General features: G+C 67.8%; 49 protein-coding genes, 1 pseudogene and 1 riboswitch. Of the genes and pseudogenes, 16 read left to right on the forward strand and 34 right to left on the reverse strand.

All coding sequences use genetic code 11. The features are described 5' to 3' along the window. The 12 genes from VGP60_RS33300 to VGP60_RS33355 form a co-directional block, all read right to left on the reverse strand. Positions 1-281 (reverse strand): sodium:solute symporter family transporter (locus VGP60_RS33300; RefSeq protein WP_414640445.1); only part of this gene is annotated, 281 nt, incomplete at its 3' end. Further along, complete coding sequence (locus VGP60_RS33305; protein WP_414640446.1) at positions 278-628, reverse strand: DUF485 domain-containing protein; 351 nt, start codon at positions 626-628, stop codon at positions 278-280. The genes VGP60_RS33300 and VGP60_RS33305, both read right to left, overlap by 4 nt. A gap of 107 nt (positions 629-735) precedes the next feature. Further along, on the reverse strand, positions 736-2490 hold the full coding sequence (locus VGP60_RS33310) for a cation acetate symporter (protein ID WP_327552143.1): 1755 nt from the start codon (positions 2488-2490) through the stop codon (positions 736-738). Beyond that, on the reverse strand, positions 2490-2840 hold the full coding sequence (locus VGP60_RS33315; RefSeq protein WP_327552144.1) for a hypothetical protein: 351 nt from the start codon (positions 2838-2840) through the stop codon (positions 2490-2492). The genes VGP60_RS33310 and VGP60_RS33315 overlap by 1 nt, the downstream gene beginning before the upstream one ends. Positions 2841-2851: 11 nt before the next feature. Beyond that, the gene (locus VGP60_RS33320) at positions 2852-3631 is read right to left on the reverse strand and encodes a LytTR family DNA-binding domain-containing protein (RefSeq protein WP_327552145.1); all 780 of its coding nucleotides are present in this window, start codon (positions 3629-3631) and stop codon (positions 2852-2854) included. Further along, on the reverse strand, positions 3628-4710 hold the full coding sequence (locus VGP60_RS33325; protein WP_327552146.1) for a sensor histidine kinase: 1083 nt from the start codon (positions 4708-4710) through the stop codon (positions 3628-3630). The genes VGP60_RS33320 and VGP60_RS33325 overlap by 4 nt, the downstream gene beginning before the upstream one ends. 84 nt (positions 4711-4794) lie before the next feature. Next, positions 4795-5799: an ABC transporter substrate-binding protein gene (locus VGP60_RS33330; RefSeq protein ID WP_327552147.1), complete on the reverse strand. Its 1005-nt coding sequence runs from the start codon at positions 5797-5799 to the stop codon at positions 4795-4797. A 25-nt stretch (positions 5800-5824) separates the two neighbouring features. Further along, the gene (locus tag VGP60_RS33335) at positions 5825-6871 is read right to left on the reverse strand and encodes an ABC transporter permease (RefSeq protein ID WP_327552148.1); all 1047 of its coding nucleotides are present in this window, start codon (positions 6869-6871) and stop codon (positions 5825-5827) included. Continuing rightward, complete coding sequence (locus VGP60_RS33340; protein ID WP_327552149.1) at positions 6868-7635, reverse strand: ATP-binding cassette domain-containing protein; 768 nt, start codon at positions 7633-7635, stop codon at positions 6868-6870. Before VGP60_RS33340 ends, VGP60_RS33335 begins: the two co-directional genes overlap by 4 nt. Continuing rightward, positions 7628-8683, reverse strand: coding sequence for a class I mannose-6-phosphate isomerase (locus VGP60_RS33345; protein WP_327552150.1), 1056 nt, complete (start codon positions 8681-8683; stop codon positions 7628-7630). The genes VGP60_RS33340 and VGP60_RS33345 overlap by 8 nt, the downstream gene beginning before the upstream one ends. After that, positions 8680-9663: a LacI family DNA-binding transcriptional regulator gene (locus tag VGP60_RS33350; protein WP_327552151.1), complete on the reverse strand. Its 984-nt coding sequence runs from the start codon at positions 9661-9663 to the stop codon at positions 8680-8682. The genes VGP60_RS33345 and VGP60_RS33350 overlap by 4 nt, the downstream gene beginning before the upstream one ends. A 554-nt stretch (positions 9664-10217) precedes the next feature. Further along, positions 10218-11564, reverse strand: a complete 1347-nt coding sequence (locus VGP60_RS33355) for a purine-cytosine permease family protein (RefSeq protein ID WP_327552152.1) — start codon at positions 11562-11564, stop codon at positions 10218-10220. Then, a riboswitch (TPP riboswitch) is annotated at positions 11555-11667 on the reverse strand. Its footprint overlaps the gene before it by 10 nt. A gap of 45 nt (positions 11668-11712) precedes the next feature. Here VGP60_RS33355 and VGP60_RS33360 point away from each other — a divergent pair. The 3 genes from VGP60_RS33360 (at position 11713) to VGP60_RS33370 (ending at position 14232) form a co-directional block, all read left to right on the forward strand. Further along, the gene (locus VGP60_RS33360; RefSeq protein ID WP_327552153.1) at positions 11713-12615 is read left to right on the forward strand and encodes an ABC transporter ATP-binding protein; all 903 of its coding nucleotides are present in this window, start codon (positions 11713-11715) and stop codon (positions 12613-12615) included. Beyond that, positions 12612-13682: an ABC transporter permease gene (locus VGP60_RS33365; RefSeq protein ID WP_327552154.1), complete on the forward strand. Its 1071-nt coding sequence runs from the start codon at positions 12612-12614 to the stop codon at positions 13680-13682. The genes VGP60_RS33360 and VGP60_RS33365 overlap by 4 nt, the downstream gene beginning before the upstream one ends. 187 nt (positions 13683-13869) lie before the next feature. Further along, positions 13870-14232: a DUF3817 domain-containing protein gene (locus tag VGP60_RS33370; RefSeq protein WP_327552155.1), complete on the forward strand. Its 363-nt coding sequence runs from the start codon at positions 13870-13872 to the stop codon at positions 14230-14232. A 65-nt stretch (positions 14233-14297) separates the two neighbouring features. Here the strand turns inward: VGP60_RS33370 and VGP60_RS33375 are convergent, their stop codons facing one another. Continuing rightward, complete coding sequence (locus VGP60_RS33375) at positions 14298-14798, reverse strand: MarR family transcriptional regulator (RefSeq protein ID WP_327552156.1); 501 nt, start codon at positions 14796-14798, stop codon at positions 14298-14300. 89 nt (positions 14799-14887) lie between these two features. On the opposite strand from VGP60_RS33375, the gene VGP60_RS33380 reads away from it, so the two are divergent. Further along, positions 14888-15190 carry a thiamine-binding protein gene (locus VGP60_RS33380; RefSeq protein WP_327552157.1) on the forward strand — a complete coding sequence of 101 codons (303 nt, stop codon included), beginning with the start codon at positions 14888-14890 and terminating at the stop codon, positions 15188-15190. On the opposite strand, the gene VGP60_RS33385 is transcribed toward VGP60_RS33380, so the two are convergent. Then, positions 15146-15340, reverse strand: coding sequence for a hypothetical protein (locus VGP60_RS33385; protein WP_327552158.1), 195 nt, complete (start codon positions 15338-15340; stop codon positions 15146-15148). The two genes, VGP60_RS33380 and VGP60_RS33385, sit on opposite strands and share 45 nt — an antisense overlap. A gap of 86 nt (positions 15341-15426) precedes the next feature. Between VGP60_RS33385 and VGP60_RS33390 the strand changes: the two genes are divergently transcribed. Next, positions 15427-16419, forward strand: a complete 993-nt coding sequence (locus VGP60_RS33390) for a GlxA family transcriptional regulator (protein ID WP_327552159.1) — start codon at positions 15427-15429, stop codon at positions 16417-16419. Beyond that, entirely contained in the window at positions 16416-17402 is a 987-nt protein-coding gene (locus VGP60_RS33395) for a tetratricopeptide repeat protein (RefSeq protein WP_327552160.1), read from the forward strand. The genes VGP60_RS33390 and VGP60_RS33395 overlap by 4 nt, the downstream gene beginning before the upstream one ends. 67 nt (positions 17403-17469) lie before the next feature. Here VGP60_RS33395 and VGP60_RS33400 read toward each other — a convergent pair whose 3' ends face one another. After that, complete coding sequence (locus VGP60_RS33400; protein ID WP_327552161.1) at positions 17470-18915, reverse strand: neutral zinc metallopeptidase; 1446 nt, start codon at positions 18913-18915, stop codon at positions 17470-17472. A 131-nt stretch (positions 18916-19046) separates the two neighbouring features. Here VGP60_RS33400 and glgP point away from each other — a divergent pair, with 131 nt between their 5' ends. Further along, positions 19047-21602 (forward strand): alpha-glucan family phosphorylase, encoded by a 2556-nt coding sequence (glgP, locus tag VGP60_RS33405; RefSeq protein ID WP_327552162.1) that lies wholly within the window; start codon positions 19047-19049, stop codon positions 21600-21602. A gap of 270 nt (positions 21603-21872) precedes the next feature. Here glgP and VGP60_RS33410 read toward each other — a convergent pair whose 3' ends face one another. Continuing rightward, positions 21873-22268 carry a rhodanese-like domain-containing protein gene (locus VGP60_RS33410; RefSeq protein ID WP_327552163.1) on the reverse strand — a complete coding sequence of 132 codons (396 nt, stop codon included), beginning with the start codon at positions 22266-22268 and terminating at the stop codon, positions 21873-21875. Then, the gene (locus tag VGP60_RS33415; protein WP_327552164.1) at positions 22265-22810 is read right to left on the reverse strand and encodes a cysteine dioxygenase family protein; all 546 of its coding nucleotides are present in this window, start codon (positions 22808-22810) and stop codon (positions 22265-22267) included. The genes VGP60_RS33410 and VGP60_RS33415 overlap by 4 nt, the downstream gene beginning before the upstream one ends. A 353-nt stretch (positions 22811-23163) precedes the next feature. Between VGP60_RS33415 and VGP60_RS33420 the strand changes: the two genes are divergently transcribed. The 5 genes and pseudogenes from VGP60_RS33420 to VGP60_RS33440 all read left to right on the forward strand — a co-directional run. Continuing rightward, complete coding sequence (locus tag VGP60_RS33420) at positions 23164-23976, forward strand: ABC transporter ATP-binding protein (protein ID WP_327552165.1); 813 nt, start codon at positions 23164-23166, stop codon at positions 23974-23976. A gap of 62 nt (positions 23977-24038) precedes the next feature. Further along, positions 24039-24818: an enoyl-CoA hydratase/isomerase family protein gene (locus VGP60_RS33425; RefSeq protein ID WP_327552166.1), complete on the forward strand. Its 780-nt coding sequence runs from the start codon at positions 24039-24041 to the stop codon at positions 24816-24818. A 2-nt stretch (positions 24819-24820) separates the two neighbouring features. Continuing rightward, complete coding sequence (locus VGP60_RS33430; RefSeq protein WP_327552167.1) at positions 24821-25774, forward strand: class I SAM-dependent methyltransferase; 954 nt, start codon at positions 24821-24823, stop codon at positions 25772-25774. Position 25775: 1 nt separating this feature from the next. After that, entirely contained in the window at positions 25776-26948 is a 1173-nt protein-coding gene (locus VGP60_RS33435) for a class I SAM-dependent methyltransferase (RefSeq protein WP_327552168.1), read from the forward strand. A 114-nt stretch (positions 26949-27062) separates the two neighbouring features. Continuing rightward, positions 27063-27708, forward strand: a pseudogene (locus tag VGP60_RS33440) (HAD family acid phosphatase); the annotation flags it as partial. A gap of 8 nt (positions 27709-27716) precedes the next feature. Here VGP60_RS33440 and VGP60_RS33445 read toward each other — a convergent pair. The 3 genes from VGP60_RS33445 to VGP60_RS33455 all read right to left on the reverse strand — a co-directional run bounded on the left by VGP60_RS33445 (position 27717) and on the right by VGP60_RS33455 (position 30216). After that, on the reverse strand, positions 27717-28697 hold the full coding sequence (locus VGP60_RS33445; RefSeq protein ID WP_414640447.1) for a chitinase: 981 nt from the start codon (positions 28695-28697) through the stop codon (positions 27717-27719). Between the two features lie 183 nt (positions 28698-28880). Then, entirely contained in the window at positions 28881-29486 is a 606-nt protein-coding gene (locus tag VGP60_RS33450) for a hypothetical protein (RefSeq protein WP_327552169.1), read from the reverse strand. 49 nt (positions 29487-29535) lie between these two features. Further along, positions 29536-30216 carry a hypothetical protein gene (locus VGP60_RS33455; RefSeq protein ID WP_327552170.1) on the reverse strand — a complete coding sequence of 227 codons (681 nt, stop codon included), beginning with the start codon at positions 30214-30216 and terminating at the stop codon, positions 29536-29538. Between the two features lie 612 nt (positions 30217-30828). On the opposite strand from VGP60_RS33455, the gene VGP60_RS33460 reads away from it, so the two are divergent. Then, complete coding sequence (locus VGP60_RS33460; protein WP_327552171.1) at positions 30829-31566, forward strand: class I SAM-dependent methyltransferase; 738 nt, start codon at positions 30829-30831, stop codon at positions 31564-31566. Here the strand turns inward: VGP60_RS33460 and VGP60_RS33465 are convergent. Continuing rightward, positions 31547-32140, reverse strand: coding sequence for a TetR/AcrR family transcriptional regulator (locus VGP60_RS33465; protein ID WP_327552172.1), 594 nt, complete (start codon positions 32138-32140; stop codon positions 31547-31549). The genes VGP60_RS33460 and VGP60_RS33465 overlap by 20 nt on opposite strands. Positions 32141-32253: 113 nt before the next feature. Here VGP60_RS33465 and VGP60_RS33470 point away from each other — a divergent pair, with 113 nt between their 5' ends. Next, positions 32254-33147, forward strand: coding sequence for an SDR family oxidoreductase (locus tag VGP60_RS33470; RefSeq protein WP_327552173.1), 894 nt, complete (start codon positions 32254-32256; stop codon positions 33145-33147). On the opposite strand, the gene VGP60_RS33475 is transcribed toward VGP60_RS33470, so the two are convergent. The 3 genes from VGP60_RS33475 to VGP60_RS33485 all read right to left on the reverse strand — a co-directional run bounded on the left by VGP60_RS33475 (position 33125) and on the right by VGP60_RS33485 (position 35563). After that, a complete protein-coding gene (locus tag VGP60_RS33475) occupies positions 33125-33367 on the reverse strand; it encodes a hypothetical protein (RefSeq protein WP_327552174.1) in 243 nt (80 codons plus the stop codon). The two genes, VGP60_RS33470 and VGP60_RS33475, sit on opposite strands and share 23 nt — an antisense overlap. An 82-nt stretch (positions 33368-33449) precedes the next feature. Next, the gene (locus tag VGP60_RS33480; RefSeq protein WP_327552175.1) at positions 33450-34598 is read right to left on the reverse strand and encodes a C40 family peptidase; all 1149 of its coding nucleotides are present in this window, start codon (positions 34596-34598) and stop codon (positions 33450-33452) included. Then, positions 34595-35563 carry a nucleoside hydrolase gene (locus tag VGP60_RS33485; RefSeq protein WP_327552176.1) on the reverse strand — a complete coding sequence of 323 codons (969 nt, stop codon included), beginning with the start codon at positions 35561-35563 and terminating at the stop codon, positions 34595-34597. Before VGP60_RS33485 ends, VGP60_RS33480 begins: the two co-directional genes overlap by 4 nt. A gap of 50 nt (positions 35564-35613) precedes the next feature. Here VGP60_RS33485 and VGP60_RS33490 point away from each other — a divergent pair, with 50 nt between their 5' ends. Beyond that, complete coding sequence (locus tag VGP60_RS33490; RefSeq protein ID WP_327552177.1) at positions 35614-36369, forward strand: acyltransferase; 756 nt, start codon at positions 35614-35616, stop codon at positions 36367-36369. A 171-nt stretch (positions 36370-36540) separates the two neighbouring features. Here the strand turns inward: VGP60_RS33490 and VGP60_RS33495 are convergent, their stop codons facing one another. The 10 genes from VGP60_RS33495 to VGP60_RS33540 all read right to left on the reverse strand — a co-directional run bounded on the left by VGP60_RS33495 (position 36541) and on the right by VGP60_RS33540 (position 45224). Further along, on the reverse strand, positions 36541-37113 hold the full coding sequence (locus tag VGP60_RS33495) for an NADAR family protein (RefSeq protein ID WP_327552178.1): 573 nt from the start codon (positions 37111-37113) through the stop codon (positions 36541-36543). Between the two features lie 13 nt (positions 37114-37126). Further along, positions 37127-38383: a threonine ammonia-lyase IlvA gene (ilvA, locus tag VGP60_RS33500; RefSeq protein WP_327552179.1), complete on the reverse strand. Its 1257-nt coding sequence runs from the start codon at positions 38381-38383 to the stop codon at positions 37127-37129. A gap of 44 nt (positions 38384-38427) precedes the next feature. Beyond that, positions 38428-38757, reverse strand: coding sequence for a DUF4333 domain-containing protein (locus VGP60_RS33505; RefSeq protein WP_327552180.1), 330 nt, complete (start codon positions 38755-38757; stop codon positions 38428-38430). A 178-nt stretch (positions 38758-38935) separates the two neighbouring features. Then, complete coding sequence (locus tag VGP60_RS33510) at positions 38936-39670, reverse strand: hypothetical protein (RefSeq protein ID WP_327552181.1); 735 nt, start codon at positions 39668-39670, stop codon at positions 38936-38938. After that, on the reverse strand, positions 39667-40173 hold the full coding sequence (locus VGP60_RS33515) for a YbaB/EbfC family nucleoid-associated protein (RefSeq protein WP_327552182.1): 507 nt from the start codon (positions 40171-40173) through the stop codon (positions 39667-39669). Before VGP60_RS33515 ends, VGP60_RS33510 begins: the two co-directional genes overlap by 4 nt. After that, positions 40170-40670 carry a hypothetical protein gene (locus VGP60_RS33520; protein WP_327552183.1) on the reverse strand — a complete coding sequence of 167 codons (501 nt, stop codon included), beginning with the start codon at positions 40668-40670 and terminating at the stop codon, positions 40170-40172. Before VGP60_RS33520 ends, VGP60_RS33515 begins: the two co-directional genes overlap by 4 nt. 38 nt (positions 40671-40708) lie before the next feature. Then, positions 40709-42163 (reverse strand): putative T7SS-secreted protein, encoded by a 1455-nt coding sequence (locus VGP60_RS33525; RefSeq protein ID WP_327552184.1) that lies wholly within the window; start codon positions 42161-42163, stop codon positions 40709-40711. Then, entirely contained in the window at positions 42111-42740 is a 630-nt protein-coding gene (locus VGP60_RS33530; protein WP_327552185.1) for a hypothetical protein, read from the reverse strand. Before VGP60_RS33530 ends, VGP60_RS33525 begins: the two co-directional genes overlap by 53 nt. Before the next feature lie 203 nt (positions 42741-42943). Then, positions 42944-43765 carry an NAD(P)H-binding protein gene (locus tag VGP60_RS33535; RefSeq protein ID WP_327552186.1) on the reverse strand — a complete coding sequence of 274 codons (822 nt, stop codon included), beginning with the start codon at positions 43763-43765 and terminating at the stop codon, positions 42944-42946. Between the two features lie 31 nt (positions 43766-43796). After that, positions 43797-45224: a short-chain fatty acyl-CoA regulator family protein gene (locus VGP60_RS33540; RefSeq protein WP_327552187.1), complete on the reverse strand. Its 1428-nt coding sequence runs from the start codon at positions 45222-45224 to the stop codon at positions 43797-43799. Positions 45225-45448: 224 nt separating this feature from the next. Between VGP60_RS33540 and aceA the strand changes: the two genes are divergently transcribed. Then, positions 45449-46735, forward strand: a complete 1287-nt coding sequence (aceA, locus tag VGP60_RS33545; protein WP_327552188.1) for an isocitrate lyase — start codon at positions 45449-45451, stop codon at positions 46733-46735. Positions 46736-46865 lie beyond the last annotated feature (130 nt).

Raw genomic sequence — 46865 nt, forward strand, 5'->3', positions numbered from 1 at the left:
GCCACCAGGAAGCCGATCGAATAGAGGAAACCGTCGTACCCGTAGATCGCGATGGCCCCGGCGATCCCCAGGAACGAGGCCGCCGAGAGGTAATCGCCGGAAATCGCGATGCCGTTCTGCGGACCGGTGAAGGCTCGCCCGGCGGCGTAGTAGTCCGACGCGGTCTTGCTGTTGCGGCTGGCCCGGAACACGATCACCAGGGTGATCGCGACGAACACCGCGAAAATGCTGATGTTGAGGGCCGGATTACTGCCTTCGACTCCGGCGGCGATGTTGATCATTTGGCCACTCCCTCGAGATCCTCACGGATCTTCTCCGCGATCGGGTCGAGTTTCCGGTTCGCGTAACGGACGTAGAGCCCGGTGATCACGAAGGTCGAGACGAACTGGAGCAGCCCGAAGATCAGGCCGATGTTGATATTGCCGACCACCTTCGTGGACATGAAGCCGTGCGCGTAGTCCGCCAGCAGCACGTACAGCAGGTACCACAGCAGGAACAGGGCGGTCATGGGGAAGACGAAGCGGCGCAGCCTGGACCGCAGTTGCTGGAATTCGGCGCTGTTGTGCGCCTCTTCCCACACGTCTACCGGCGGGCCGTCGCCGGGAGATTCCTGCTCCGTGAGACTCACGGGGCCTCCTCGTTGAGTGGAACGAATGTGTTCCGCGCCACGTTAGGGAGACCAGGTCGAAGTGGAAACAGTCCAAAGTTCAAACGTCGGCCGCTGCGACGAACGGTTTACGAACGGCGCCCGAACCATGACGAACGGACGGGCGCTGGGCCGATCGGCCCAGCGACGGGCAGGCGCCTCGACTGTCCGAAAAGGTGGTTGCCTTCGTCGAGGTGGAGCCGCAGCATGGCCGCCCGCGACCACGGCGGCGGCCGGCCGCGCAGCGACACCACGATCATGATCGCGAACGCGAGCGGCACTGTCCAGGGCGCGGGCTGCGCGATCAGGATCGACAGCCAGCCGTCGAACCCGGGGTCGAGCAACGCGGTGATGATCGAGCCCGATGACGACAGCAGCCCCGCGAGCACCCCGCTGATCGCCCCGGCGGCCGTCAGCCGCGGCCACCAGATGCCCAGCACCAGCAGCGGGCAGAACGTCGACGCCGCCACGGTGAAGCCCCAGGTCACCAGGATCCCGGCGTCGATGCGGGTCGACGGCAACGCGAGCAGCACCATGACCGCGGCCGCGACGACGACCGTCACGCGCAGGCGGCGCAGGCCGCCGGGCATCAGGTCGTGCGCGATGGCGCCGGACACCACGAGCAGCAGGCCCAGCGACGTCGCCAGGAACGCGGCGAACGCGCCCGCGGTGAGCAACGCGGTGAACGTCGTCCCCGCCGGGCCGGTGTCGACCTGCGCCGGGAGCGCGACGACGACCGTGTCCGTGGCGCCGGAGAGGTAGAGCTCGGGCACCAGAACCCGGCCGAGCACGCCGTAAACGCCTGGGAAGAAATAGAAAACGCTCAGCAGCGCGACAGTGATCGCGGCCGTCTTGCGCGCGGCGCGGCCGTCGGGGCTGGTGTGGAAGCGCATCAGGACATGCGGCAGGCCCATCGTGCCGAGCATGGTCGCGATCAGCACCGCCCACGTCCCGAGCAGCGGATAGCCGCCGTCTTCCAGGTTCAGCAGCGGGCGCTGCCAACCTTGTCCGCCCAGCGGCGCGCCGCCGCGAACCCCGGGCACCGGTGAACCTTCGAGGAAGGTCAGCGTCTGGCCGCCGGACATCGTCAACTCGCCCGGCGGCACGGTGGTCGGGGTGCCGTCAGGGCCGCGGATTCCGGTCGGCTCACGGAGTTCCATCGTCACGTCGACTTCGAAGTCGACCGGGGTTTCGCGCGCGAAATGCGTGAACTCCACCGGATGCACGGCGTCGAACCGCACGGAAGCGTTGACGTGCACCACGAGCCAGATCGCCGGGACGATGAAAAGCAGCAGCTTCAACACGAACTGGAACGCCTGCACGTAGGTCGCCGCGCGCATCCCGCCGAGCGCGAGCGTGACGCTGACGGCCGTCCCGGCGATCACCACACCGACCCAATACGGCGTGTTGCTGACCGCGCTGAGCACCAAACCCGCTGTCCGGAACTGCGGTACGAGATACAGCGTCCCGATGACGAGCACGACCAGCGCGGCGAGTCTTCTCAGCGTGGGCGAGGCCAGCCGGGCTTCGGCGAAGTCGGGCACGGTGAGCGCGCCGGAGCGGCGCATCGGCGCGGCGACGAGCACGAGCATCGCGATGTACCCGGCGGTGAACCCGACCGGATACCACAGCGCGCCCATGCCGTCCTTGACGACAAGTCCCGCCACGCCAAGGAAAGAAGCCGCCGAGAGGTACTCGCCCGACACCGCCGCCGAGTTCAGCAGCGGTGAGATCCGGCGTGAAGCGACGAGGAAGTCCGACGTCGTGCGCATCGCCGCGACCCCGCGCAACCCGATCAGCAGAGTCACCAGCACCACCGGCGCCACCGCCCATACGGCGACCATCAGCGGTCCTCGATACGTTCCGCCCGGCGCAGCTGCCACCACGCGATCGCCACCATCGCCGGATACGGCAGGACGGCCAGCATGAGCCAGGACACCGGAATTCCCAGCAGCCGCAAGCCGTCCAGCGCCGGCCAGACCGAGAACACCAGGGGCAGACCGAGTAAGAGGCCGAACATGAAGACGAGCGCGAGCACACCCTTGCTTCGCTGGGCGCGATACAGGGCCAGCGCGCGCTCGGCGTCGTCAGGATGTAGCTGCGGGACGCGCCAACGCCCACGCGCGCGGCGGCGGGAATGCGCGAGCCGGGTCTGCGGGCTCATCACCGCGACGCGTTTGGGCGTCTTGCTCATCGGGGCACACCCTAGTTCTGCCGGTCCAGCTGCCCGCGCTGGGCGGCGCGCAACAGGTGTTCGCGGAGTTCGCGGGAGTGACGGCGGCTCACCGGGACGTCACCGAGGTCGGTATGCGCCAGCAGCCCGCCCGCCGAGTCGCTGCGCAGCTCGCGGACCGCGCTCAGCGCCACCAGGAAACCGCGGTGCACGCGGACGAATCCCGTGCCCTCCCAATACTCTTCGAGCCGGGAGATCGGCATCCGCACCAGATGCACGCCGGATTCGGTGTGCAGGCGGACGTAGTCGCCGTGGGCTTCGACGAACTGGACGTCACTGCGCCGGACGTACCGCGTCCGCCCGCCCGACTCGACGGGCAGCGCGGACATCGCGTCGGGCAGCGGTTGTTTAGGCAGGCCAACGGCTTTACCGGCGGCGACCATCCGCGTCACCTTGGCCAGCGCGGCCGAAAGACGCTCCGCGCGGACCGGTTTGAGGAGGTAGTCGACCGCGCCGATGCCGTACGCCGCGACGGCGTGACCGTCGTACGCGGTGACGAACACGATCACCGGCGGTTCGCTCAGCTTCGCCAGCAGGGAGGCGAGTTCGAGGCCGTCGAGGCCGGGCATGGAGATGTCGAGGAACACCGCGTCGAACCGCTCGGCCTGGATGATCTTGAGCGCGCTCAGCGGGTCTCCGGCTCCGGCCACTTCGGCGACCTCGGGTGCTTCGCGGAGCAGGCGGCACAGTTCCTCCAGCGCCGGCGGGACGTCGTCGACAGCGAGCACACGAAGGCCCTTGGGTGCGGTCACTGTGGCATCACTCCCGGCTGGAATCGGGGCACCCGGACAACGACCCTGGTGCCGGCGCCGACCTCGGTCTCCACCACGAGACCGAACCATGGCCCGTACACACTACGCAGCCGACGGTCCACATTGGCCAGACCCACACTGCCCGCGTCACCGCGTCCGGCGAGAATGGCCTTGGCCTTCTCCGGTTCCATGCCGACGCCGTCGTCCTCCACGCTGATGACGCACTCGTTGCCCTCGGCTTCGCCGCGGACCTGCACAAGCCCCGCGCCCGACCGTGGCTCGATCCCGTGGCGGATGGCGTTCTCGACCAGCGGCTCGAGCACGAGGTAGGGCACGGCGACAGCGAGCACCTCGGGAGCGACGCGGACCTGCACCTGAAGCCGTTCGCCGAGTACGGCCCGCTGCAGCGCGAGGTAGGTCTCGATGGCGTGGAACTCGTCGGAAAGCATCGTGTACTCGCCGTGGCGGGCGAGGCTGTAGCGGGTGTAGTCGGCGAAGTCGAGCATCAGGTCACGGGCGCGGTCGGGGTCGGACTTGACCTGCGAGGCGATGACGGTGAGCGCGTTGTAGACGAAATGCGGGGAGATCTCGGCTCGGAGTGCCCTGAGCTCAGCCTGCGCGGCTTGGTCGGCCGACGCTTCGAGACGCCCACGTTCGAGCGCGTGGACGACGAGCGCGGTGGCTTCCTTGGCGGCGGCCATCTTGGCGTCGCCGGAGATGACGAGCACGCCTGCCAGCTCGTCGTTGACGTGCAAGGGGAGTGCGACGAGTGGTGGCCTGCCGCTGGGTGCTTCGGTGTGGAGGACCTCCTCGAGCAGCGCCGCCGTCGCCGCGTCTGCCGACGGCTGGCCGGACCACATCGTGGCCCCGGACAGATCCGCCATCCCCAGCCCCTGCACCCCGAGCAGGTGCCTCAACGCCTTGACCGCCCTGCGGGCCCTAGGCCCCGCCAACCCGTCATTCAAGTCCTCGGAAATGTTCCTCGCGGCACTCAGCGTCTCCGTCGGATCCACGCGCGCCGAACCCCGCCACGGCTTGAACCGGCCAGGGCGCACCCGATCCTCGTCGACGGGAACCATGCGCCGATCCTATGGGGTCGTGAGTGCGTAACAGTGTTAGAACACTGTTACGCACTCACGAGGGGTGCTGGGTCGGGAGGTGCCTCAGCAGCTTTGCTTGTAGAAGTACTGGGCGTTGGCGTCGAGGTTGTCCTTGGTGATGGAGTGCAGGCCCGCGAGGATGTTGCGGGTCACGGGCTTGCCTTCCAGCGCGGCCACCGCCTGCTGGACGCCCTGCTGGCCGATGGCGGTCGGGTCCTGGGCGATCAGGGCCTGGTACTCGCCCTTGCGCAGGCCATCCACTTCGGACGGGCTGGCGTCGAAGCCGACGAGGTTGACCTGCCCGACCTTGCCGCTGTTCCGCAGCCCGGTCGCCGCGCCTTCACCGGTGTTCAGGTTGGTCGCGAAGATGCCGACGAGGTCCGGCGTGGACGCGATCGCGGCGGTCACCTTCGACGCGGCCTGGTCGGGCTCGTTCTGGGTGAACTGGATCCCGGCCGACTTCAGGTTCGGGTACGCCGCCAGCGCTTCTTCGAAGCCCTTCGCACGGGCGTTGGTCGTCGACGTCCCGGCGATGGTGTCCAGCACGAGCACCGAGCCCGGCTTGCTGCCGACCAGTTTCGCCAGCGTCTCGGCCGCCAGCTTGCCGCCGGCCGCGTTGTCCGAGGAGATCGACGACGCCGCGACGCTGGTGTCCGTCAGCGCGGTGTCGACCTCGATGATCTTCGCGCCGCGGTTCTTGACCTGCTGGATCGGCGTGAGCATGGCGTCGGCGTCGGTCGGCGCGATGAGCAGCGCGGCCGGCGGGTTCGAGCCCAGCGCGTTGACGATCGAGGTCTGCATGGCCGCGTCGAACTTCTGTGGTGCCTGGGTGTTGATCTCGTAGCCGGACTTCTTCGCCTCGGCTTCGGCACCGCACTGCATCGAGATGTAGAACGGCTCGGCCTGGACACCGGGAACCAGCGTCAGCTTCTTGGTGTTCTGCGCGGGCTGGCCGGAGTCGCTTTGCCCGACCGTGCCGGACCCGCAGGCGGTCAACAGAGCCGCCGCACCGAACACAGTGACATTCCTTAAAAGCGAAAGATTAAGAGCTTTATTGATCAACTTCATGAGCACTCCTTTGTGCTGAGAGGAATTACCTCGAATTGCGCTGACGGCGGCGCCGCTGGTCGAACCACACCGCGGCGATCAGCACCGCGCCGACCGCGATCATCTGCCAGAAGTCCTGCACATGCGTGATGTTGAAGCCCTTCTTCAACACCGCCGGGATGAACACGCCGATCACCGTGCCGAGGATCGAGCCGACCCCGCCGAACAGGCTGGTCCCGCCCATCACCGTCGCCGCGATCGCGTTGAGGTTGTCCGTGGTGTGCGCCGAAATCGTCGTCGACGCGTAGTACGCCAGCGACATGAACCCCGCGACCCCGGCCAGGAAACCGGTGAGCACGTAGATCTTCAGCAGATGCGCGGTCACCCGGATCCCCGAGCGCCGCGCGGCCTCGGCGTTGGAGCCGACGGCGAAGGTGTAGCGCCCGAACTTGGTGGTGTGCAACAGCCACGCGCAGACCAGCGTGATCACCACGGCCACCAGGACCAGGTTGGGAATGCCGCCGAACGACGTGCCGTAGCCGAGTGTCGTGTTGAGTTCACGCGGCACGCTGCGGACGTCGGAACCGTTGTTGAGCAGGTACGCCGCCCCGAGCGCGGCACCCATCGTGCCGAGCGTGACGATCAGCGGCGGGATCTTGGCGACGGCGATCAGGAACCCGTTGAGCAGGCCCCAAGCCGTCCCGGCCACGACAGCGGCGACGAGACCGGCGAAGATCACGCCCCAGCCCGCTGTGCTCGCGTTTCCGTTGGGACTCAAGCCTTCCATCGTCTTCCCGGCGACCATGCCGGCGAAGATGAGGACCGAGCCCACCGACAGGTCGATGCCGGAGGTGATGATCACGAAGGTCATCCCGACCGAGAGCACCAGCAGTACCGAGGTCTCGATCAGCAGTGTCTGGAAGGTGAACACGGTCGCGAACTCGTTCGGCGCCATCGCGGTGAACACCACGATCAACGCCAGCAGTACCAGTGCGATCCAGAAGGTGTTCGCGCCGACGAGCCGCTTTCCCAGCGGCCGCTTGCCGAACCCTTCCGCGGGAGTGGACTGGACTTCGGGAGACGCTGTGCTCATGCCGCCTCCTCCTGGACGAGCGCGCCGGTCATCGCGGCGACGAGGTCTTCGAGCTTGGTGTCCTCGGTCTTGAAGCGGGCGACCCGTTTGCCGAGCCGCAGCACCTCGATACGGTCCGCGACGGACAGGACCTCGGGCATGTTGTGGCTGATCAGCACCACCGCGATCCCCCGGTCCCGCACCTTCTTGATGACGTCCAGCACGCGCTCGCGCTGTACGACACCGAGCGCGGCCGTCGGCTCGTCCATGAACACGACCTTGCTGGCCCACACCACGGACCTGGCCACCGCGACACTCTGCCGCTGCCCGCCGGACAGCGAACCGATCGGCACGTCCGTGCTCTGCAACGTGACGCCGAGCCGCTGGAACTCCTCCACCGCGCGGCGGCGCATCTCGGCCTTGTCCAGCATGCCGAGCTTGCCGAGGATCCCCTTGCGGTGCAGTTCCCGGCCGAGGAACAGGTTCGCCGCCGGGTCGAGTTCCGGTGCGACGGCGAGATCCTGGTACACCGTTTCGATGCCGAGACGACGTGCCGTGGTCGGCGAGTCCAAATTGGCCGGTTCGCCGTCGAGCAGGATCGTGCCCGAACTGGGCTGCTCCGCGCCGGACAGGCATTTGACCAAGGTGGACTTGCCGGCGCCGTTGTCACCGATCAGCGCGGTCACCTCGCCGGCGCGTGCCTGGAAGGACGCGCCACGCAAGGCTTCCACGGATCCGTAGTACTTGGTGAGGTTCTGCGCGTCGAGCAGAATGGCTTCACTCATGCGTACCCCTTTTTTCCGGTGCTGGTGGGCGGCAGCGGATGACCGTGAGGTCACCCTCCACAGTGGATTCGCCGGTGTCGAAGGGGACGACGAAGGTGTCGCCCTTGGTGAGCGCGTACTCGCCGCCGTGCTCCGTGCGCAGCGTTCCCGTGCCGTCCATGACCACGAGAACGGCGAATGACGGGTCGAGTGACAACGTTGTCCCCGTACCCAGAGGCTTGAGCTGATCCGCGCGGAAGAAGCCGTCGGACCCGTCGGCCAGCAGGTCGACGCTGGGGCTGTCGAGGCCGGCGGTGTGCTTGATGATCGTCTTGAGCCGGTCTTCGTCCCAGCCGGAGGTGTCGAGTGTTTCGATCGCCTTCTCGAAACCGAGCCCGAGATGACCCTTTTCGGGGCCGCTCAAGAAATCGCGCCATTCAAGCGTCAGTGAGAAGTCCGTCGGCTGCTGCAGTTCGACGACGAACACGCCCTCGCCGATCGCGTGCGGCAGCCCGGCCGGGATGTAGACCGTGTCGCCCGCCGCAACCGGAACGCTGTTGAGCGCACCCAGCATCGTGGGTGCGTCCTGGTCACGCGCCCACTCGTTCACGGTCTGCTTGCTCAGCGTCTCGCGGAAACCGGGGTACACGCGCGGGTCGTCGCCGTAGGTGCCGACCACGATCCACGCCTCGGTCTTGCCGAAATGCGAGTCGAAGTGCTGCTGTGCGAAGGCGTCCGTCGGGTGGAAGTGCACGGGAAGCCGCTGACCGGCGTCGAGCAGCTTGACCAGCAGGCCGGTCGAGTCACCGAGTGCGGCGACATGCTTCTCGCCGAGCCAGGCGCGCGGGTCGGCGCGGACGGCGTCGCGCAGCCACTCGCCGCCGGGCAGTTTGGTCAGCCCGTTGGTGTCCTGGCCGAACATCGTGGTGGCCGAGCCGACCCAGTCCTCCGGGCCGAACTTGCTTTCGGACTGCGACGCGCCGCGCAGGGCCGCGATGGCGTCGCCGCCGCGGTAGAACTGCGGAGGCTGGTTCGCCGGGAGCCGGATCGGTTCCAAGTGGTGGGTCACGGCGCGACCTCGCCGGAACCGCGCGCTACGAGATGCACTGGCAGAACTACCTTTCTGGGGGTGGATTGGTCTCCCTGGACACGGGCGAACAGCAGCTCCGCCGCCGCGTGCCCGAGTGCGCTGACGTCATGAGCCATGACGGTCACCGGCGGGTCCAGCAGATCGGCGAGTTCGAAGTCGTCGAAGCTGATCATCGCGGGTCGCTTGTCCGCGTGGGCCAGCGCGCGCAGCAGGTGCACGGCGACCCGGTTGTTTCCGGCGAGCACCGCTGTCGCGGGCTCGAGGCCGGAGAGCAGGGCGCTGACCGCGTCGCCGACGCTCGACGGGGTCGGCGTGCGCATGATGACCAGGCGCTCGTCGTAGAAGATCCCCGCCCGCGCGCAGCCCTCGCGGAAACCGCGCAGGCGCTCGCTGGCGGTGAAGATGTCCGCGCTGTCGGCGAGGAACGCGATCCGCCGGTGGCCGTGCTTCACCAGGTGCGTGACGGCTTCGACGGTCCCGCCGATGTTGTCGACGAGCACGGTGTCGGCCACGATGTCGCCGGCCGGGCGGTCGATGAAGACCACCGGCGTCCCCGCGCGCATCTCCGGCACGAGGTAGCCGTGCTGCATTCCGGCGGGCACGACGAGGATCCCGTCGACGCGCCGCGCGCAGAACTCCAGCGCTAGCTCGCGTTCGCGGTCCGAGTTCTCTTCCGATGACCCGGTCAGCACCTGGCGGCCGAACGAGGTCGCGATCCGTTCGACGGCCCGGTTGAGCTCCGAGTAGAACGGGTTGCCGACGTCCTCGACGATCAGGCCGATGGTCCCGGTGGTCGAGCCGCGGCGGAGGTTGCGCGCGCCGAGGTTCCGCCGGAAGCCGAGCTGCTCGATGGCCGCCATCACCCGCTCGGCGGTGTCGGGATGCACCGCGGGCTCGTCGTTGACGACCCGCGATACCGTTTTGATGCTCACGCCCGCCAGCCGGGCCACGTCACTCATCGTGGCCCGTCGGCTCGGAGCCTTGGGTGTCCCGTTCTGCCCGCCGTGTGGGCTATTGGGCGACAACGTTGTCATAGTGGCGCAGATTGCACACCAAACGGTCATGTCCTGTCAATGCCTTGGTGCGAAGAAGGCGGTTTTTCCCAGTTTTCGGAGTAATCGGACACGAGTAATCGTTTCCCGTCGGCGAACAGCGGTACGGCCGGTGGTGGCTGGCCTCTGGCTGGTACGGCTCAAAGCTGGTGGTTGCGGTCAGAGGCACGGCTAGAAGCCTGTGTTTATTGGCAGGCGCGCCATCAGGTTTGCGTGACCAGGGCGTGGCATGGGCAGGTCGCTTGCGATCGTGCCGGGGGCGCCCTGCTCCCGCAAACCTGGCCTTCGGCAAGCGCGCGCAATGAAGACTCCCGCCCGTTGGGCGGACGTGAGTCGCTGTGTCTGGGCTTAAAGCGGCGTGTGACCACCGTGGCCGTGCCTCCCGACCCAGCACCCCTCGTGAGTGGTTACGAGTGTTAGAACACTCGTTGCCACTCACGAGCCACGCTGGGTCGGAACGTTCAGCGGCGGCGGGGGAGGCGGCCGAGCAGCCAGGCCAGGACGGCGGCCGCGACGAACGAGAACAGCGACGCGCTCATCCACCCGGCCGGGGTGAAGTGCAGTGCCGAAGCCAGATCCACCCATGCCCGCGACCACCAACCGGCGTCGCCCGGGTGGATCAGCTGATACACCGCCAGGCCCAGCACCCAGGCCAGCAGCATCCGCCAGCGCGAGGGGGCCGTCTCCGACAGGTCCCAGGCCGCCGACGGGTCGCGGTGGCGGTTGCGGCCGAAGTAGTCCGCCGCGAGGACGCCGAACAGCGGCACGAACACCGAGCCGATCAGCACCAGGAAACCGGCGTACTGGCTGATGTCCATGGTCAGCGCGAGCACGGTCGTCACGATGCCGACCCCGACGGTCAGCACGCGGCGATCGGTGCGGGGCAACAGGTTCTGCAGCGAGACGCCGGTCGAGTAGGTGTCCGCGAAGGACTGGTCGGCTTCCCGCAGCACGATGACGCCGAGGAAGATCGCGCCGAGCGGGATGGCGAGGAACGGCTTGTACGGCTCGTCGAGTGTGCCCGCTTGGAGCAGCACCAGCAGACCCAGGGCGTAGCAGAGGATCTGCGCGAGGGAGTAGCCGAAGAACGCCGTCGAGAACGCCGCTTTGGTCGACTTCGCGTGCCGTGAGTAGTCCGACGCCAGCGGGATGAACGAGACGGCGACGGCGAGCGCGGCGTCGGTGCCGAGCCAGAAACCCTGCCAGGAACCGGCGTTGAGGTCGGGCACCGGCTGCCGCAGGATCTGCACGAACAGGTACACCAGCGAGATCGCGACCGCGATGGTCACGTACCGGCGCAGCAGGCGCACCGAGCCGAGCGGCCAGATCGTCATCGCGGTGGTGAGCGCGCCGGTGATCAGCACGTACAGCCACGCCGGGCCGCCGCCGAAGATCGCTTGCGCCCCTTGGGTTATCGCCAGCAGCTCGAAGGTGCCCCAGCCGATCAGCTGCAACACGTTGAGCACGGTCGGCACCGAGGAGAGCCGGGCACCGAACAGCCCGCGCAGCAGCACCATCGACGGCGCCTGCGTCTGCGCACCGGGAACGGCGGACAGCCCGAGCATCACGCTGCCGATGACCGTTCCGACCACAGTGGCCGCCAGCGCGGCCAGAAAGGACAGTGCCGGGGCACCGGCGGGCATCATGACGGTGGCGGCGCCGGTGAAGCCGAGCAGGCTCACCCCGAGATTGACCCAGAACGCGCCCTGGTCCAGGGTTCCGAGGCTCCGCGGGACCGGCCCGTCGAGCGTCTTGGAAACCTCGGTCTTGGAAACCTCGGCCACGCGTGCGGGCAAGTCAGTACTCACTTGAAGCTCCCTACGCCGGCATTACCCGGTCAGGTTCAAGCGGTCGACGGCGGAATATAGCCGTCCTCTCAGCCCGTTCACCCGAGCTCCCGCGATGGATTCCAGAAGTAGCATACGGGCGGTGTCCAGTGGCGATAGCGTTCCCGCCATGGGAACAGCGCTCGCCGTGGACGACATCCACATGACCTATGGCGAATTGCGCGCGGTCAACGGTGTTTCGTTCACCGTGTCCGAGGGGGAGTTCTTCGGCATCCTCGGACCGAATGGCGCGGGCAAGACGACCACTTTGGAGATAGCGGAAGGGCTCCGGGAGCCGGTTTCCGGGTCCGTCCTGCTGCTGGGGGAATCACCATGGCCGCGGAACATGCGGCTGCTGCCCAAAATCGGGGTGCAGCTGCAGGCGTCGGCCTTCTTCGAAAAACTGACAGCGCGTGAGCAGTTGCAGACGTTCGGTGCGCTTTACGGGGTGAAATCCCAGCGGGTGAACGAAATGCTCGAGCTGGTCGGCCTGACCGACAAGGCGAGCACGCCCGAAGCGAAGCTCTCCGGCGGACAGCGTCAGCGGCTTTCGATCGCCTGCGCGCTGGTCCACGACCCGGACATCGTCTTCCTCGACGAGCCCACCGCGGCACTCGACCCGCAGGCCCGGCGCAACCTCTGGGACGTGCTGCGCGAGATCCAGGCCCGCGGCAAGACCATCGTCTACACCACGCACTACCTCGACGAGGCCGAAATCCTGTGCGACCGCGTCGCGATCATGGACAACGGCAAGATCCTCGCGATGGACACCCCGGCGCGCCTGGTGCGTGACCTCGACGCCGCCACCCGCGTGATCCTCGAGCGCGGCTCGCTGGCCGCCGCCGACGCCAAGGCGCTGCCCGGTGCCGAGGAGGTCACCGAGGACGAGGTGTCGCTCACCATCTCCACCCACACCCCCGCGCCGCTGCTCTCCGCCCTCGCCGAGCGGGGCACGCTCGACGGGCTGCAGGTGCGCACGGCCACCCTCGAAGACGTCTTCCTCAATCTCACGGGCCGGGAGTACCGCGCATGAGTGCCTTGAAAGAGCGGACGCTCACGCCGTTCCAAAGCTTGGCGACAGCCGCCTACAAGGGCTTCATCCGCGACAAGGCGACGCTGTTCTTCACCTTCCTGTTCCCGCTGATGTTCCTGGTGATCTTCGGGCTCATCTTCGGCAACCAGGGCGCGTCGAAAACGGTCATCGGCGTGGTCGGCGACGGGCCGATCGCGCAGACGCTGGCGAAGCTGGACGCCGTCGAACTCAAGCACATCGACTCCGCCGAAGACGCGGCCGCGCAGGTCAAAGCGGGGGACATTCCGGCCTTCTTCGCCGAAAACGGCACGGCCGTCACCGTCCGGTTCGCCGCGAGCGACCAGGTCAAGGCCGGGACCGTGCTCGGGCTGCTCAACGGCGTGGTCAGCCAGGCCAACGTCGAGGCGACCGGCCAGCCGCCGCGGTTCTCGCTCGAAGCGGCACAGGTCGAGGACGTCTCGCTCAAGCCGATCCAGTACCTGACGCCGGGCCTGCTGTCCTGGGCCGCGTCGATCGCCGCCGTCTTCGGTGCGGCGCTGACCTTCGTCAGCTGGCGCAAGAAACAGGTCCTTCGACGGCTGCAGCTCGCGCCGGTGAAGCCGGTCACCGTGCTCGGTTCCCGCATCGTGGTCACCCTCGGGGTGGCGGTGGTGCAGGCGGCGGTGTTCATCGGCATCGCCCTGCTGCCGGTGTTCGGGCTCAAGCTCTCCGGGCAGTGGTGGCTGGCGATCCCGCTGCTGCTGATCGGCGCGCTCGCGTTCTTCTCCATCGGGATGCTCGTCGGCGCCTTCTGCAAGACCGAAGAAGCGGCCAGCGGTGCGGCGAACATCATCATCCTGCCGATGGCTTTCCTCTCCGGGAGTTTCTTCCCCGTCGACGGTTTGCCGGGCTGGCTGAAGGTCGTCTCCAACGTCTTCCCGATGAAGCACCTCAACACCGGGATGACCGACGTCATGGTGCGGGGTAAGGGAATCGAGGCGCTTTACCTCCCCGTCGGCGTGTTGCTCGGGTTCACCGTCGTGGTCGGTTTCATCGCCGCGCGGGTGTTCAAATGGGAGGACGATTAGCCGGGTCCGCCGGGGGCAGTGAGCATGATCACGACCCCCGGTGTTCCCGTGAGGGCCATCACGCATCACACTGGTAGCACAACGTCCGACAGCGCAGTTGAACGTCCACGGGAGTCCCTCGTGGACAGTGCTGATCGGGCGTTTTTCTGTGTCCAAGGCGCAGTTTGCCAAATTGTAGGAGGAAGTCGTGTCCAGCAAGGCCGCAGTTCTGTTCCGCGTGGCCGCAGTAGCCGAAGCCTTTTCCTGGGCCGGCTTGCTGATCGGGATGTTCTTCAAGTACGCCGTCGGAGCCGGCGAGGGTGGTGTGCCGGTGCTCGGCATGGTCCACGGCGTCGTGTTCGTCGCGTATGTGCTCGTGTCGCTCGCGGTCGCCAAGCCGCTCGCCTGGCGCCCGAAGACCCTCGTGCTGGCGCTGCTCTCCAGTCTGCCGCCGCTGTTCACCTGGGCCTTCGAGAAGTGGGCCCTGCGCTCCGGCAAGCTGGACGGCCCCTCTCGGCTGATCCACGGTGGTACCGGCCTCTTCGAGGCGAAGGTTCCCGTCACCGCTTGATTTCCTGAGCACGATGAGAAAGGCCCGCCACGGTTTCCCGTGGCGGGCCTTTTTTCGTCCTTGTCTCACTCCGTGAAATCGCCGGTTGCCTTGCGCACCTTGGTCAGCAGGTCGGTGAGCTGTTCGGTCTGCCTGTCCGTCAGCCCGGTGAGCCCGAAATCGATGGCGGTGACCGCTTCCGTGGCTTCTTCGCGGCGGCTGCGGCCCGCGTCGGTGATTTCGACGAGCGTGGTCCGGCGGTCGGTCGGATGCGGCACGCGCTTGACCAAACCGTCCTTCTCGAGTCTGTCGACGATGTTGGTCACACTGGTCGGGTGCAGCTGGAGGCGTTCACCCATCACGCGCATGGGGAGCGAGGCGCGCCGCGCGAACGTCAGCAGCACCAGTGCTTCGTAGCGGGCGAAGGTGAGGCCGTGGGGTTTCAGCGCATTGTCCACAGCGGACTGGATGATCTGCTGGACGCGCATGACGCCGGTGACGGCGGCCATGGTTCCGGAGGGGCCTATGCGGTCCTCCCACAGCTGCGCCGCGCGGGCGATGGGGTCGAACGGCAGCGGACGGCTCATGTCCGGAAAGTTACCAGCGGGTACCCGGTAAGTGCGGCAGGGTAGGCCCATATTTCCGCTAAATCCCCGCCGATTCGAGGAGTTGGAAGATGATCGTCGCCTTCAGCGTGAGTCCCTCAGGTGCCGCCGAGGACGGTGGAGTCAGTGAAGCCGTGTCCCGCGCTGTCCGGGTGGTACGCGAATCCGGGCTGCCGAACTCGACGAACGCGATGTTCACGAACATCGAAGGCGAGTGGGACGAGGTGATGGCCGTCGTCAAAGCCGCGGTCGAGGCGGCCGGAGAGGGTTCGGCACGGGTCGGGCTGGTGCTGAAGGCCGACATCCGGCCGGGCTTCGACGAGGGACAGCTAAGCGCCAAAGTGGAGCGGATCGAGCAGCATCTGCAGCCGTGAGCGTGGCTTGCGTCGCGGTGTCGGTGCTTCCGGTGGTTCCAGCGCGGCGAGATCGGCCTGGGTACGGCTGAGGTCGCGGTCTTCGATGTCGGATTCCCAGCCGACCCGGTGGCCTTGCTGGGACTGGTGGGCGAACACGGTGAAGGTCATGGCAGTAAGTTTGCGCTCAGCTAATTAGTGCCACCAGTGGCAGATCTGACGTTGTGCCGCAATATCCTGCCATCTATGCTGACGTGATGCTGCGCACCATCGCCTGCCTGCTGATCGACGGGGTTTCGCCGTTCGAGTTCGGCACCGTCTGTGAAGTCTTCGGCATCGACCGCACCGAGGACGGCGTGCCGAAGATGGAGTTGCGGATCTGTGGTGAGCAGGCCGGCGTGCCCGTCGGGGCGGACGTCGGCGTCCGGATGATCCCCGAGTTCGGCCTCGGCGGGTTCGACGGCGCCGACCTCATCGCCATCCCCGCCACCCGCATCCGGGACAGCTATCCGCCCGCCGTGCTCGACGCGCTGCGCGCCGCGCACGCCAAGGGCGCCATGATCCTCACCGTCTGCAGTGGCGCGTTCCTGCTCGGCGCGTCAGGGCTGCTGGACGGGCGCCGGTGTACCACGCACTGGCGGCACGCCGACGAGTTCCAGCGTCGCTATCCCTCCGCTGACGTGAACCCCGATGTGCTGTTCGTCGACGACGGCGACATCGTCACCAGCGCGGGGACGGCCGCGGGCATCGACGCGTGCCTGCATCTGGTGCGCCGCGAGCTGGGCTCCGGCGTGGCGACGGCCATCGCCCGGCGCATGGTCGTGCCGCCGCAACGCGACGGCGGGCAGCGACAGTTCGTCGATCTCCCGATGCCCGAAGGCACCGGCGACAGTCTCGAGCCGGTGCTCACCTGGATGCTCGGGAACCTCGCCGAGGACCACCCCGTCGCCGCGCTCGCCCGCCGCGCGCGGATGTCCGAGCGGACCTTCGCGCGGCGGTTCGTCGCCGAAACCGGGACGACGCCGACCCGCTGGCTCTCACTGCAGCGCGTGCTGCACGCGCGGCATCTGCTCGAGGAGACCGACCTCGGCGTCGAGGAGGTCGCCAGGCAATGCGGGTTCAGCACCTCGGCGTTGCTGCGCCATCACTTTCACAAGATCGTCGGCGTGCCGCCCAACGACTACCGGCGTACGTTTTCGGACCGGCCCTCAGTGAAACCCGCGCGAGACCGTGCCAGGATGGAAGCGTGACACATCCACGCGGATCAGCAGCGAAGTCGGCGGCGATGTCCGCCGCACTATCCGGCGCGGTGGACCTTTCCGCGCTCAAGGCCCGTGCCGACGCGGCGCGCCAACAGCCCTCGGGCCCGCCGAGCGCGCCCCCCGGCCCTGGCGACCCCACCGCACCGCCTGCCGAGGCGGGCGCCGCGGTCTTCGAGGTCACCGAAGCCAGCTTCCAGGCCGACGTCGTCGAGCGGTCCCTCCAGCAGTTGATCGTCGTCGACCTGTGGGCCGAGTGGTGCGGGCCCTGCAAGCAGCTCAGCCCCGTGCTGGAGCGGCTCGCGGCCGAGAGCAACGGCGCCTGGGCGCTCGCCAAGGTCGACGTCGACGCCAACCCCCGGATCGCGCAGCTCTTCGGCGTGCAGTCGATCCCGACGATCGTCGCCGTCGGCGGCGGCCAGCCGGTGGACGCCTTCTCCGGCGCGCTGCCGGAGCCGGAGATCCGCAAGTGGCTCGATTCGCTCCTGGACGCCCTGCGGGACAAGCTCCCCGGCATCCGCGCGGCCGAGGAGAACGGCAGCGCCGAGCCCGTCGAAGAGCCCGAAGACCCCCGCTTCGTCGAGGCCGAAGACGCGTTCGAGCGCGGCGACTTCGCCGACGCCCAGGCCGCCTACGAGCGGATCCTCGACGTCGAGCCCGCCAACGAGCAGGCGAAGGCCGCGCTGGTCCAGGTCAAGTTCGCGGCCAGGGCCAGCACCGTCGACCCGTCGTCGGTGGCCCGCGCGGACGCCGCCCCCGAAGACATCGATGCCCAGCTCGCGGCGGCGGACTTCGAGGTCTCCGAACAGCGCGCCGAGGCCGGTTTCGACCGCCTCATCGCCGCTGTCCGCCGGACCAACGGCGACGAGCGGAACCGGGTCCGCGAACACCTCGTGGAGCTGTTCGACCTCTTCGACCCGGCCGACGACCGCGTCATGAAGGCCCGCCGAGGCCTGGCGAGCGCCCTCTTCTAGTCCCCCGGGAATATGTCGACACGCTCCGCGCCCGGGGAAAGTGTCGACATATTCCCCGGCGTGGGACTTAGCTGAAGTCCTTCGAGCAGACGGCTGAGGTCTCCAGGTAGCCCTTACGCAGCGCCCGCACCCGCGAGAATCCGTTGGCCGGACGGGCGCCGTTGACGTCGGCCGACACCAGGCTGTCCGGCTGCAGCAGCTCCGCGATGGCCTCGTCGAGGTCACCGGGGGACAGGCGCAGCACGCCGGGGCTGTCGGTCACCTTCGCCCACGCGCCGACCAGGCAAGCCGTGCGGAGCCCCGCGTTCGGGTTGTCCAGCGACGCCCCGACGCCCTTCTGGATGCCCAGCGCGTACCGCGAAGCGATCTCGGCGAACGCGGCGAAGTCGCCCATGCCGCCGGGGTCGCTGCCTTCGGCCTCGGCCTGCCGGTCGATCGGCTGGGCCAGCGCGGTGAGCGCGGGCAGGTCGATGCTGACGGTGTTGTTGTCCGCGCAGTAGGACGCGGGCGGGGTGCCCTTGCCGCCGGGGCATTTGCCGCCCTGGTTGACGATCGCCGGTCCCGGCACGCCGGCGCCCCCGAACGCCGCGTCCAGGCTCTTCTTGAGGACGTCGACTCCTGCCTGGTTGAACTTCTCGTCGCCCTTGCCGGTGTCCTGCTTCGCGAACGGCTGCTCGGTGATGCGGGCCTTGACGTTGGCCTCGTTCATCGCGGCGCAGTCCTTCGGGGTCTTCTCGAACCCGGTCTGGAAGGCGAAGGTGCGGTCGAACGCCGTGCCGTGCGCGCCGCGTTCGGTGGCGGCGTTGCCTGCCGGGTCGCGGATGAAGAACAGCGCGGCGAGCACCTGGTTCAGGCCCTCGGCGGTGGACACCCGGTAGAGGGCGCTCTTACCTTCGGCGACCCAGCGGAAGTAACCGCCGGCGAAGCAGTCCGCCTGCTGCTCGGTGACGATCGTCGGGGTGTTCTTGGTGATCCCGGCCTTCTCGCCGAGCCGGAACTGCACGGCGTGGCCGAACTCGTGCGCTAGCACGGTCACCACGGACATCGTGCCGAAGCGCTTCTCCAGCATCGGCAGCAGCACGCCGCGATCCCAGGCGACGGAGTCGTCGCCCCGGCAGTAGAAGGCGTTGACGAGGCCCTTGGTGCTGCCGCACGCCGTCGTCTGCTCGGTGCCCTTCGCGTCGTAGGACAGCAGGGACTTCACCGGCTCGAAAGGCATGCTGAAGTTGGTGGGCAGGAACTCGGCCCAGTACTTCTCGACGTCGGCGATCGCGGACGTCGCGAGCCTGTCGATCTCGCCGTCGTCGGCGTTCTTGACGTCCAGATTCGGCATCGGGGCGTCGGGCTTCAGGCCGCTCTCGAAGTGTGTCACCGGCAGGCCCGCGACGTTCCCCTGATCCAACGCGCCGGGCAGCGAAGCGATGCCACCACCGCCCGAACAGGCCGTGGTGAAGCCGAGCGTTGCTGCGACAAGGATCGCGACCAGAACCGGCCGCCTTCCCCCGTGGATCATGATCACTTGCTCCCCAACTGTGTCCGATGCCGCATCAGGTGCACCCTACCCAGCATCTTTCGGGGGTGTGCGCGTTATCCCCATACCGGCGCGGAAGCGGGCGCGGGGCCGGGCAGATATGGTCGCGCACCATGAGAGCAGTCCGTCGGTTCACCGTCCGCGCGAGCTTGCCGGAGCAGCTTGCCGGGCTAGGCGCCTTGGCCACCAACCTCCGGTGGACGTGGCATCCCCCGACCCGGGACCTCTTCGCGTCCATGGACGCCGAGCTGTTCGACAAGATCCGCGACCCGCTGCGCATGCTGACGGCGTTGCCCCCGGCACGGCTCGCGGAGCTGGCCGTCGACGAGGAATTCCTCGAGCGCGCCCGGGTGCTGACGGCCGATCTCGATCGGTACCTCTCAGAGCCACGCTGGTACCAGCGGCGTGGCGAGGACCGGCCGGAACAGCCCGGGGCCGTCGCGTACTTCTCGATGGAGTTCGGTGTGACCGAGGCGCTGCCGAACTACTCGGGCGGGCTCGGGGTCCTGGCGGGTGACCATCTCAAAGCGGCGTCCGATCTGGGCGTGCCGATGATCGGTGTCGGGTTGCTCTATCGCGCGGGGTACTTCCGGCAGTCGCTGTCGCTCGACGGCTGGCAGGTCGAGCACTACCCGGTGATCGACCCGAACGCGTTCCCGCTGGAGCTGCTGGTCGAAGACGGCAAGCCGGTGCTGGTCGACGTCGCGATGCCGGGGGCCGCGCGGGAGCTGCAGGCACAGATCTGGAAGGCGAACGTCGGCCGGATCCCGTTGCTGCTGCTGGACACCGACATCGACGAGAACGACGAGGACCTGCGGAAGGTCACCGACCGGCTGTACGGCGGCGACGCCGATCATCGGATCCGCCAGGAGATCCTGGCCGGGATCGGCGGCTTCCGCGCGGTGCGGCGGTACTGCGCGATGACCGGGCATCCGCAGCCGAAGGTGTTCCACACCAACGAAGGGCACGCCGGGTTCCTGGGCCTGGAACGGGCCAGCGAGATCATCCAGGCCGACAAGCTGGGCTTCGACGAGGCCCTGTCCGCGGTGCGCGCCGGGACGGTGTTCACCACGCACACGCCGGTCAGCGCGGGTATCGACCGCTTTCCGGTCGACCTGGTGACGCGGTATTTCGGCGACGGACGGCTGGTGCCCGCCATCGAGCTGCGGCAGGTGCTCGCGCTGGGCGCGGAGGACAACCCCGGCATGTTCAACATGGCCCATATGGGTTTGCGGCTGGCTCAGCGGGCCAACGGCGTGTCGAAGTTGCACGGCCGGGTGTCGCGGCGGATGTTTTCCCGGCTCTGGCCGAACTTCGACGAAAACGAGGTGCCGATCTCGTCGGTGACCAACGGCGTCCACGGCCCGACTTGGGTGGCGCGCGAGCTGAGCGCGTTGCTCGGCGGCAACGACGAGGAATGGGGTGTCGACGGGCGCGGCGAGGCTGGGCAGTCGATGCGCGAGCGGGTCACGGACGAGCGGCTTTGGGCGTTGCGGCGCGAGTTGAAGGAGAAGCTCGTCGCCGAGGTACGGCGGCGGGTCCGGGCGGCTTGGCTGCAGCGCGGCGCTTCGCCGTTGGAGCTGGGATGGACCGACTCGGTTTTCGACCCTGACGTGCTGACTGTCGGGTTCGCGCGTCGGGTGCCTACGTACAAGCGGCTGACGCTGATGCTGCGTGACGCGGACCGGTTGCGCGCTTTGCTGCTGGACGAGGATCGGCCTATTCAGGTGGTCGTGGCGGGGAAGTCGCATCCGGCTGATGAGGGTGGCAAGGCGCTTATTCAGCAGATTGTTCGCTTCGTGGATGACCCGGCGGTGCGGCATCGGATCGTGTTCCTGCCGGATTACGATATGTCGATGGCCCGGTATCTTTATCGGGGTTGCGATATCTGGTTGAACAATCCGGTGCGGCCGTTGGAAGCTTGCGGGACTTCGGGGATGAAGTCGGCGTTGAACGGTGGATTGAACCTGTCCATTCGGGATGGATGGTGGGATGAGCTTTATGACGGTAGCAACGGTTGGGCGATTCCCACTGCGGACGGGGTGACCGATCCGTTGCGGCGGGACGATCTCGAGGCCGCGGCGTTGTACGACTTGCTGGGCCAGCAGATCGGGCCGTTGTTTTATGACCGGGACGCTCAGGGGGTTCCCGGTGGGTGGATGTCGATGATCTGGCATACGCTCGAGACTTTGGGTCCGCGAGTGCAGGCTTCTCGGATGGTTCGGGAATATGTCGAGTCCGGGTATGTTCCCGCGGCTCGAATGGTGGCCGAGGCGACCGGGGATGATTATCGGGGGGCTCGGTCTTTGTCCGAGTACCGGACCAAGTTGGGGATTTCTTGGGGCCGGGTGGTCATTTTTGATTCCGAGCTGGTGGTGGAGGCTCAGGATTCTTTGGTGGTGGGGACCGAGGTTCAGGTCAAGGCCCGGATCGATCTGGCCGGGTTGACGCCTGACGACGTGGATGTCCAGGCCGTGGTGGGGAAGGTCGGGGACAGCGACGAGCTGGCGGATGTGGTGACTGTCGCGATGGATTCGACCGGGATCGGGGAGTTCACGGCGAAGCTTCGGCTGCCGCATGCCGGGTCTTTGGGTTACACCGTCCGGGTTCTTCCGCGACACCCCCTGCTCGCCAGCTCCGCCGAACTGGCGAAGGTCGTCCTGGCCTAGCTCCCCAGGGGGCGCTGAAGGTTCGCCATCTGTCGACAGATGGCGACCTCTTGCGCGCGAGACACACGTGCTGGGGTGACCGGCCCGGCCGACGTTCGCACGGCTGGTTCGTCGCGGCTTAGCCGTGGCATGAACGGACCTTTCATCTCGTTTTTTGAGATGAAAGGTCCGTTCATTTCAGTCCTGAGGTTGGCGGCCGCGTGTTTTGCACGAAAGTCGACTCGAGGTGGTGGCGCCGGGGTGTGGTGCGTACTCAAGGTTGGTGCGGGACTAAGGGATGGCGGGGGTGCCGCCGGGGGTGGTGGGGAGGCCGGCGGACTTCCAGGCTCGGTAGCCGCCGATCAGGTCGGTGGCGTGCGGGAGGCCCAGGCGTTGCAGGTCCGCCGCCGCGAGGCTGGAGGCGTAGCCCTCGTTGCAGACGACGATGATCGGCGCGTCCGGGTTCGCCTGGGGGATCTTCCAGTCGCTGGTGGGGTCCAGCCGCCATTCCAGGTGGATGCGTTCGATCGGGATCGCACCGGGGATTTCGCCCTCTTCCGCGCGGTTCGCGTGCGGGCGGATGTCGACGATCAGGGCACCGTCGGCTTGCAGGCGTTGGGCTTCCGCCGGGTCCGCGCGGTCGAGCTTCGAACGCGCGGACCCGATGGCGTCGTCGATGTGGCTCACCGGAACAGTATCGCCGGAAGCGGTGCGATTTCGGCGGGGACGTCGGCGAGGGTGGTGTATTCGCGCGTCGCGACCAAGGGTGGCGAGTAGGCGTGGACGCTGGCGGCGCTACCGGTCCCCGCGCCGGACATCTGGTGTGCGCGGCCGGCGCCGAAGCCGATGCCTTGGCCCGCGAAGTGCGCGCGCCGGCGGACCGGGCCACCGGGGTAGCGGTACTCTTCGGCCAGTTCGCCCTGCAGCACGGTGAACGAGCCCGACGCGCCGCCGTGGTCGTGGGGCTTGGTCTGCTGGCCGGGCAGCCAGGAGAGCAGCCACAGTTCGACGCCGCCGGTCAGCGCCAGGCGGGCCCACCAGCGCTGGTCTTCGTCGAAGCGCAGGAGACCGCGCAGGCTGGTGGTGAGTTCGGCGGCGACGGTGTTCGTCAGGTCGACGAGTTCCCGTGCGGTCCACAGCTGTCGGGTGGGGTGCAGCAGGTCCGCGAGCAGCGGGTCGGTGAGCTGCGGGTGGATCTCGACGTCGGAATGGACGATCGACTGGGTCATGAAGTGCTCCAGGTGAGTGCGCGATGGGTGAATGCACGGAGCGCGACACGGGGAGCGAACCGAGCACAGGGCTCGGAAACGAAAAGAGGGCTCAGCCGTCGTGCCGCGCGGGCATACAGCCTGCGGAGGCGACGAGGAGCAGATCGACGGTGCGGTCGCGCCAGAAAGAGCCCCCGATGGCGGGGAAGGCGGTGGACGCGGACCGGATCACCCCCCGATCCTGCCACAGCCGCGGCGTGATCGGTGAACACACAGCGAACCGTTCCAATTACTGGGACCGCGATGACCTGCCTCTTCGCCGCGGAGGGGCATGCCGTTGTGACACCCGGATCGGCAGTAGACACAATGGTCTTGTGAGTGAGTCCTCCCTGCCCAGCGACCTTGACGATCTCGTGGTTCGGATGGCCGGTGTCGGCGTCCGGCGCGGGCACAACGAGCTGCTCGCCGACCTCGACTGGAGCGTCGAACTCGACGAGCGCTGGGTGGTGCTCGGCCCGAACGGCGCGGGCAAGACCACACTGCTCCGACTCGCCGCCGCCGAGATGCACCCGACTTCCGGCACCGTCCACCTGCTCGGTGAGCAGATGGGGCGCGTCAGCATCTTCGAGCTGCGCCCGCGCATCGGCTTCACCTCCGCCGCGATCGCCGGCCGGGTCCCCGGCGACGAGATCGTGCGCGACGTCGTCGTCAGCGCCGGGTACGCGGTCCTCGGCCGCTGGCGTGAGGCATACGACACATTGGACACTGAGCGCGCCGACGAGCTGCTCGCGTCGCTGGGCATCCCGCATCTCGCGGAGCGCACCTTCGGCACGCTGTCCGAGGGCGAGCGCAAGCGCGCGCTCATCGCCCGTTCGCTGATGACCGACCCCGAGATGCTGCTGCTCGACGAGCCGGCGGCCGGGCTGGACCTCGGCGGCCGTGAGGACCTGGTCGCGCGGCTTTCCTCGTTGGCGATGGACCCGGAGGCCCCGGCGATGGTGCTGGTCACGCACCACGTCGAGGAGATCCCGCCCGGTTTCACCCACGCGCTGCTCTTGCGCGACGGCCACGCCGTGGTTTCGGGTCTGATGGACGACGTGATCACCAGTGAGAACCTGTCCAAGACCTTCGACCAGGATCTTCTGCTCGAGCGGTCCGGTGACCGGTTCTTCGCCCGTCGTCGGTAACCTGTTCTACTCCCCGGTAGCCTTCGGTATGCCAAGGGAAACAGCGCGTCGAGGAGGATGGCATGGGTGAGTTCGTAAGCCTTGAAGTTGAGGCCGGTGTCGGCACGATCAGGCTCGATCGCCCGCCGGTCAACGCGCTGAACAACCAGGTGCAGATCGAGCTCGCCCTGGCCGCCAAAGAGGCCAGTGAGCGTGACGACGTCCGCGCGGTGATCATCCACGGCGGGCCCAAGGCCTTCGTGGGTGGCGCGGACATCAAGGAGATGGCCGACAAGTCCTATGTGGAGATGGCGAAGTTCGGTGCCGCGCTGACGGCGTCGCTCACGGCCGTCGCGCAGATCCCGAAGCCCACGGTCGCCGCGATCACCGGGTACGCCCTCGGCGGCGGGCTGGAGCTCGCGCTCGCCGCGGACCGCCGTATCGCCGGGGACAACGTGAAGGTCGGCCAGCCGGAGATCCAGCTCGGCATCATCCCCGGCGCCGGCGGCACGCAGCGTCTCGCGCGGCTGATCGGCCCGAGCAAGGCCAAGGACCTCATCTTCACCGGCCGGTTCGTGAAGGCCCACGAGGCACGCGAGCTGGGCATCCTCGACGAGGTCGTGGCCCCGGACGACGTCTACGAAGCCGCGCTGAAATGGGCCTCGCAGTTCGTGAACGGCCCGGCCGTGGCGCTTCGGGCCGCGAAGGCCGCGATCGACGGCGGCCTCAACACCGACCTGGAGACCGGGCTCAAGCTCGAGACCAGCCTGTTCACCGCGTTGTGGGCGACCGAAGACCAGGCGAACGGCATGCGGTCGTTCATCGAGAACGGGCCCGGCAAGGCCACTTTCGAGGGGAAGTAACAGTGACGGATCCGGCTCCGCACCCGCACGCCACCGCCGAAGAGGTCCAGGCGGCCTTCTCCGACCCGAAGCTCGCGAACGTGCTCTACCACGACTGGGAGGCGGGCACTTACGACGAGAAGTGGTCGATCTCCTACGACGAGCGCTGCATCTCCTACGCCACCAACGTCTTCAACGCCGTCGCCGGTGAAGACGGCCAGCCGTACCCGACGGCGATGGAACTGGGCAGTGGCACCGGTTTCTTCCTGTTGAACCTGATGCAGGGCGGCGTGATCAAGAAGGGCTCGGTCACCGACCTCTCGCCCGGCATGGTTCAGGTCGCGCTGCGCAACGCCCAGTCGCTGGGCCTCGACGTCGACGGCCGCGTGGCCGACGCCGAGCGCATCCCGTATGCGGACAACTCGTTCGACCTCGTCGTCGGACACGCTGTGCTGCACCACATCCCGGACGTGCAGGCCGCGTTCCGCGAGGTGCTGCGCGTGCTCAAGCCCGGCGGCCGGTTCGTGTTCGCCGGTGAGCCGACGACGATCGGCAACGCGTACGCCCGCAAGCTCGGCCAGCTGACTTGGTTCCTGACCACGAAGGTCACCAAGATCCCGGCGCTGGCCTCGTGGCGGCGTCCGCAGGAGGAGCTCGACGAGTCGTCGCGCGCCGCCGCGCTCGAAGCCGTCGTCGACATCCACACCTTCGACCCGGCGGAGCTGGAGCAGCTCGCGCGCGGTGCGGGTGGCCAGGACGTCAAGGCGGTCACCGAGGAGTTCGCGGCCGCGCTCGCCGGTTGGCCGATCCGGACGTTCGAAGCGGCTGTGCCGCAGGAAAAGCTGACCCTGCGCTGGCGGCTGTTCGCCTACAAGCTGTGGATCCAGCTGTCCGCTTTGGACAAGAACGTGCTGTCGAAGATCCTGCCGCGCAACCTGTTCTACAACGTGATGATCACCGGGACCAAACGGTCCTAAGTTGCCTTACGGGTTCTCGCTCGACGACGTCGCGTTCCTGCGTTCGGCGTCCGGTTCGGCGGCGGTGGCCGGCTGTGCCACGTTGGCGCTGACCGACGCCACCCGGATCGCGGACGTCGCCGCGGCCCGGCGGATCGCGGGTGAGGAACACGCGGCCGCGGTCATCGAAACCGTGGTGCTGCGCCGAAAAGCCATGTCCAAAGTGGATGATTCGGAGGCGTGGCTGTTCACCGGCGACGCGCTGCAGCAGGCGAGCGCGACGCTGGTGGCCCGGCATCGGGCGAGCCGGTTGACTGGGCTCGACGTCCACGACGTCACGTGTTCGGTCGGTGCTGACCTGGTCGAGATCGCCCGCGTCGCCCGGCGCTGCGTCGGGTCCGATTTGGACGAAGTGCGCTTGGCGATGGCAAGCCACAACTCCGCCGAAGCGGGTGTCGCGCCCGTTCTGGTCCGAGCGGACGCCCTGCATCCGGCGAGTCGCGACACGGTCGTCGTCGCCGATCCAGCTCGCCGTGATTCGTCCGGCAGGCGCTCGTGGCGTCCGGCGGATTTCCTTCCCCCGCTTGACAAGTTGGTCGACGCTTATCCGGGCCGGGACCTGGCGGTGAAATGCGCGCCGGGGCTCGACCGCGACGATATGCCGTGGGCGGACGAGGTCGAGCTCGTCTCGCTCGACGGCCAGGTGCGCGAAGCCTGCCTCTGGCGAGGCGACATCGCGACAGTGTCTACACGGGCCACTGTGCTTCGCTCGGACGGTACACAGTGGACGATCACCGACGACGATCCCGACGACATCCCGGCCGCCGAACCGGGTCAGTGGATTATCGATCCGGACGGCGCTGTCGTGCGGGCGGGCCTGGTCCGCCACTACGGCGCCCGGCACGGCCTGTGGCAGCTCGACGAGCGGATCGCCTATCTCACCGGTGACACCCCGCCGCCCGGTGTCCGCGCCTTCCAGGTGCTGGAACACGGGCCGTACAACGAAAAGACCCTCCGCGCGCTGCTGCGGAAACACGAGATCGGCCGCCTCGAAATCCTGATCCGCGGCCTCGACATCGATCCCGACGCCCTGCGCAAACGGCTCAAGCTGCGGGGTTCAGCCGAGGCGAGCGTGGTGCTGACCCGCATCGGCCGGTCGCCGGTCGCGTTCCTTTGCCGGGCCGCCCGCACCTGAGACGATGCCCTGCAGACTCAACGGCCGTTGATCGTTTAGGGTCCGTTCGTCCTTTACCGAGGAGCTCTCGTGCCGCGTCCGCGCTCGCCACCACCGGCGACGCCGCGCACTCCGCCCGGCAACATCGGCCAGGTCAAGCTCGACGTCAAGGCCTACTACGGCGACTACGCCGACGCCGCGGGCAAGCACCACTACTCGGACACGAGCCAGTGGGCCAAGGAGACGGCGAAGCAGGTCGCGGACGCGAAGAAGTACCTCGCCAAGCGGTTGCAGAACGGCGTGAAGAACCCGGCGATCGTGCTCGACGTCGACGACACCTCCGAGGTCACCTTCGGCTGGGAGGCCGACAACGACTTCGGCTTCGACCCGGCCAAGCAGCAGACCGCGATCGACAACGGCGAGTTCCCCGCGATCAAGCCGACCCTGGAACTGGCCAACTGGGCCGCGCAGCGCGGCGTCAAGGTCATCTTCCTGACCGGCCGCAACGAGCTGCAGGGCCCGGCTTCGCTGAAGAACCTCGCCAACGGGGGCTTCCCGGCCCCGGCGGCGGCCTACTTCAAGCCGAAGACCACCGCGCCCGCGTACCTGCCGTGCGGCCTGACCTGCAACACCGTGCAATACAAGTCCGGCACCCGCGCGCATATCGCCGCCACCGGCGACACCATCGTGTTGAACCTCGGTGACCAGTTCAGCGACCTCGAAGGCGGCTACGCCGAACGTCCGGTGAAACTGCCGAACCCCGATGTACTACCTGCCCTGACACTGAAGCTAGCCGGTGTAGCCGGCGAAGATCTTGGAGAACTCGTAGGGCGTCTGCGGGATGTTGTTGCAGCGGTACAGCTCGCCGGTACAGGCGTTGGCGTCGCGCCCGACCTCCCAGAACGCGAGCATCCCGGGGTGCGCGGTCTTCGCGAAGGCGACCAGGGCGCGGGCGTCCTTCTGGTAGAAGATCTCGTTGCGGGAGTCGTTCACGCCGAGCATCGGGGTGACGCCGACCTTCTTCCACGCGGCCGCGTCGGCCAGGCCGAGGACCGATTTCACCTGGGCCTGCGTGGCCTTCGCCGCCGAGATCGCTTTCGCGCCTTGGTCTCCGGCGCCTTCGTAGTAGTCCATCGCCATCACGTTGACCAGGTCGAGGTCGACGCCCGCGGCCTTCGCGGCCTTCAGGACGTTGAGCCCGTTGGCGTCGAGGCCGTTCGGGAGCACCGGCAGGGTCAGGGAGATCTTGAGCCCGGGGTTGTTCGTCTGCACGATCTTCAATGCCTGCGAGCGTCGCTGGACCGACGTCGGGTCGGCCACGGCCGCGCCTTCGATGTCGACGTCGATGTACTTCAGGCCGTATGCCTTGACGACGGCGTCGTACTCGGCGGCCAAAGTGGACACACTGCTGCATGCCTGCGCCAGCTCGATGCCGGAGGCGCCGCCGAACGACACCTTCACGTCGCCGCCGGCCGCGCGGATCTTCGCGATTTCGTCGGCTTGCCATCTGGCGCGTGGGTCGTAGGCGCCGAACCAGCTCGCCTTGCAGCCCCATGACGTCACGAAGCCGAGGGTGAAGCCTTTCACGTTCCCGGCGGCCGACATCGCGGACAAACTCGGCGTCGGCCATTCGCCCATGTCGACGTAGGGCGCGACGGGCAGCGGCGAACCGGCCGCGGCCACGGCGGTGCCGGGGACCGCCAAACCCGCCGCGAGCGCGAGCAGTCCGCCGAGCAGGGTAAGGGCGCGCCGGGGAGAGGAGAGTTTCACGAGGACCTCCGTGCCTGGGAAGCATGGGCTTGGTCTAGACCACATTATTGGTATAGACCACGCAGATCCCAGGTCGCCAGCGCCCATTCGGTGCCGCTTCCGGGCACACAGCGAGAGCAAGGGACCTTTACTGCCGTCTCGCGGTAGTAAAGGTCCCTTGATGCCGCTTTTGTCTTGGGCCGATCAGGTGGTGGGGCTCGCCACGATCCATTCGCGGACTTCGTCGTCCCACAGCAGGTCCGACGAGGAGTCCGCATGCTGGCGCAGGGCGTCGGCGACGGCCGGGTAGAGCATCACGACGTCGCGCAGCAGCATCGGGTAGTGCTCTTCCTCGTCCACGGCGTACTGGCCGAAAAAGCTCCAGACCTCCGGGGTGGAGCGCGTGATCTGGTAGATCTTCCGGATCCGCGGCTCGTCGAGGTCCTGCACCTCGGCCAGATCCGGGCTCACCGAGCATTCCAGCTCCGGTGCGAACGGCAGATCCCAATCCTTGACCCAGGTCGCGAGCTCGTCTGGCTCCAGGTCGGCGGGCTCGTAGGACTCGACGAACCAGGTGACCGGCGCTTCGCCCGCCACCGCGACCATGCCCGGCTTCAGGAAGTCCAGCAGCGCCAACTCCGGCAGCAGGACCAGGGCTTCCTCCAGCGTGATGGCGACGATGTTGGACTGGTCCCCGGTCGAGAAGAGCTGCCACTCGTCTTCGACGTCCAGGACCGCGTAACCGATCTTCGCCGGATCCTCCAGCAGGTCTTCTTCGCACAAGACCCGCGAATCCTGGGATTGCCGCACAGTTCCACTCCATTTTCGCTGATTTGGGGTTCGCCCCAGCGTACTGAGGTCAACCCACGAGTCCGCGCAGGACGTCACCGAGGGTGGCGATCCCGTCCTCGATGGCGGTCGACGCGCTCGCGGCGTAGCCCAGGACGAGCCCCGGCCCGCTCGGGCGCTGGTGGTGCCACGACAGCGGCTGGACCTTCACACCGCGCGCGAGTGAACCGGCCGCGAGTTCGGTGTCGGCGAAGTCGGCGTCGAAGGTGACCATCAGGTGCAGCCCGGCCGCGGCGTCGTGCACGACCGCGCCCGGGAGATGGGTGCCGATCGCCTGGACCATCGCGTCCCGCCGACGCCGATGTCGGCCGCGAAGGAACCGCAGCTGACGCTGCATCTCGCCGGACTCCATGAGCTGGGCCAAAACCAGCTGCGGCAGGACGGCGTTGCCGAGGTCGGCGTACCGCTTGGTGGTGATGAGCGGGCACCGGACGCCGGTCGGGAACTGGTGCGCGGGAGTCAGCAGGACGGCCGGCGCGCCGCTTTCGCGTAGGTTGTCGACGCTGATTCCGTCGACGTCGACCGGGATCGGCGGGGTTTCGAGGTTCCAGCTGCGCAGATGCTGCCGTGCTCCGAGCGACCCCGGATCTTCGACGGCGATCGCCGGAAACCCTTCCTGCGAAAGCGTTTGCGCGATCAGGCCGAGTGCCTGCGCGACTCCGGCGACGATGATCACCTCGCCCGGATCCACCCGGATCCACCCGGATCCCGCGGTTGCGCGCCAGCCAGTTCGCGACGGCGTGCCTCAGCACCGGTGTCCCGCTGGGATCTCCGTAGCCGAAGTCGGACGCCGCGAGCTTGTCGAGCACCACACGTTCGGCGCGTAACCACGCCGTGCGCGGGAACGCCGCGAGGTCGGGAGTTCCTGGCGACAGGTCGATCCGAGCGGGCACCGCCCGGATCGCGTCGAAGATGTCCGCGCCGGGCTCGCCCGCGAACAGCGCGTTCGACGTCGGCAGGCCGGTGAGCGCGGCCGTCGGTGCCGCGACGGGTGCCGCGACGACGATCGTCCCGCCGCGTCCGCGCCCGAGCCGCTTGGGATCGAGGTCTCGCGGACCTGCGACGGACAGCGGAGGGCGGCACCTTCACCTACCCGTTTTTCTCAGCCACCGGAAGGAAATCATGATGATCGCGCTCATCGCGTTGGCCGTACCGGTGGCTCCTGGCCTGGCGTCCGTGGTCGCTCGTGGGCAGCACGGACGTCCAAGACCGCGACGCCGACCGAGTCCGGGCCGATCTCCGCGCGGCTGCCGCCGGCAGTAATTCAGTCGCGGGCTCCGAAAGGAGCTGGCAGGTTGGCGGCATGGTCGATCACCAGTTCGCCGATGCCGGGCTCGCCGAGCTATACGACGCGCAGCACCCCTGGGAAAGCCGCGGTGATTACGCCTTCTACTCAGGCTTGGTGATGGCCGCCGAATCCGTGCTCGACGTCGGCTGCGGTACCGGCACGCTGCTGCACGCGGCCAGGGCGGCCGGGCACGCCGGACGGCTCTGCGGGCTCGACCCGGCCGCCGGGATGATCGAGCGGGCCCGCAAGCGCACGGATGTCGAATGGCTGCTCGGGGATCTCACCACGGTCCACTTGGACCGTGAATTCGACCTGATCGTCATGGCAGGCCACGCTTTTCAGGTGTTCGTCACCGACGACGAACTGCGCACCTCGCTCGCGTCGATCCGCTCGGCTCTCACCGAGAACGGCCGCTTCGCGTTCGAGACCCGTAACCCGGCCGCGCGGGCGTGGGAGCGCTGGACGCCGGACAACGTTTCGGAGTTTGTCGACGCCTGTGGCAACACCGTGCGGAGCTGGCACGAGGTCGAGACTCCGCTCGAAGACGATCTCGTCAGCTTCACCACGACGTACACCAGCCCGGCCTGGGACCGTCCACAAGAGAGTCAGAGCACGCTGAGATTCCTTGACGCCGCAGCGCTTTCGACGTTCCTGGCCGAGGTGGGCTTCGTCGTCGACGAGCAGTTCGGGGACTGGGACCAGAGCCTGCTCACCGAAACGAGCCCGGAGATCATCACCCTCGCAGGCCGGTGAGGACTGTTTCGACGATCGTGTCGGCGTACTCGTGGGTGAGCGGGCCTTCGCGGTGCAGCCAGCGACTCCGGAGCGGTCCCCAGATCAACTCCACGGCCACGTCGAGGTCGATTTCGGGCGCGAGTTGCTTGGCTTCTTGAGCTTTGCGGAGCCGTCGGAGTTTGAGCTCCTTCATCGGCTGGTCCACCCGCTCGGTGAAGTCGGCCGCCAGGACCGGGTCGACGAGGATTTCGACCGCCAGCGCACGCATCGGTTCGCTGTACCGCGGCTCGTTCAGTTCGTCGACGGTCGCGCGGAGCACGGTTTTCAGGTCGGCTTCGAGGTCGCCGGTGTCGGGGAGTTCGGCGGCCTCCTCGTCTTGGCCCTCGGTGAGCATCATCAGCGCGTCGAACAGCACCGCGCCCTTCGACGGCCACCAGCGGTAGATCGTCTGCTTGCCCGCGCCGGCTCGCGCCGCGATGCCTTCGATACTGAGCCGGGCGTAGCCGACTTCGCCGACCAGGTCCAACGCGGCGTTGAGGATCGCTTGCCGAGACGTCTGGCTGCGCCTGGCCGCCTTGGGCTGCGGTGTCATGCGGGCAGTTTACCTTTGCGAGACGAGACGGGCCGTCTTGACACGACGGAGAGCTCTGCGTACCTTCAAACGAGTCGAGACGGTCCGTCTCGGCAAAGTGAAGGGAGTCACCCATGACCGGCACTCGCGTTTGGTTCGTCACCGGCGCCAGCCGTGGCCTGGGCCGCGCGTTCACCGAAGCCGCGCTCGCCCGTGGCGACAGTGTGGTCGCCGTGGCGCGCACCCGCCTCGACCTGGAGCCGTCCGAACGGTTGCTCACCCTCCAGGCCGACGTCACCGATCGGGACGCGGTCTTCACCGCCGTCGACACGGCGGTGCGGCACTTCGGTCGTCTCGACGTCGTGGTGAACAACGCTGGTTTCCTCGCGATGGGGATGCTCGAAGAGTTCAGCGAGGCCGAGGCGCGCGCCCAGATGGACACCAACTTCTTCGGCGCGCTCTGGGTCAGCCAAGCCGTGTTGCCGGTGCTGCGGGCCCAGGGATCCGGGCACATCCTGCAGGTCTCCAGCATCGGCGCGCTCAGTGGGTTCGCGCTCTCCGGGATGTACAGCGCGAGCAAGTTCGCCATGGAAGGGATGAGCGAAGCGCTCGCCGCGGAAGCCGCTGGCTTCGGCGTGAAGGTCACCATCGTCGAGCCCGGCGGCTACTGGACCGAGCTCTACACCTCGGGTCTGGCCGCCACCGAGCCGATGGACGTCTACACGCCGCTGCGGGCCGAACTGGAGAAGACGTTCGCCGACGGTTCCGTGGACAGCATGCCGGAGCTCGCCGCCGAAGCCGTCATGAAGCTGGTGGACAGCGACAATCCGCCGCTTCGGCTACTGCTCGGCAGCATGGTCTACGACCTGGCTTTCGAGGTCTCCCAACGGAAAATGGCCACCTGGGCGGCCTGGGAAGAGACCAGCCGCGCCGCTGAACACGGTGTCCCCATGCCCAGCGACTATGCGGTAGCAAGTCCCGCCGACGCGCTCACGAATGCTGACCTCAACTTGGGGCGTCTGCCATGACGAGTGGCTCGAGTTTGCGGTTCAGTTCGTCGTAGTCGGGATAGGCCGGCGACGCGCGGTGTTGCCCCGAATCGCCGACGATCGTCCGGACTTTCGCGCAGTCACCGCTCTCGCGCGACGGCGCCCAGTCGTCACTCATGCGTTCGGTAGCGTTGGAGGGGCCGTTCACGATGATTCGGTGCGGTCCGGGCCCCTGATAGTCGGGCGCCTCTTGGATCATCCGCTACCCCATCTGTCGACAGATGGCGATCTCTTAGCTGCTGAGAGATCACGTGATGTCGACATCTCGTGGCCCGCCGGGTTTAGTTCGTGGGGCGTCCGGCGCCGGCGTAGTCGTCGTTCGGTTTCCGGTAGGTGTGCACCTGCACGGCCTGGCCCTGGGTCGGCGCGTCGATCATCTGCTCGTTGCCGATGTAGAGCCCGACATGGTGGATCTTCGTCTGTGGCTCGCCGTAGAAGATCAGGTCGCCGAGAGCCGGTTCGGACACCGCTTTGACGCTGCGGAACTGGGTGTCCGCGGTGCGTTTGATGGTGATGCCCGCGCTCGCGTACGCGGCCGTCGTGAGCCCCGAACAATCGAAGCCCGGGTCGTTGCCGCCCTTGCCGTTGCCGCCCCAGACGTACGGCAGCCCGATCTTGCTGATCGCGAAGTTGACCGCGTCGAGCACCTTCGGGTTCGGAGCTTCGGTGTTCTTGCCGACGGTGCCGTAGACGTTCGCCGTCGCCAGCGTGCGGTGCAGGAACAGGGGAGCGGGCTGCAGCGAGGTGACCGCGGACCACCAGTCCGCGCCCTTCGCGAGGTCACGGCCGTCGGCGCAGAGCGCTCGCCCGGCGGTCAGCGCCGCGTCGTCGATGTTCTGCTGGTCGGGCGCCCCGCCGGACGCGCTCTGCTGGTACTTCGACCAGATCGACGGCGTCAGCTGCAGCGGGCCGGAGGCGTTCGCCGTCGAGACGACCCTGCCGTAGAAGTCGCGGACTTCGAGCGTGCCGATCTTGTTCGCGGCGACGCCGTTTTCCCCGAGTTGGCCGCCGTTCACCCGGCCGTGGTCGGTGGTCGTCTTGCCGATGGCGGCGAGCGTGATCCACGAGAGGTGACAGCCGGGCTGTTCCTTGCCGAGAGACACCGTCGTCTTGGCGTAGCCGACCATCGCGCGCAACGGGATGTCCAGCCACTGGCTCGTCTTGCTGGCCCAGGCGTCGAACTCCTGGCCCTGCTTCTCCGGAACGGTCACCTGGTCTTGCACGGCGACAGGCACTTCCGTCGGCATCGCGTCCGGGGACGGCGGCGGGGAGGGCGGCGGCGCGGCCGCGGGAGTGGCGGCCTGCTGGCCGGCCGGCGCGAGCTGCACGGCCGCGACCAGTGCTCCGGCGGCGACGACCACGGCTGCGAGGATCACCAGCGCACGACGTTTGCGCGGGTGGTGTTCGGGCGTCTCCTCTGTCTCCATCATCGGCTCCCGGAAAGACGGTCGAACACGAACGCGCGCAGGCCGTCGAGGTCGGTGTCCACCGCGACCTCGACGGTGTTGTCCGGCGTGGTGCCTTCGGGATGCTCGGCGCGGGCCTGCGCCCGGCGACGGTCCACCACCGTCGCGCCGCGGCTCGGGCCGAAGGTGGTGTCGACGTCGATCGGGTACCGCTCGGTCTTGAGGATGCCCGGGCTGATCGCCTCCGCGACGGCGACGGTGTCGTGTAGCACGATGCCTTCGCGGCCGAGTGCCTTCGGGTAGTGCTTGAGGTAACTGCCGGTCAGGCCGGTCAGCGCGCCGCCGACGCCGCCCGACGCGGCGAGCTTCTCCAGCCACTCGTAGTCCACCGCGCAGCGATGGGTCAGGTCCAGCGGGACCAGCACGCACGGCACGTTTTCTTCGACGAGCACGCGGCGCGCCGCTTCCGGGTCGCTCCAGATGTTGAACTCGGCCGCCGTGGTGGTGTTGCCGAAGTCGAGCCCGCCGCCCATGATCACGATCCGCGCGATCTTCTCCCTGATCCCGGGATGGGCCGCGAGCAGCAGCGCGATATTCGTCAGCGGGCCGATCGGGGCGATGGTCACCGGCTCGTCGGCGGCCTCCAGCAGGGAAACCATCAGCGTCACCGCGTCGACCGATTCGAGCTCGCGCGTCGGCTCCGGCAGCGTGTCGGACAGTCCGGACAGGCCGTCGGCGCCGTGGACGTATGCCGCGGTGAAGGGCTGCGGGTGGACCAGCGGCCGCTCCGCACCCGCCGCGACGGGCACGTCCGGCCGTCCGCAGAGCGCCAGCAGCCTGCGCGCGTTGATCGTCGTCGCGGACAACGGGACGTTGCCGAACACCGTCGTCACGCCGAGAAGATCCACGTCCGCGCTGACCGCGGCCAGCGAGATCGCGAAGGCGTCATCGATGCCGGGATCGGTGTCGATGATCAGCTTGGTCCCCATGCCACTCCCTCGATGCCTGTTTTGCCCACCCACAGGCTACGGTCAGCGGCATGACGTCCATGTGGGGTGCGCCGGCGCTGTCCAGGATCAGGTCCTGGCGCCAGGCCCGCCAGGACCCTCAGCAAGCAAGGTTCCTGACCGCGGCCTCCCTGCGCTGGGTGCTGCGCAACCGGGCTTACACGCCTTGGTACCTGGTGCGGTACTACCGGCTGCTGAAGTTCCGGATCGCCAACCCGCACATCATCCTGCGGGGAATGCTGTTCCTCGGCAAGAACGTCGAGATCCACTGCCGTCCCGGCTACGGGCGCATGGAGATCGGCCGTTGGGTGCACATCGGCGACGGCAACGCGATCCGCTGTCACGAAGGCTCGCTCCGGATCGGCGACAAGGCCGTGTTCGGACGGCAGAACGTGGTCAACGGCTATCTCGACATCGAACTCGGCGAGGCCGCGCTGGTCGCCGATTGGGTGTACATCTGCGACTTCGACCACGTCACGGCCGACATCACGGTGCCGATCAAGGACCAGGGCATCGTGAAGGCGCCGGTGCGGATCGGGCCGGACACCTGGCTCGGGACGAAGGTCTCGGTGCTCAAGGGCACCCGGATCGGCCGCGGCTGCGTCATGGGCGCCCACGCCGTCGTGCGCGGCGACATCCCGGACTACTCGATCGCCGTCGGTTCACCCGCACGTGTTGTCCGGAACCGCAAGGACGACTACGCCGCCGACGCCGCACGCCGCGAAGCGATCGCCGACATGGCCCGCAAGGCGAACAAGGCCCTGCAGAAGACACTGGGCGAAGGCTAAGACGCCTGCCGCCCAACGGGATTACTGCGGTAGCCCGGGACTTATCGATGCCGTGAAGGGAACCTTGAGGGACTCTGAGTCCCTCAAGGTTCCCTTCACGGCGTTCCGGCGACAAGCCGAGTGGCACTTTCTCACCAAAGTGCGAAGCCTTCCCTTCAAGGACTGCCGAAGTCAGGCGTTGGCGCGTAGCTGAGCGCGGACTTCCATGAGGGCGAAGCCCAGGAGGTTGAGGCCGCGCCAGCGGTCGGGGTTGCGGGCGTTCTTGTCGTCGCGGTCCAGGCCGATGCCCCAGACGGTGTCCGAAGGCGCGGCCTCGACGAGCACCTGATCACCCGTCGCGAGCAGGAACTTAAGCAGCTTGCGGTTCTGCGAGAACTTCGCGAGGTTCGCGTCGACGACGATGTCGAAGCGGTTGTCTTCCCACTTCTCCTTCTCGAACCCGGCGACCTCGCGGCCGAGGATCTTCGCGTTCTTCGGGTTCGGGTCGGCCTGGATCTTGTCGGCCGTGGCGAAGTCGCCGAACAGCATCGCCTTCGCGGCCATCATGAACTGCTCGGCGGTGCGGTACGTCTCACCGTCGAGGATGAAGTCGGCCTGCCACCACTGGCTGAGGCAGGTGGCGTTGATCAGCCCGCCGTAGGGCGGCTTATGACCGTAGAACAACAGGTAGTCGGGCTGCACACCACCGTGGACTAGCTCCTTCAGTTCGTGCAGACTCCGTACTCCGGCTACCTTGCTTTCCATACCGCAAGTGGTATCACAGGAGGAAGTGGAACATCGGGCTGCCCGGCTCCACCGGCTCCACCTGCAAGGGACTGCGGTTCATCCGGTCGAGCAGGCCAGGCAGATCCGACGGCCGCGCGATTTCGATGCCGATCAGCGCCGGTCCGGTTTCCCGGCTGTTGCGCTTGACGTACTCGAACAGCGTGATGTCGTCGTCGGGGCCGAGCACCTCGTCGAGGAAGCGGCGCAGCGCGCCCGGCTCCTGCGGGAAGCCGACGAGGAAGTAGTGCTTCAGCCCTTCGTGTACCAAGGAGCGCTCGATGATCTCGCCGTAGCGGCTGACGTCGTTGTTGCCGCCGGAGACCACGCACACCACTGTCTGCCCGGGCTCGATCTTGACGGTGTTGCCCAGTGCGGCCGTGGCCAGCGCGCCCGCGGGTTCCGCGATCACGCCGTCGGCCTGGTACATCGAGAGCATCTCGGTGCACACCGCGCCCTCGGCGATCGTCGTCAGCTCGGCGCCGCTGTCCCGCACGAGCGGGTACGTGACGGATCCGGCCAGGCGCACCGCGGCGCCGTCGACGAACGAGTCGACCTCGGCGATCCGGACGGGCTCACCCGCGGCCATCGCGGCGGCCATGCACGCGGCACCCGCCGGTTCGACGCCGACGATCCGCATCTCGGGATGGCGCTCCCGCGCCCAGCCGGCGATCCCGGCGATCAGCCCGCCGCCGCCGACCGGCACGACCAGCACATCGGGCACGAAGCCGAGCTGCTCCACGATCTCAAGCGCGACCGTGCCCTGACCGGCGACCGTCCTCAGATCGTCGAACGCCGGAACCAGCGTCGCGCCGGTTCGCTGGGCTTCTTCCTTCGCCGCCGCGGAGGCGTCTTCGTAGGTCTCGCCGACCACGATGACCTCGATGCGCGAACCTCCGAGCGTCGCGATGCGCTCGCGCTTCTGGCGCGGTGTCGTGCCCGGCACGAAGACCCGGCCGTTCGCGCCCAGCCGTCGGCAGGCGTACGCGACACCCTGAGCGTGGTTGCCCGCGCTCGCGCACACCACGCCATGGGCGCGCGTCTCCTCGTCGAGCTGCACGATGAAGTTGTACGCACCGCGGACCTTGTACGACCGGACCGTCTGGAGATCCTCGCGTTTGAGCCAGACCTGGGCGTCCACGCGCGACGACAACCGCGCGTTGGGCTCCAGCGGCGTCCGGGTGACCACACCGGCCAGGCGCTGAGCGGCTTCTTCCACCAATGCGGCGTTCGCCGTTTCGCATTCCTGCACGGCTAGGGAATCTACGCCCGTGCCCGGTGCCCGTTCGATGTCGGTCAGTTGGCCGGCTTGTCGTCGACCTTCACCGAGTAGTTGGCTTTGCCGTCGGCGTACGAGTTGACCGTCGCGCTGAGGCCGTACTTCAAGGCACCCGCGGCGAGCTCGCAACGGACGCTCTCGCCTGCCGCCGCCTTCACCGGTCCCGGGCAGGTGATCGAGTCCGGGCGCTGGCCGACCTGCTGCTCCAGCACGTCGGCGATGCCTTTCTCGAGGCTTTCCTTGGTGATGCTCGCTTCCGGCGTCGATGACACCTTCACCGAGCAGCCGGTCAGCACGAAACCGGCGCAGCAGACGGCGAGAACGACTGTCCGAACAGGACGGGACAACACGGGTAAGCCTCCTAGGTCGTGTCTGGTGAATCTGTTCGATGGGCTTCGTGATCCAGGTGGTTCCTGGCGGTGCGGGGGATTTGCCCTCGTACCGGGGTCGTACTCGGGTGAATCCCCCGTGCCGTCAGGGGCCGCCTGGGCGCGGAGACCGCGAACTTGATTTACCAGACACGGCCTAGGCCCAGGCGGAACGGGGAACGAGATCGAGCAGGTCGCAGCGTAGGTCCAGCGCTCCGATGAGCTCGGCGGGATCGCGGTGGTCGTCGATCGGGTCGCCGACGTCCAGGTTCGCCCCCAGCAACATGACGCTGCGGAACGGGCGCGGATCGGTCAGCAGGAACCGCGTGACCTGCGGGGTGAGCACGGTCTGGGCGAACCGCCCGTCGCCGGTGCTCACCTCGAACTGTTCGTCGAAGTCCGGGTTTCCGGACTGCAGGTCACGCTGGCCGATCCCGGCCCGGACCCGGCTCTGGGCCCGGGCCACGCGGCTCACGGTCAGCGCCGGCCCCTGGCCGGGGGTGCGTACCCAGATCGTCCGGACGGGGGATCGCTCGCCCTTGTGGTCGACCACGAACGTCGCGGCCAGGAACGGACGGCCACGGTGGGAGCCGGTGATGATGTGCTTCGCCGAGACCGCCCGGGGCGGCAGGTGGTACGGGCTCAGCGGGTCGAAGATCTGCAGCAGGCTCTGCGTCGCGAACTCGTTCTGCTGGTTGTACAGCGAGCAGTACGAGTCGTTGTTCTCCTCGTACCGCCAGCCGCGCCGGGTCAGTTCTTCGTCGAGGCTCGTCAGCGACTGCTGTTCCTTCGCGTCGTACGACCGTCGAAGCCACAGCACGAGAGCCACGATCGCCGCGGCGACGAGCACCGTGCCGCCGACCGCGATGGCGATCACCGCTCCCGCGCTCATCGAGCCTTCTTCTCGTCGTAGACGCTGAACTCTTCGAAGCTGAAGTCGTCTTCCCGGTCCGGACGCCGGTTCGCGGCGGCGGGCTGAGCGGGCCCGGCGGGTGCCGGGCCGGTGACGGCGACCGAGGTCCGCGGGGCGCCGAACAACTGCTCGTCGGAGTCCAGGACCCGGTCCAGCAGTTCGGTGCCACCGAGCCCGCGGCGCACGACCTCGGCCTGTAGCCGGGCCGCCGAAGCCTGTGCCTCGGTGATGGCCCGCATGACGTCGGCCGACAGGACCTCGGGCGGGGTGTCCCGCGCGCGCTCACTGAAGGTGACGGACGTGACCGCGCCGCCGGGACCGGCGACCACGTTCACCACGCCGTCCGGTGAGCTGCCGTGGCCCTGGGCGTCCTTCAGCTCGTCGGCCATGCGGCTGTACGACTCCGCGCGCATGCGGTTGTTCGCGGCCGCGGTGTCGAGCGCTTCGATCCGGGCCAGAAGCTGTTTGGCGGTTTCACTCATCGGGCGCTCTCGGGTTTGATGGTCGACAGGAACTTCTGGAAATCGTCGATGACCTTTTCGAACTGGTCTTCCAGCAAGGCCGACAACACGAGGTGCAGCACCGCGCGCCGGCTCGGGTCCTTCTGATCGCGCAAGGCCATGAAGACCTGGAACTGCACCAGTTCGGCCGGACGGCCGTTCAGGGGAATGGTCAACTTGACGGCCTGGGTCAGCCCGGGGTTCTCGGGCGAGCCGACTTCGTTGCGCCGCCCCACTTTCACGTCCTGGGCGCCGCCCGCGCGCAAGCGCTCCACGGCTTCGTCGGCGATCGCCGTCAGCTCGTCGTCTTCGCCGCGGATCTCGCCGGTGAGCGTGATGTTGGCGGTGAAGCCGTTCCGGACGCTGCCCGGATGCAGCGCCACGAACGCGGCGTCGGGGGTACCGACCTCGTCCGGCGGTACCGAACGCCAGCCCTCGGGGAGCGAGAACTCGATCGGTACCGGAATGGTGGCTACCACGTTGTCTCTCCGAATCCGTTGGTGATGTTCCTGAAGCGTCAGAAGCCGAGGAAGTCGCCGACAGCCCCGGCGGCATTGGCGACGCCGTGTCCGACGTCGGAAGCGACGTCCGCGACATCACCCGCCACATCTTGCACGGTGTCGACGACCGCCGCAGGATCGACGCTGAAGTCGAAACCGACCTTGCCGCCGATGCCGAGTCCGACGCCGACCGAGGCACCGACGTGGAACTTCCCGTCGTCACCCATGCCGACCTGCCCGCTCGCTTCCGCGCCCGCACCGGCCCACGCCTCACCGTGGAGACCGGCTGTCACCCCGGCGACCTCGGCACTGACGTTGCCTTCGACCTTGGCGCCGGCGAACGCCTCGGCGCTGCCTTGAGCGCCGGTCCAGCCGAGGGTGCCCTCGGCACTCGCCTTGGCACCGACGAAGCCCTCGGCTTCGCCCTTGACGCCCATGTGTTCGCCGAAGTTCAGCTCTCCCGCCGCACTTCCCTTGGCCAGATACGCCTCGGCCGACGCACCCGCCGTCAAGCCGAGCACACTCGCACCGGCGTGTGCTTCCGCGCCGGCGCCGATCAGCGAGCCCTCGAGTTTGCCGCTGCCGCCCACGAACCCGGAGTCGAACTTGCCGTCCAGCGAGCCGCCGAGCAGGTCCACACTCGCCGCGGCCGACACCGTCTCTTCGGAGGTGTCGATGCCGAGCTTCTCCAGCAGGCCACCGAGTTTGTCCCCGAGCATGCCGTCGGACTGGCTGCCCCATTCACCCTTGTAGCTCTTGCCGTTCTTGCTGTTCTGCCAGCCGCCGGGATCTTCGTCGACCCACTGCTTCTTCTCGGGGTCCCACTTCTTCTTGGTTTGGCGCTTGTCGGCGCCGAACTCCTTCTCGCCGCCCTTTTTGGTGTAGGTGCCGTCCTCGTTCTTCTCGAAACCGAGTGCCTTGGCGACCGCGCCACCGACCTGTTCGAGTTTGCCGCGCGCGTTGTCCAGGATCTGCTGCGCTTCTTGGACGGCGCCTTGGCCGGGATCGGTGAACGGCGACATGACCTGCCCGGCGGCCTGGGCCTGCTGCGCCTGCGCGTTGTACTGGGCGGCGGCCGCGCGTGAGGCCGCCTGCGCCTGGGTGAACTGCTCGATGGCGCGCTGTGCCTCGGCTTGGCCCCAGTTGAGGGTGTTGCCGTAGTCCACCAGCGCGTGGGCGCCCTTGCCGAGGACGCCGATCGTGTCCGCCCAGTTCGTCGGCTCCTGGCCGAAGATCTCACGGAACCTGTCGCCCGCGCCGCCGACCCACTTCTGCGGGTCGATCGAGCCGAGCCCTTCTTGGATCCCGGCCATCCGCTCGATGTTGCCCACCAGTTCGCGCAGGTCGCCCGAGATCAATTCGGGTTCGCCGGGAACGAGGTCCTTGGGATTGGTCGTCTGCCCCAGTTCGGCCGCCATCTCAGTAAACCGGCCCTTCACCTTGTTCGTCGGATGGCGTGCTGCCTGAGCCATCCGGGAACAGTTCCTTCGAGCGTTCGGGGCTCATGACCCCGGTGGGTTCGTCGATCGACCCGGTGATCTTGCCGGTCGCCCCGCCGGTGAAGCCGCCACCGGGCACGTCGTGCAGCTTGCCGGGAGCGGACTCATCGAAGCGCTCGTTCAGTTCTGTCGGTGTCAGGCCGCCGGTGAACCCGCCGCCCGGTACGCCCTCCAACCCGGCACCGATCTTCGATTCGCCGAGCGGGCCGATGCCGCCCAGGACTGCTCCGAGTCCGCCTTGCCCGCCGGGCGAGTCGAACAGGCCCGCGCCGAACTTGCCGAGCGAGTCCACCGCCCCGGTGTCCGAATTCGCGTACTTCGCCGCTGCCGTGCGCAGATCCTCGCCGTGGCCTTCGGCCTTCTTGGCGAGCTTCTCGACCTCGGTCTTGACGTTGTCGATGAAACTTCCCCAGCCCGTCTGCACGCCGGGATGGCCGTAGTCACCGCTCGGGCCCTGCCACAGCAGGCCCGCCGCGCCGCCGATCACGTCCCCGATCTGGTTCGCGGTCCGGTACAACTCTTCCGGGACCGCGCCGAAACCACCGGTCATCCTTGAATCCCTCTCCGACAAGGCTTAACACTCAGGCGACCATGTCAGAGACATGCCCACCGATTGGGCGACTTAGGACTTGATCACCCGAACGGGTGACGGTCTAGTCCGGTCACCGAGCCCAGCCACGCGCCACGAGATGTCGACATCTCGTGATACCCCGCGTCCGCAACTACCCATCTGTCGACAGATGGCGAACGTCGTTAAGGACGCGGGAACCGCGCCGCCGCCCAGTCGGCGAAGGTGCGGGGAGCTCGGCCGGTCAGGTCGCGCACGGTGGTGGTCACCGGGGAGTCGTCGAACTCGCCGTCGACGAAGAACCGGAAGAACGCGTCGACGTACTGAGGTGGCGTGGTCTTGCTCATCTCGGCGCGAGCGTCCTCGTCGGATTGTGGTTCCAGCCGCAGGTCCCGGCCCAGCACCTCCGCGAGCACGCGTACGCGGTCCGCGGGCAGGATCGCCGCCGGGCCGGTGACCGCGTAAGCCTGCGCCGCGTGCCCCTCGGATGTCAGCGCCACGGCGACCACGGCGGCGATGTCGTACGGGTCGATCGCCGCGATCGCCACGTCGGCGAACGGTTCGCGGATCACGTCACCCTCACGCAGCTGCGGAAGCCACTGCAGCGCGTTCGACATGAACCCGCTGGCCCGCACGAACGTCCACGCCAGCCCGGATTCCCGCACCGCGCGCTCGGCGGCCAGATGCGTCGCGACGACGGCGTTGCTCTCCTGCCCGCCGACGACGGATCGCGACGACAGCAGAGCGACGTGCTCGACCCCGGCGTCCCGCATCACGGCCAGCGCACCGGGCATATCCGGATAGCCGCCCAGCAGGAACACCCCGCGCACGCCGTCGAACGCCGTTTTCAGGCCGGCCGGATCGCCGAGGTCCCCGATCACGGGCTCGACACCCTTCGGCAGTTCGCGTTCGCCACGGACCAGAGCGCGCACCGATTCACCGCGCTGCGTCAGGTGTTTGACCACTTCGCCGCCCACATTGCCGGTCGCCCCGGTCACCAGGATCATCGCCGCTCCCCAGTCAGTCGAAGCCCCAACCCTAGGTCGGTTTCGGCACGGCAGGGTACGGAACGAAGGTGCTGGTGTTCTCGTCCACGGTCAACTGCTTGCCGATGGTCGGGAAGGCGCGTTGCGAGCACGCGGGGCGTTCGCAGACTTTGCAGCCCATGCCGATCGGGGTCGCCGCCGCACGGTCGTCGAGGTCGAGGCCGGTCGAGTAGATCAGCCGCCGCGCGTGGCGTAGCTCGCAGCCGAGGCCGACGGTGAACGTCTTGCCGGGGCTGCCGTAGCCGCCGATGTTGCGCGACACCGTGCGCGCGACCCAGAAGTAGCTCTTGCCGTCCGGCAGCGTGGCGATTTGCGTCAGGATCTTGCCCGGTGAGGTGAACGCCTCGTAGATCTTCCACAGTGGACACGCGCCGCCGACACGCGAGAAGTGAAAACCGGCCGCGGACTGGCGTTTCGACATGTTCCCCGCGCGGTCGACCCGCACGAACGAGAACGGCACGCCACGCAGTTTGGGGCGCTGCAACGTCGAAAGCCGGTGGCACACCGTTTCGAAGCCGACGCCGAAGTGGTCGCACAGCCGCTCGATGTCGTAGCGGAACTTCTCGGCCGTCGAGTGGAAGACGCCGTACGGCAGGATCAGCGCCCCGGCGAAGTAGTTCGCCAGCCCGACCCGGCCCAGTGACCGCGCCGCGGGACCGGAATACGCCCATGAATCGGCCAGTTCCGTGATGAGGTTGTCGTACTCCAGCAGCGCGATCTGCGACGCCATCCGGAACGCCTGCTGCCCGACGCGCAGGCTGGGCGCGAGCCGCAGCACCTTGTCGCCCGGTTGGTAGCGGTGCTGTTCACCGGCGGCTTCGTCGATGCCTTCGTTGACCACCTTCACGCCGTAATGCCCGGTCAGGCGTTCGCGCAGCGCGCTAAGCACGTTGCCGCGCAGCAGTGGGATCTCGGCCGCCATCCGCTCGGCGCGTTCGTCGAGTTCGGCGACGTAGTTCTCGCGTTCGTAGAAGAAGTCGCGGACCTCTTCGTGCGGCAGCGATCCGGCGGCACTTCCGTGCAGGCCGAGGCCGTTTTCCACGGTCAGCGCGGCGGTGTTCTCCACGGCGTTGCGGTAGCTGCGGTGCAGTTTGACCAGCGCCGCCGCGATCGACGGCAGGTTGGTGGCGAGTTCGTTGAGTTCACTGGTCGACACCTCGACGCCGAGCGACTCGTCGAGCAGGGCTTCCTTGACGTCGGCGACCAGCCGGGAGGTGTCGTTGTTGGCGAAGAACTCGGTGTCGACGCCGAATGCCTCGGTGATGCGAAGCAGGACGGGAACGGTCAGCGGGCGCGAATTGTGCTCGATCTGGTTGAGGTAGCTGGGTGAGATCTCCAGCACACGGGCCAGGTCCGCCTGGCTCATCGACCGGCTTTCACGCAGATGCCGCAGGCGTGCTCCGGCGAAGGTTTTGTCCACGACGGCCTCTCTGTCGGGAAGGTTTCCTGCCCTGAACGATTCAGAAACCGATCAAGACCGCAAGGTTGCCAACAAGGCGTTCGCAACCTTCGCAGACAACATACAAAAGGTTCGCAAGAATTGGCAAATTGGCTCTCTGGATCTGTTTTCCCTGTTCATGTCATGGTTCTGCCAAGCAAGCGAGTAGTTGCAAAGTTCGCAAAGCATGAGCATGGGAGTCACCGATGACTGAGCAGGCCGACCGACGGGCACAGGCAGCAGCCGAGCTGACCGAGCAGTGGGCGACCGACCCCCGCTGGGCGGGAGTCAAGCGCTCTTACACCGCGGAAGACGTCGTCAAGCTGCGCGGCAGTGTCGTCGAAGAGAACACGCTCGCCCGCCGTGGCGCGGAAAAGCTGTGGAACCTCGTCAACACCGAGGACTACATCCACGCGCTCGGCGCGCTGACCGGGAACCAGGCCGTGCAGCAGGTGCGCGCCGGCCTGAAGGCCATCTACCTGTCCGGCTGGCAGGTCGCCGCCGACGCGAACCTCTCCGGCCAGACCTACCCCGACCAGAGCCTCTATCCGGCCAACTCGGTGCCCGCGGTCGTCCGCCGCATCAACAACGCGCTGAGCCGCGCGGACCAGATCAACTGGGCCGAAGGCAACACCGACATCGACTGGTTCGCTCCGATCGTCGCCGACGCGGAAGCCGGTTTCGGTGGTCCCCTCAACGCTTTCGAGCTGATGAAGGGCATGATCAACGCCGGCGCGGCGGGGGTGCACTGGGAGGACCAGCTCGCGTCGGAGAAGAAGTGCGGCCACCTCGGCGGCAAGGTCCTCATCCCGACCAAGCAGCACGAGCGCACGCTGAACGCCGCGCGTCTCGCGGCCGACGTGGCCGGCGTCCCGACCGTGGTCATCGCCCGCACCGACGCGCAGGCCGCGACGCTGATCACCAGCGACGTCGACGACCGTGACAAGCAGTTCGTCACCGGCGAGCGCACCGCGGAGGGTTTTTACCACGTGCGCAACGGCATCGAGCCGTGCATCGAGCGTGGCCTGGCCTACGCCGAGTACGCCGACCTCCTGTGGATGGAGACCTCCGAGCCCGACCTCGAGACCGCCCGCAAGTTCGCCGAGGCGATCAAGGCGAAGAACCCGGACCAGTTGCTGGCGTACAACTGCTCGCCGTCGTTCAACTGGAAGAAGCACCTGGACGACGCCACCATCGCGATGTACCAGCGCGAACTCGGCCACATGGGCTACAAGTTCCAGTTCATCACGCTGGCCGGTTTCCACGCGCTGAACTACTCGATGTTCGACCTGGCGCAGGGCTACGCGAACGACGGCATGACCGCCTACGTCGAGCTGCAGGAGCGCGAGTTCGCCGCCGAGTCGCGGGGTTACACCGCGACGAAGCACCAGCGTGAGGTCGGCACCGGCTGGTTCGACCAGGTCGCCACCGCGCTGAACCCGGAGAGCACCACCACCGCGCTCAAGGGATCCACCGAGGAAGCCCAGTTCTGACCCGCCCGGAAGGTGTCGGCACATTTCCGAAGCCCCGGGAGTGTGCCGGCACTTTCCCCCCTTGTGGAGGCAAGTGATGGCCAGGAAACTGCACTACCGCATCGAGGTCGCCGGTTCCATGGAACCGCGG

This window comes from Amycolatopsis sp. (genome assembly GCF_036008905.1).
In the GTDB taxonomy this organism is placed as follows: domain Bacteria; phylum Actinomycetota; class Actinomycetes; order Mycobacteriales; family Pseudonocardiaceae; genus Amycolatopsis.

Coding starts and splice junctions, on each gene's coding strand:
- VGP60_RS33310 (WP_327552143.1), bottom strand. CDS start 2,490: ATGGTCGCCGTATGGGCGGTGGCGCCGGTGGTGCTGGTGACTCTGCTG.
- VGP60_RS33315 (WP_327552144.1), bottom strand. CDS start 2,840: ATGAGCAAGACGCCCAAACGCGTCGCGGTGATGAGCCCGCAGACCCGG.
- VGP60_RS33325 (WP_327552146.1), bottom strand. CDS start 4,710: ATGGTTCCCGTCGACGAGGATCGGGTGCGCCCTGGCCGGTTCAAGCCG.
- VGP60_RS33330 (WP_327552147.1), bottom strand. CDS start 5,799: ATGAAGTTGATCAATAAAGCTCTTAATCTTTCGCTTTTAAGGAATGTC.
- VGP60_RS33335 (WP_327552148.1), bottom strand. CDS start 6,871: ATGAGCACAGCGTCTCCCGAAGTCCAGTCCACTCCCGCGGAAGGGTTC.
- VGP60_RS33340 (WP_327552149.1), bottom strand. CDS start 7,635: ATGAGTGAAGCCATTCTGCTCGACGCGCAGAACCTCACCAAGTACTAC.
- VGP60_RS33350 (WP_327552151.1), bottom strand. CDS start 9,663: ATGAGTGACGTGGCCCGGCTGGCGGGCGTGAGCATCAAAACGGTATCG.
- VGP60_RS33360 (WP_327552153.1), top strand. CDS start 11,713: ATGGGAACAGCGCTCGCCGTGGACGACATCCACATGACCTATGGCGAA.
- VGP60_RS33365 (WP_327552154.1), top strand. CDS start 12,612: ATGAGTGCCTTGAAAGAGCGGACGCTCACGCCGTTCCAAAGCTTGGCG.
- VGP60_RS33375 (WP_327552156.1), bottom strand. CDS start 14,798: ATGAGCCGTCCGCTGCCGTTCGACCCCATCGCCCGCGCGGCGCAGCTG.
- VGP60_RS33380 (WP_327552157.1), top strand. CDS start 14,888: ATGATCGTCGCCTTCAGCGTGAGTCCCTCAGGTGCCGCCGAGGACGGT.
- VGP60_RS33385 (WP_327552158.1), bottom strand. CDS start 15,340: ATGACCTTCACCGTGTTCGCCCACCAGTCCCAGCAAGGCCACCGGGTC.
- VGP60_RS33390 (WP_327552159.1), top strand. CDS start 15,427: ATGCTGCGCACCATCGCCTGCCTGCTGATCGACGGGGTTTCGCCGTTC.
- VGP60_RS33400 (WP_327552161.1), bottom strand. CDS start 18,915: ATGATCCACGGGGGAAGGCGGCCGGTTCTGGTCGCGATCCTTGTCGCA.
- glgP (WP_327552162.1), top strand. CDS start 19,047: ATGAGAGCAGTCCGTCGGTTCACCGTCCGCGCGAGCTTGCCGGAGCAG.
- VGP60_RS33415 (WP_327552164.1), bottom strand. CDS start 22,810: ATGACCCAGTCGATCGTCCATTCCGACGTCGAGATCCACCCGCAGCTC.
- VGP60_RS33425 (WP_327552166.1), top strand. CDS start 24,039: ATGGGTGAGTTCGTAAGCCTTGAAGTTGAGGCCGGTGTCGGCACGATC.
- VGP60_RS33460 (WP_327552171.1), top strand. CDS start 30,829: ATGGTCGATCACCAGTTCGCCGATGCCGGGCTCGCCGAGCTATACGAC.
- VGP60_RS33465 (WP_327552172.1), bottom strand. CDS start 32,140: ATGACACCGCAGCCCAAGGCGGCCAGGCGCAGCCAGACGTCTCGGCAA.
- VGP60_RS33470 (WP_327552173.1), top strand. CDS start 32,254: ATGACCGGCACTCGCGTTTGGTTCGTCACCGGCGCCAGCCGTGGCCTG.
- VGP60_RS33475 (WP_327552174.1), bottom strand. CDS start 33,367: ATGATCCAAGAGGCGCCCGACTATCAGGGGCCCGGACCGCACCGAATC.
- VGP60_RS33480 (WP_327552175.1), bottom strand. CDS start 34,598: ATGATGGAGACAGAGGAGACGCCCGAACACCACCCGCGCAAACGTCGT.
- VGP60_RS33485 (WP_327552176.1), bottom strand. CDS start 35,563: ATGGGGACCAAGCTGATCATCGACACCGATCCCGGCATCGATGACGCC.
- VGP60_RS33490 (WP_327552177.1), top strand. CDS start 35,614: ATGACGTCCATGTGGGGTGCGCCGGCGCTGTCCAGGATCAGGTCCTGG.
- VGP60_RS33495 (WP_327552178.1), bottom strand. CDS start 37,113: ATGGAAAGCAAGGTAGCCGGAGTACGGAGTCTGCACGAACTGAAGGAG.
- VGP60_RS33510 (WP_327552181.1), bottom strand. CDS start 39,670: ATGAGCGCGGGAGCGGTGATCGCCATCGCGGTCGGCGGCACGGTGCTC.
- VGP60_RS33515 (WP_327552182.1), bottom strand. CDS start 40,173: ATGAGTGAAACCGCCAAACAGCTTCTGGCCCGGATCGAAGCGCTCGAC.
- VGP60_RS33525 (WP_327552184.1), bottom strand. CDS start 42,163: ATGGCTCAGGCAGCACGCCATCCGACGAACAAGGTGAAGGGCCGGTTT.
- VGP60_RS33530 (WP_327552185.1), bottom strand. CDS start 42,740: ATGACCGGTGGTTTCGGCGCGGTCCCGGAAGAGTTGTACCGGACCGCG.
- VGP60_RS33535 (WP_327552186.1), bottom strand. CDS start 43,765: ATGATCCTGGTGACCGGGGCGACCGGCAATGTGGGCGGCGAAGTGGTC.
- aceA (WP_327552188.1), top strand. CDS start 45,449: ATGACTGAGCAGGCCGACCGACGGGCACAGGCAGCAGCCGAGCTGACC.